The organism is Pseudomonas sp. SH10-3B (assembly GCF_019891415.1).
Classification (GTDB): Bacteria; Pseudomonadota; Gammaproteobacteria; order Pseudomonadales; family Pseudomonadaceae; genus Aquipseudomonas.
On record NZ_JAFLXD010000028.1, the window covers coordinates 1 to 57,671 of the forward strand.

Consider the following 57,671-nt stretch of genomic DNA (forward strand, 5'->3'; position numbering starts at 1 on the left):
ACCTGATCCCATCCCGAACTCAGCAGTGAAACGATGCATCGCCGATGGTAGTGTGGGGTTTCCCCATGTGAGAGTAGGTCATCGTCAAGATCAAATTCCAAAACCCCTGTCTGCTAACGCAGCCAGGGGTTTTGTCGTTTAGAGGGTTTGGAGAACAAGCGCCGAAATTTAACAGCAGATACGCCAACCGAACTCCAAAAATACGGGTCATAGCCCCCGGGCGCGCACAGGCATCAATGAAAAATCATCGCACCGTTTAAAGGAAGAAATGTTTACTCCTAAGGCTTGTACGACAACCTTCGGTCGGGCTTCCTACGTAAAAAGAAGATTCATCCCACAATCCCCTAAGTTTTCCTTCTGCTTAGCCGAAAGCCTTATGAGCCATGCGTGCACCGAAATAGAGCTGCCCATTAGGCTGCCTATACCGTTACATGGAATGTTCCACTCGGCACGCTCATCCCCCTTTGGCAAAAAGAAGTCGATGAAATGAATCTCAAGTTCAGTCATAAAATTCTGTTGGCCGCGTCAGGCGTTGTGGTTCTAGCCTTCGCGTTATTTACTCTTTACAACGATTATCTGCAGCGCAGCACCATCAAACAGAATCTGGAGTCGTCTATCCAACAATCCGGTGAGCTCACCGCCAGCAGTGTGCAGAACTGGCTCAGTGGTCGAATACTGGTGCTCGAAAGTCTGACGCAAAACGTTGCCCACCAGGGTAGTAGCGCTGACCTGCCAGGGTTGGTCGATCAACCGGCGTTCACCTCAAACTTCCAGTTCACCTACGTAGGTCAAACCAACGGTGTGTTCACCCAGCGCCCGGACGCAAAAATGCCTGACGGCTACGATCCTCGCCAGCGTCCCTGGTACAAACAAGCAGTCGCTGCCGATAAACCCATGCTCACGCCGCCCTACATGGCCGCAGTGGGTGGGCAGATCGTAACTATTGCTATGCCGGTGAAAAAGAACGGCGAGCTACTCGGTGTGGTCGGTGGTGATCTGAGCCTGCAAACTCTGGTGAAGATTATCAATTCGGTAGACTTCGGCGGCATCGGCCATGCGTTTCTGGTCAGCGGCGACGGTCAAGTCATCGTCAGCCCTGACGAAGATCAGGTGATGAAAAACCTCAAGGACATCTACCCAGGTACTAACGTCCGCATCGAGAAAGTTAACCAGGAGGTAGTCCTCAAGGGGCAGGATCGTATTCTGTCGTTCACGCCTATCAGCGGCTTGCCCGGGGCAGATTGGTACATTGGCCTGTCGATCGATAAAGACAAAGCTTACGCACCGCTTGGTAAATTCCGTACGTCGGCATTGATTGCCATGTTGATCGCCGTAGTCGCGATTGCCGTGCTCTTGAGCCTGTTGATTCAAGTGTTGCTGCGGCCTTTGACCACCATGGGCATTGCCATGCAGGACATCGCCCAGGGTGAAGGCGACCTGACCCGTCGCTTGACGGTCACCAGTAAAGACGAGTTCGGTGAAGTGGGCAGTGCGTTCAACCGATTTGTGGAGCGTATCCACGCCTCGATTTCCGAAGTGTCTTCTGCAACACGCCAAGTGCATGATTTGTCTCAGCGTGTGATGGCTTCATCCAACGCCTCGATCATTGGCTCTGACGAGCAGAGTGCGCGCACCAACAGCGTGGCCGCCGCTATCAACGAACTGGGGGCTGCTACCCAGGAAATCGCACGTAACGCCGCGGATGCATCACAGCACGCCAGTGGTGCCAGCGAGCAGGCCGATGATGGGCGTAAGGTGGTCGAGCAAACCATCCTGGCCATGTCGGAGCTGTCGCAGAAGATCAGCCTCTCCTGCACCCAGATCGAAACCCTGAACGCCAGCACCGACAATATCGGCCACATCCTCGATGTGATTAAAGGCATCTCTCAGCAAACCAACTTGCTCGCACTCAACGCTGCGATCGAAGCGGCACGTGCCGGGGAAGCAGGACGCGGGTTTGCGGTGGTCGCCGATGAGGTGCGTAACCTGGCTCACCGTACCCAGGAGTCGGCGGAAGAGATTCATAAAATGATCACTTCGCTGCAAGTGGGTTCGCGTGAGGCAGTGACAACCATGAATGCCAGCCAGACCTCCAGCGAAGAAAGCGTCCAGGTGGCTAACCAGGCCGGTGAACGCCTGGTCAGCGTAACGCAGCGAATTGTTGAGATCGACGGCATGAACCAGTCCGTCGCTGCGGCGACCGAGGAACAGACTGCCGTGGTGGAAACCCTCAACGTCGACATCAACCAGATCAACCTGCTGAACCAACAGGGCGTGACTAACCTCAACGAAACCCTGAAAGACTGTGATGCCCTGTCGCAACAGGCCAATCGGTTGAAGCAACTGGTCGATAGCTTCAAGATCTGACCCGCTGAGCGTGTGAGTAGGAGCGAGCCGGTTCGCTCCTACTGCTTACCCAGCAAACGGCGAACATTGTCCAGCGCGTCGTCGGTGAAACCCTGCACAAACTGATCAAATCCTGCCTGTGCCGGGTCTACAGGGTCGGCAATAATGGTCCAGGTTACCTGGGAGCAATGCGCTCCAAGAGCCTCTACTTGGATTGCCGCCCACAATCTGGCCACGCCCAGAGTGTTGTAGATCGTAGTCCAGGTCATGTGCATCGCGTGCTCATCCCGGCTATTGAGCTGTTCCACCACGCGGTTGCCATCGCGGAAAAATTTGGTGCGCAAAGCGCCCACACCGGTGCCGGTCATTTCGATATGCGTCAGGGAAGGGATGAACGCATCGAAGCTTGAAAACTGCCCCACTACGTCCCACAGACGGGTAGCAGGGCAGTCGATCACCACAGAGGACACTATCGGCTGGCCGTTCGGGTTATGAATTAACGTATCGGGTTGCAGCGGTTTCATAACGTTGTCCTGAAGCGGTTCAAAGAAAGCCGATGGCCTTGAGGTAGTTGCAACCTTTACTCAGCAGTGCCGGATCTTTTTCGGGGTACTGCTCCCCCATCAGCTCAACGCCGCGTTGCGCGTTGTCATGGAGGATCGTCGAAGTGTCACCGATGTCCTCATCCAGTCGATCAAGGTAAAACCCGAGTACGCCAAACATCGCATTGTCCTGGCTTACCGTTCGCAGCGCCCGCTGCCAATGCGCAGCACTTACCCGTTCGAACCGGTGGCCTGCCCGATTGAATGCATCCAGGTAGTGCTCCCAGCTCAATGGTTGTGGGTTGTGCAGGTTGAATACGCTTCTATCGGCTTGAAAGCGAGTGCAGTGGAACGCGATGAAGCGAGCCAGAAAGTCCACGGGCATCAGGTCGAAATTCAGATCCAACCGAGGCAGCATGCCCAATTGCAGTGACCCCTTGAGCATCAGCATCAGGCGATTCTTCTGTGGCTGGCAGACCCCGTTACCGCTGTTGAAGCTGATATTTCCAGGGCGATGGATGTTCACCCAGGCACCTTGCTCAACTGCCCGTCCCAGCACCCGCTCGGCTACCCACTTGGACAGGTTGTAGCCATTGCGGATGTACAGCGGCAGAGTCGCCGCAGCCGGGGCTTCGAGCACATGCCCCAACTTGTCGATGCTACTGGAGGCAGACAATGTCGAGACAAAGTTGAAGACCTTCTTGCAGCGGGTTTCGCACAAGCGCAGGCATTCGAAAATGGGGTCGACGTTGTCCCTCGCCAGTGCGGCGTAATCCATGACGTGATTGACCTGCGCTGCGTTGTGCACCAGCACGCCAAAGTCTGCGGCGAGTGCGTCATACACGTCGCCGGCCAAACCTAATCGGGGCAAGCTGATGTCGGCGGCAAATACCCGTACCCGGCTCAAGTCCAAATGTTCCAGATGGTATTCACGCAACGCCTGGGCAAAGCGTGTCATCGCAGGGAGCCCCGGTAACTCACGCACAAGGCACGCCACCTCGATGGCTCCAGCGGCCAGCAACGCTTCGACAACATGCACGCCGACGAAGCTGTTCGCCCCTGTCACGATCACCTTGTGCGGATTGCCAGCGCAGTCTGCTTGCAACGGATTGAGCTCCCACTCCCGTTGAGCGTCCAGAAACGCTTGGGCAGAGGATGCGTCGGGCAGTTCACCATCCTCCATCAGTGTTGCGAGCGTACGAATCGTCGGTACTTCAATGAAATGGCTCAAGGCGAAACTACGGCCGCATTGTTCGCGAACCCGCAGCAACAGCGTCGACAACAAAATCGAATGGCCGCCCAGTGCGAAGAAGCTTTCATCGATGGACAACTGGCTCGCAGGCACACCCAGCAACTCGCCCCACAAGCCGCTCAACTGCGCTTGAAGCGGTGTCTGTGCTGCGCGGGGAGTGGTGTGCAATATGGGCCGCAAGGGCAATGCCAGCAGCGCCTTGCGGTCGACTTTGCCATTGTTGGAGCGCGGCATGCCTGGCAGTTCCACCCAGAAACCGGGTTGCATGTAGTCCGGTAGCCACTGGCGGGCATGTTGCTGAAGGGTCACCAACGTGGCGTTATGTTCAGGTTGGGCGACAAAAGCACAGATCCGGCTCTCACGGTCGATCACCACCGCCAATTCGCGATACAGCCGGCTGTTACGCAGGTACTGCTCAATCTCCTGAGGGTCGACTCGAAAACCGCGGATCTTGACCTGATCGTCGCGACGCCCACCGAGCAAAATTCCCTTGGCCGTCCACTGCGCCAGGTCCCCGCTACGATAGGCCTTCAGCCTCTGGCCGCCCGGCACCAACAGTTCGACGAACGGGCTGTTAGCCTGCTGTGGCGCATTCACATATCCCAGGCTCACGCCGGGCCCGATGATGTACAACTCGCCCATCACCGCTTCATCCACCGGTTGCAGATCGTCATCGAGGATCAGCACCTGGCTGTTGCCGATGGGGTGGCCGACGTTGCGATTGTTGTCATCGAGGGCGAACGTCCGGTGTGTAATCAGGACTGTGGTTTCTGTAGGGCCATAGAGGTTGTGCAACTGACACTGGTCGGCCAGCTGCTCGATTACATGGGGTTCGCAGGCATCGCCGCCGGTGAGCAGATGCGTCACGCCCAGGGGCTGATCCAACGGCAGGATATTAAGCAGCGCGGGCGGCAGGAAGGCATGAGTGACGTGTTGTCGGCGGAGCAACTCCACCAGTTGCCCAGGGTCGCGCCGCTGTTCCTCACTGGGCACGATCAACTCGGCGCCGGCAATCAGGGCGGGAAAGATGTCGATCAATGACGAGTCGAAACCCAAGGGCGAAAACTGCAGCACGCGGCTCTGTTCATCTTGCGCCATGCAGGACCCGAACCAGGCCGTGAAATGCGCCAGGTTACCTTGGCTCAGCAGCACACCCTTGGGCTGACCCGTACTGCCCGATGTATAGAGCACCATGCACGGCATATCCGAGCAGGGGCGATTGTGCATCAACGAGGATGCGGGATTGGCGCTGCACGGCTCGACTGTGCTCACATCCAAAGAAATGAAACGCTCCCTTAATGGATGTTGGCCTGCATCCAGCAATACGCTGGCCCCGGCGTTTTCGAGCATGACCCGATGGCGTTGTGCGGGCTGATCAGATCCCAGTGGCAGGTACACCGCACCACAGCCCATTACGGCAAGAATACTGGCATATAACGCCATGGATTTTTCCAGGCACACGCCGATCACCGCTGGCACCTCAAGCCCCTCCACCAGCGGGCGCAATCGCTGTTGAATCGCCATGGCCTGCAGGTGCAGTTGGTGGTAGGTCGCGCAATCCCCAGCAATGTTCAGCGCTGGCCGTTCGGCGAACAGATGAAGGCTGGCCTGCACCCGTTCGATCACCGGCACCTGGGCTTCGCGGATCAGATCGGGGTCCGTCGTATGGTTGAATCGATGCATGAATGCCAATGGCTCAAGCCCATGCAGGTCGTGCTCGGGCCAGTCAGTGGCAACCGCGCTCGTAAACAGAGACTCGGGGTCACGTGAAAAGCCACTGACGAGGAGCGCGACCCAATCCACCAGCGCCTCGGTTGCCCGTTGACGCAGTCGCTGGCCATTACCACTGGGCTCTGCGGCGATGTCCAGTACCGCAGACAAACGCCGGTCATGATCATAGGCGCGCAATTGCAGCGTGGGTAACCCGCAGTCGGTTAACGGGCCAACCCCCAGGCGCAGGCTTATACAGGTGGTGTCGCCCACGTCATCGGGCAACGGTAGGCTGCCGTCTTCAATCCAAAGGTCGACGGCTTCATCCGCCGACACATGACCGTACTGTTCCAGCATTGGCCTGATTGCGCCAAGAGCCCGGCTTGTGCCGCACCAGCCGATTGTCAGGCACCTCATGGCGACACCGGCAGGTAGTCGTTCAGTGCCTGCGCCACGCTCGGCGTTTGCAGCAAGCCGCTGCGTTGCAGGAAGCCCATGATATTGCCCATCAACGGGTGCTGGCGGGTGATGGGGAACGCCAGTGCCGATACTTCATCGCGCAGCACACCGCGCAGGCGGTCGCTGATGTCGAGGTGTTCGATCAGCCGCAGGTCGAAGTTTTTCTGCAGGTCGTTGGTCAGATAATGCGCCAGGAATGTTGGCAGTACGCGAGCGATGCTGTCACGGTCATCCGGGCTTGCGGCATGCCAATAGAGGCGCACCAGCCGCGTCCAGAACAGCGCGTGACGACCTTCGTCAAACAAGTGGTCGTCCATCAGGCCGCGTATAGAGGCCTTGACACTGCTGTCCCTGGAAAATGCTGCTACATCGTGAGTGACGGTGTTTTCAGCGATGGCCACGCCAATCAGTTCCACCGCATCGCTTAGATGTGCAGGCGCCTGCGCCTGGGCCGCCGGCAGCGCGCGACTCAGTTCGATATGCCCGGGCAGGTCGAGCGGTTGGATGCCTGTCATGGCGACAGTCTGTTGCATGAAATCCAGTGCCACCAAGGCGTGGTAGTCCTCGTCCACCACGACCGTCATCGCATCCACGCGACAGGCGAGGGGGAAGGGCAGCGAGAAGTGATTCTTGGCAATACTGCGCGCAGTCTTGTCGACGATTTCGGTTTCGAAAATAACCACGTCGTTGATGAATTTGTAGAAGCTTTGCACCAGCACGAAGTCGCGCCATTGCGGGCAATGTTCCACGAAGCTCGCGCTGAGTACCAAGGGTTGACGGCACAGTGGATAGATCAGCTTGTCGTCGTTTTCCAACAAGCGGCGAGGCCGGGTCCGGATGGTAGCGCGGCGTTCCCAGTCGTCGGCGATGGGGGTGTAGCCAGCCGTATTCATGGGTGCACCTCTTGCAGCGCGGCACGCACCTCGTCCCACAACGTGATACGGCTTTCTACCGCGGCAAGGGCGGCGTCGTGGGCCTCTTGCGGGTAAGTCGGATCTGCACCCACGAGGCGTTCGAGCAGGTGCTCTGCTGCTGGCCCATGATGCTCAGTGTCCAGTTCGATGTGGCGTTCGAAGTAGCCACACAAGGTGGGGGCCTGGCGATGGATGAGCGTATCCGGTTGCAGGAGGTGTTCGAACATACTCGGGATGACACGCTCGCGACCGTGAAGGAAGGCGGCTGCTACGCAGTGGGTCGGGGCGTTCAGCGCAATCTGCAGTGTGTCGTTCACGAAGCGTGCTGCGCCAGCCGGAACATCGGCCATGCGCAGGGCAGTGCTTGCGTCCATGCCTTGCTGTTGCAGTGCAACGAAACGGTGTATCGCTGAAGTGCTGGCGCCGACTTCGACCATGGCTTCCAGGTACAACTCGAAGTGGCTGCAATGGCCTTGCCTGTTGGGGTGTGAGTCTGATTCTTCACCCAGCACTATCTCATTGATCAGGCGCGCAGCTTGCGGGTCGGCCGGTGGCAGCCAGGGCAGGCGAGTACAGGTCAAGTCCTGTTGCAGGCGTTTGGTGAGCGTCATGAAGTCCCAAACAGCGAACACATGGTTCTCCATAAATAGTTGTAACTTGCCCAGCGAAGTTATTTCCAGAAATAACGGATGGCTGCACAACAGCAGTTTTCTTTGCTCAAGTAAAGGTTGATACATGGTTGATGCCTATAAGTTATTGCGTCTGCCGCTAAAACAGCATTAGGCGTTTGTCAGCGGCAAGGAGATAAAAAGATGTAAACCAGGCTTGGCGCGCACGAGTGCTCATGCAAGTGGGGCTGCACGGTCGAATTAAGTGTCTGGTTTAGTAATGAAAGATAATAGGCGGGTCAAACAAGTTGGCGAGTATATGAATGCATTAGATGTTTTTCTAAATAATATAAGCTGTCGGCAAGTTGCTTTATAAGAGTGGGAAGTTTCTTAGACGCGCGGCGCTACCCGATCAGGTAGGGCCCCCCGCAGAGCTGGAGGGGCAAGACGAGAGACCTGGACTTTGTCAGGGCGCCTTCTTTGCGCGGGCGTCGAGGTCATTTAAATAGGTTGTGATCACTTCCATCCCGCGCATCAAGTGATTGCGCAGTGTCAGGATGCTTTCCTGGACTTTCTTCTGTGCCACCAGGTTCAGCAGTTCGCGGTGGTCTTCCTGGGAGGTCTCGCCCAGCCCCATCGCCTCAAGGTTGAAACGCAGGAAGCGCTCCTCCTCGTTCAACCCGTGCTCCACCAACTTGAGCAGCCGCTGGTTGGGAGCCTTGCTATACAGGGTCATGTGAAACAGGCGATTGAGACGGCCAATCTCTGTGTAGTCTTTTTCCTGCTCCAGAGCACAGATGAAAGTGTTTGCCTCGGCGATATCGGCGTCAGTCAGCAGAGGAATCGACAAGCGCAGGGCTTCAGACTCCAGCAACATTCGCAGCCCATAGGTCTCAGCCGAATTATCATCGATTAACGGTGCAACCACGGCGCCCTTGTGGGTGACCACATGCAGCAGTGACTGGGCCTCCAGCTGGCGCAAGGCTTCACGCACCGGCATGCGGCTGACGCCGAACAGGCTGGCCAGCTCCTGCTGACGCATGGCGGTACCGCAGGGCAATCGGCCATCGAGGATGGCATTACGCAAGGTTTCTTCAATCACGGAGCGAGCAAGATGGGCGGGAATAGGGCCGCTGATCTTGATGCTGTTCAAAGGGTTCGGCTTCTGCGTCACGGTTACGCTATCCTCCTTTTTAGAAGGGTGGTGGCTAATTGGATCCAATGCACACTAGAGGCTGCCCATAAGCTTGTCAAACGAGCAGGGTTTCGGCTTGTAAGCGTTTCAACACTTGATTCCGGCGGCCCACGCTCAGGCTTTGCGAGGTCTGACACGCCAATGCCATGTTGCGACATTCCCGCATATAGATATTCTTTAACGGTATTTAAATTGCAGTTATTATACCTATAAAGTCACTCTCCTGATTGATCGGGAGTGACCTCATGTCCGCCACCTCTACTGTTCCAACAGTGACCCTTGCCGCCCAGGCGTTCGAGATTCGACCACTGCCCGGCAGCGTCGGTGCCGAGATTGTCGGCCTGGACTTGTCCCGGCCAGTCAGCGACCAGGATTTCGCCCGCATTCACCGCGCGCACCTGGACCACCACGTGGTGGTGTTCCGCGACCAGCGCATCACCCCCGAACAACAGATCGCTTTCAGCCGCCGCTTTGGCGTGCTGCAGATCCACGTGCTCAAGCAGTTCCTGCTGGCCAACCACCCGGAAATCCTGATCGTCTCCAACATTATCGAAAACGGCCAATCCATCGGCCTGGGAGATGCAGGAAAATTCTGGCACTCGGACCTGTCCTATAAAGAGCTGCCAAGCCTGGGCTCGATGCTGCATGCCCAGGAGCTGCCGTCCGAAGGCGGCGACACCCTGTTTGCCGACATGCACAAAGCCTGGGACCAACTGCCCGAGCACCTGCGCAAAGCCGTTGAAGGCCGCAGTGCCGCGCACTCTTACACCGCGCGTTATAGCGAAACCAAATTCGAAGGCAACTGGCGTCCGACGTTGACGCCTGAGCAGCTGGCCCAAGTCGCGGAAGTGGTTCATCCCATCGTGCGCACTCACCCGGAAAACGGCCGCAAGGCGCTGTTCGTCAGTGAAGGCTTCACCACCCGCATCGTCGGCCTGCCGGAAGACGAAAGTCGCGACCTGCTGGCCCAGCTCTACGCCCACAGCGTGCTGCCGCACAACATCTACCGCCACCAATGGCAGTCCCACGATCTGGTGTTCTGGGACAACCGCTCGCTGATCCACTTGGCCGCCGGTTGCCCGAGCCATCTGCGCCGCAAGCTGTTTCGCACCACCATCCAGGGCGACGCGCCTTTCTGATTCGGAGCATGACCATGTCCAGGAACATTCCATTTGCACGGCTGGCCGCGACCGTTGGCCTGGGTATCAGCCTGTTGGCCGGCAGCCTGGTCGCTCCGGCGGCCGCGCAGGCCGAAGGCGAGATTCGCATTGCCGAACAGTTCGGCATCGTCTACCTGTTGCTTAACGTGGTGCGCGACCAGAACCTGATCGAAAAATACGGCAAGCAGGAAGGCATCGACATCAAGGTCGACTGGACCCAGCTGTCCGGTGGCGCGGCGGTCAACGACGCACTGCTCTCCGGCTCCATCGATATCGCCGGTGCTGGCGTCGGCCCGCTGCTGACCATCTGGGACCGCACCCACGGCAAGCAGAACGTCAAGGCCGTGGCCTCCCTGGGCAACTTCCCCTACTACCTGGTGAGTAACAATCCCAAGGTCAAGACCATTGCCGACTTCACCGACAAGGACCGTATCGCCGTGCCTGCGGTGGGCGTGTCGGTGCAGTCGCGCTTCCTGCAATACGCCGCCGCCAAGCAATGGGGCGACAAGGAATTCAATCGCCTCGACAAGTACACCGTCGCCGTCCCGCACCCTGATGCCACGGCTGCCCTGATCGCCGGCGGCACCGAACTGACCGGGCACTTTTCCAACCCGCCGTTCCAGGACCAGGCCCTGGCCAACCCTAACGTGCATGTGGTGCTGAACACCTACGACCTGCTGGGGCCGAACTCGCCAACGGTACTGTTCGCCACCGAAAAATTCCGCAACGACAACCCGAAAACCTACAAGGCATTTGTCGAAGCATTGACCGAAGCCGCGCAGTTCGCCCAAAACGATAAAGGCGCTGCGGCCGACACCTACATCCGCGTCACCAAGGCCAAGATCGACCGCGCCGAGTTGCTGAAAATCATCGACAACCCGCAGTTCGAATTCAGCGTCACGCCGAAAAACACCTACCCGCTGGCGGAATTCCTCTACCGCGTCGGCGCCATCAAAAACAAGCCTGAATCGTGGAAGGACTACTTCTTCCAGGACGCCAAGCCCCTGCAAGGAAGTTGAGATGAACGCGCCCTTGCAAGGCCACACGGCCAGCAACCTGCACCCCCCCTTGCCATTGCTGGCAGTGGATAACGTCAGTCTGGAATACCGCACCCCCGAGCGCGTGGTGCGGGCCACTCACCAAGTCAGTTTCGAGATCGACCCGGCGGATCGTTACGTGTTGCTCGGCCCATCGGGTTGTGGCAAATCCACGCTGCTCAAGTCCATTGCCGGGTTTATCAAACCCTGCGAAGGCGAGATCCGCCTGCTGGGGCAAAAGGTCGAACAGCCGGGCCCGGACCGCATCGTGGTGTTCCAGGAATTCGACCAACTGCCGCCATGGAAAACCGTCAAACAGAACGTTATGTTTCCGCTGCTGGCGTCGAAAACTTTGCCGCGTCGCGAAGCCGAAGAGCGGGCGCTGCACTACCTCGACAAAGTCGGCCTCAGCGCCTTTGCCGACGCTTACCCGCACACGCTGTCCGGCGGCATGAAAGCCCGCGTGGCCATCGCCCGCGCCCTGGCCATGCAGCCGAAAATCCTGCTGATGGACGAACCCTTCGCCGCCCTCGACGCGCTGACCCGGCGCAAGATGCAGGAAGAATTGCTGCTGCTCTGGGAAGAAGTGCGCTTCACCCTGCTGTTCGTCACCCACTCCATCGAAGAAGCGCTGGTGGTGGGCAATCGCATCCTATTGCTGTCACCGCATCCGGGGCGCGTGCGTGCGGAAATCCACAGCCATCAATACGACCTGTACAGCCTCGGTGGCGTGGAGTTCCAGGCGTCGGCGCGGCGGATTCATCGCCTGCTGTTCGATGAAGCGCCCGAGGCCGAACGTGAGTTGGGTTTCGCCGATATCCGCATCGCTTACTAAGGGGACAACCCAATGCGCCAGGAATACGAAATCACCCTTGAGCCGCTGCTCAGTGTCCCCGTTGAACGCGAACTGCCCCTGCGCCAACGCCTGTGGCAGCAAGGCTGGCTGCGCAAGGGCCTGATCCTGATCGTGCTCGCGATCCTCTGGGAAGCCGTTGCGCGCTACCAGAACAACGACCTGCTGCTGCCGAGTTTCCTGCAGACCTTTCACGCGCTCTACGACGGCCTGCTCAGTGGCGAACTGCTGAGCAAGGTGAGCATCTCGCTGGTGGTGCTGATCAAGGGCTACCTGATCGGCATCGTGCTGGCGTTTGCCCTGACCACCCTGGCGGTGTCGACGCAACTGGGCCGTGACCTGCTGAGCACCCTGACCTCGATGTTCAACCCGCTGCCGGCCATTGCGTTGTTGCCGTTGGCGCTGCTGTGGTTTGGCCTGGGCCAGAACAGTCTGATCTTCGTGCTGGTGCATTCGGTGTTGTGGGCGCTGGCGCTCAACACGTATTCAGGGTTCCTCGGCGTGTCCGAAACCCTGCGCATGGCGGGGCGCAACTATGGCCTCAAGGGCATGCGCTTTGTGCTGTTCATCCTGATTCCGGCGGCACTGCCGTCGATCCTCGCCGGCCTGAAAATCGGTTGGGCCTTCGCCTGGCGTACCCTGATCGCCGCCGAGCTGGTATTCGGTGCGACCAGCGGCAAAGGGGGCCTGGGCTGGTACATCTTCCAGAACCGCAACGAGCTGTACACCGACAAGGTATTCGCCGGGCTGGCGGTGGTGATCCTGATCGGCCTGCTCGTGGAAAACCTGGTGTTCGACACCTTCGAGCGGCTCACCGTGAAGCGCTGGGGTATGCAGCGCTGATACACCCACCCTGCTACGATTGCGGTCAGCTCACTCCCGACTGATCACGAGTGCTTGGCATGCAACTACCCGACATGAACCTGCTGGTCGCCCTCGACGCCTTGCTCGACGAGGGCAGCGTGGTCGGTGCCGCGCGGCGGATGAACCTCAGCCCGGCGGCCATGAGCCGCACCCTCACGCGCATTCGCGAAGCGGTGGGCGATCCGATCCTGGTACGTGCCGGCCGTGGCCTCGTGCCGACGCCCAAGGCCCTGGAGCTGCAAGGCCAGGTGCGCAACGTGGTGGAGCAGGCCGCGTTGCTGTTTCGCTCGGCGGACCAGGTTGACCTGAGCACCCTGCGCCGTCGCTTCAGCGTGCGCGCCAATGACTTTTTCATCGGCGTATATGGTGGCCGTCTGTTCGACACCATGGAGCGCATGGCGCCACTGTGCGAGCTGTGTTTCGTGCCCGAAGGCGACACCGACGACGAAGCGCTGCGTGAAGGGCGGCTGGATCTGCGCGTGAGCAACACCATGCCGGTCACCCCGGAAGTGAAGGTGCAGAACCTGTTTTCCACCACCTTCGTGGGCCTCGCGCGGGAGGACCATCCGTTGTTTGACGAAGAGATCACCGCCGCGCGCTTCGCCAGCTATTCCCATATCAGCATCTCGCGACGCGGCATCGCCCGTGGGCCGATCGACACCGCACTGAATGCCCAGGGCCTGGAGCGGCGCGTGGCGATGATTGCCCCGGGATTTCACGGCGCAATGTTCATGTTGCCCGACTCCGACCTGATTCTGCCGGTGCCCAAAGAGGCGCTCTACAGCGCCAATCGCCTGAAGCTGCCGCTGCGCGCGTTCCCGCTGCCGATCTCCTTGCCGACCCTGGTCCTGGCCCAATCCTGGCACCCGCGCTTCGACAAAGACCCCGCCCATAAATGGCTGCGCGAGACGATGCGTGAGAGCTGCCACGCCACCTGGCTGGAAGCTCAACCCACCTGATCTACAAGCCATGCACGGTTAAAATGTGGGAGGGGGCTTGCTCCTGATTGCTGTGTGCCAGACCCAGATTTTCTATCTAATCCACCGCAATCGGGAGCAAGCCCCACAAGGGTTCTATAGTGAATTTAGGATTGCGTCTGGCGCAGTTATAAGCTACCGATAAGTAACTTTTTGTCATGCATGTGCCTGATTAAACTGCTCAGGTATTTCTAATCCCGAGTTACCTGTTCATGACTTCCCTCGCTGCCCCCACCCTTGCGGCCGCAGCCAAACCCACCGCCATCACCCCGCCTGTATTTGGCCCGCGCATCATCATCGGCCTGGTTGGCGTGTTGCTGGCGGTGCTGGTGTCCGGTCTCAACGAGATGGTCACCAAGGTGGCCCTCGCGGATATTCGCGGTGCGCTGTACATCGGTTTTGACGAAGGCACCTGGTTGGTCGCTGCGTACACGGCCACCTCCGTGTCGGCCATGGCCTTTGCGCCCTGGTGTTCGGTGACGTTTTCCCTGCGGCGCTTCACCCTGTGCGCCATCGGCCTGTTCACCGTGCTTGGCATCCTTTGCCCGTTTGCGCCGAACTACCAAAGCCTGCTGCTAATCCGCACCGTCCAAGGCCTGGCCGGCGGCGCATTGCCGCCGATGCTGATGACGGTCGCGCTGCGCTTCCTGCCGGCCAACGTCAAGCTGTATGGCCTGGCCGGCTACGCACTTACCGCCACGTTCGGGCCGAGCCTCGGCACGCCGTTGGCGGCGCTGTGGACCGAATACGTCGGCTGGCAGTGGGCGTTCTGGCAGATCGTCGGGCCGTGCCTGCTGGCGATGGCCGCCGTGGCCTACGGCTTGCCGCAAGACCCGCTGCGCCTGGAGCGCTTCAAGCAGTTCAATTGGCGCGGCCTGCTGCTGGGGTTTCCGGCGATCTGCATGCTGGTGATCGGCATTCTGCAGGGCAATCGCCTGGACTGGTTCGAGTCGGGCCTGATCACCTTCCTGCTGTGCGGCGGCAGCGTGCTGCTGGTGCTGTTCATGTTCAATGAATGGTCGCACCCGATGCCGTTTTTCAAGTTGCAGATGCTCGGCCTGCGCAACCTGGCGTTTGCCCTGATCGTGCTGGCAGGCGTGCTGATGGTGCTGACCTCGGTAATCATCATCCCCTCCAGTTTCCTCGCCCAGGTCCAGGGTTATCGCCCCCTGCAAACCGCGCCGGTGATGCTGCTGATGGCGCTGCCGCAATTGATCGCGCTGCCGTTGGTGGCCGCGTTGTGCAACCTGCGCTGGGTCGATTGCCGCTGGGTGCTGGGGATCGGGCTGGGCATGCTGGTGCTGTGTTGCGTGGGCAGCGCGCACCTGACCTCGGCATGGATTCGCGACGATTTCTACGGCCTGTACCTGCTGCAAATCTTCGGGCAGCCCATGGCCGTGTTGCCGCTGTTGATGCTCTCCACCGGCAGCATTCAACCGGCGGATGGGCCGTTCGCCTCGGCCTGGTTCAACACCGTCAAAGGCCTGGCCGCCGTGATTGCCACCGGCGTGCTGGATGCGCTGACCACCCAGCGCCTGCACTTTCACTCGACCATGCTGGTGGACCGCCTGGGCAACTCGCCGCTGGCCGACGGCGATGCGCCGGGCCTGGCCCACCGCCTCCACGAGCAGGCCGTGGTGCTGACTTCTTCGGATCTTTATTACGTCATGGCCGCTGTCGCGGTGGCGTTGATCTTGCTGATTTTCTGGATGCCCACGCGGATTTTTCCGCCTCGCGCACCGACCTAGCCACAAGGACTTCCCATGAAACGCAAAGACAAAATTGCCGTCTCCGTTATCGCCGTATTTGCCGTCGGCGTGCTGGTGTATCTGGTCGCGCCGGGCCTGCTCGGCAGCCAACGGCAGACCACCAACGACGCCTTCGTCGCCGCCGACTTCACCCTGGTGGCGCCGCGTGTGGCGGGCTTTATCAAGGAAGTGCTGGTGGAAGACAACCAGCGCGTCAAGGCCGGGCAACTGCTGGCGCTGATCGACGACCGCGATTTTCGCGCCGCCGCCCAGGCCGCCGACGCCGACACCCTGGTCGCCCAGGCCCAGCTGAAAAACGCCACCGCGACCCTGGAGCGCCAAAGCTCGGTGATCGCCCAGGCCCAGGCCACCGTGGCGGCAGATCGTGCCGAAGTGGCCTTCGCCGAACACGAACTGAACCGCTACAACCACCTTGCCGGCGTGGGTGCGGGCACCGTGCAGAACGCCCAGCAAGCCAAGACCCGCATCGACCAGGCCAACGCGCGCCTGGCCAACGCCACTGCGGTGCTGGCGGCCGAACGTAAGCAGGTGGAGATCCTCACCGCCCAGCGCGATGCGGCCGAAGGTGGACTCAAGCGTGCCCAGGCCGCGTTGGAAATGGCCAGCTATCAGCTGTCCTACACGCGCATCGTCGCGCCGGTGGATGGCATGGTTGGTGAGCGCGCGGTACGGGTCGGCGCTTATGTGACGCCGGGCAGCAAGATCCTCGCGGTGGTGCCGTTGGCCGAGGCCTACGTGGTCGCCAATTTTCAGGAAACCCAGCTTTTCCATATGCACGCCGGCCAGGCCGTACAGGTGCGGGTCGACAGCCTCGACGGGGAGCTGCTCAACGGCCACCTGGAGAGCCTCGCGCCCGCCACGGGCGTGACCTTCGCCTCGGTCAAACCGGATAACGCTACCGGCAACTTCACTAAGGTGGTGCAGCGTATCCCGGTGAAGATTGTCCTCGAACCCAACCAACCGCTGACCGAGCGCCTGCGGGTCGGCATGTCGGTTGAAGCCAGCGTCGACACCCAGCCGGTCGCGCCGCAGCGTGAGGTGGCCCAGCAATGAGACACCTTGCCTGGCTCACCCTGAGCGTTATCAGCCTGAGCGCCTGCAGCGTCGGTCCGGATTTTCAGCGCCCACACACTTCGCAATCCACGCAATGGAGCGAACCTCAGGGCCGACAAGCCGCCAGCCGCGCGGTCAGCGAGCCGCTGCAAGAGCGCTGGTGGGACGTGTTCCATGACGAGCAACTGTCGGCCCTCACGCGCCGCGCGCTCAGCGATAACCTCGACCTGAAACTGGCCAGCAGCCGCCTGCAACAAAGCCGCGCCGTGCGCCAGGTGACCACCGCCGAGCGCTATCCCACTGTCGACGCCACCGGTGCCTACCAGCGCAAACGCAACAGCGGCAAAGGCTTGAACGACCCCTCCGGCGAAAACGGCCGTTCCGCGTTCAACCAGTGGGACGCGGGCTTCTCGGCGTCTTGGGAGCTGGACTTATGGGGCCGGGTCAAACGCGAAACCGAAGCCGCCGACGCCACCCTGCAAGTCGCCGAAAACGATCGCCGCGCCGTGCTGTTATCGGTGCTGGCCGAGACTGCCCAGGACTACATCCAACTGCGCGGCGTGCAAAATACCCGCGCGGTGACCGAGCAAAACCTCGACGTCGCCCGCCACAGCCTCAAGCTCTCGCAGTTGCGCCTGGCCGATGGCGTGGCCACCGACCTGGACGTCGCGGAAGCCGCCGCCCAGGTTGCCGCCATCGAAGCGCGCCTGCCGGATTTACAGCAACGCCAGGACCAGTTGATCAACGCCCTCAGCCTGCTGATGGGCGAGCCACCGCAAGCCCTGCACGCGCAATTGTCCAAGGATGCTGCCGTGCCGCAGACCCAACGCCAAGTCGCCATCGGCCTGCCCTCGGAACTCGCCGAGCGCCGCCCCGACATCCGCCAGGCCGAAGCGCGCCTGCACGCCGCCACCGCCAGCATCGGCGTGGCCAAGGGTGACTTTTACCCGCGTATCACCTTGTCCGGCAACCTCGGCTCCCAGGCCATGCAACTGTCGGATTTCGGCTCCTGGGGCTCCCGCGCGTTTGCCTTCGGCCCGCAATTGAGCCTGCCGCTGTTCAACGGCGGACGCCTGCAAGGCATGGTGAACCTGCGCGAAGCCCAGCAACAGGAAGCGGCCCTGGCCTACCAGCAAACCGTACTGCGCGCCTGGCATGAAATCGACGACCAATTGACCCGCTACAACGCCAGCCAACTGCGCCGCGACAGCCTCGCCGAAGCCGTGCGCCAGAACCAGATCGCCCTGACCACCGCACAGCACCAATACGTCGAAGGCGTGGTGGATTTCGTCAACGTACTCACCGTGCAAAGCGCGCTGCTGGCCACGCAGGAGCAGTGGGTGGAGAGTTCCACCGGGGTGTCGTTGGCGATGGTGGGGTTGTACAAGGCGTTGGGGGGAGGGTGGGAGTCGGTGTATCCGTTGCAAACCGCCGGGCGCTGATTGACAAAGAGTTTTGCCAGCCGTCAAACAAGGTGTAATGATAATTGCTCTCAATAGTGTATCTGAGCTTTTCATGGACACCGCGACTGACGGCCAGCAACAGCTTCACCTCCTGTACCGCGACCATCACGGCTGGCTGCAAGGCTGGTTGCGCAAACGCCTGGGCGACCGTGAGCACGCCGCCGACGTGGCGCAGGACACGTTCCTGCGCCTGCTGGTGTCCGGTCGTTACCCCGGTGACAAGGAAAGCCGCAGCTACCTGGTGCAGATCGCGCGCAACCTGGTGATCGACCAATGGCGACGCCTGCGTATCGAGCGGGCTTACCTGGAAAGCATTGCGCACCTGCCCGAGCCCGAGTCGCCGTCCCTGGAGACCCGCGTGCTGATCCTCGAAACCCTGATGCAGATCGACGCCATGCTCGACCGCATGCCCGACAACGTACGCCGCGCGTTCCTGCTCTCGCAGTTCGAAGGCCTGAGCTACGCGCAGATCGCCGAGCACCTGGGCGTTACCGTCAGTTCGGTGCAGAAGTACATGACCCGCGCCATCGTCGCCTGCTACCAAGTGGCGTACGCAGAATGAGGCCTGACGCCCCCATCGCCCCGGCCATTGTCGAGCAAGCCAGCGAATGGCTGATGCTGCACTGGAGCGGCGAGCTGCAAGGCGAGCAACACCAGGCGTTTGCGCAATGGCAGGCGGCGGATCCGGAACACCGTCGCGCCTGGCAACGTCTGCAGCACCTGCAACAAACCCTTGGCAGCGTGCCCATCGACAGCGCCCGTGCAGTGTTGCGCGACACTCCGGACACCCAGCGCCGCGCCGCGTTGAAACTGCTCGGCCTACTGCTGGTGGCGGGCGGCAGCGGCTACCTGGTGCAGCGCAGCGAACCCTGGCAGGCAGCCTTTGCCGACTACCGCACCACCACGGGTGAGATTCGCCACGTGACCCTCAGCGACGGCACGCGCCTGGACCTCAACAGCGACAGTGCAGTGGACCTGCGTTTCAGCGCCAGCGAGCGGCGCATTCGCCTGATCCGTGGTGAGATCCTGTTGACCAGCGGCCACGACCCGATGCGTCCTTTGATCGTCGAAACGGCGGCCGGTGATGTGCAGGCGCTGGGCACCCGCTTTGCCGTGCGCGAACTGCCCGACGGCAGCCGCGTCGACCTGTATGAAGGCCGCGTGCGGGTCACCCCGGTGCATGGCCCGGCGGTGCAGATGAATGCCGGCGACAGCCTGTGGTTCGACCAGCGCCACAGCTCGGCGCTCCCGGCGACGGACGCCAATGCCAGCAGTTGGACCGAGCATCGCCTGATCGCCGAGCGCCAGCCACTGGGTGAGTTTGTGGCGCGGCTGAGTCGCTACCGCCCGGGGCTGTTGCGCTGTGATCCGGCGGTGGCCGGCCTGCTGCTGACCGGCGTGTTTCCGCTGAACGATACCGACGCAATCCTGGCGGCACTGGAGCGTTCATTGCCGGTGCAGGTGCGGGCAGTGACGCGTTACTGGGTGACGATCAAGGCGCGAGTCTGAAAATATTTTTGCCGAGTCTTGTCGGTTTGCGCGCTCCGTTCGGGATACCTCTTGAAAGCCAATCAAGAAGCGTTCTCACGGGGAGTCCTGCAATGCCGCACCACCCAATCCAACCCTTGGCCCGCGCCTTGCGCCGTGGCCTGTTTGTCAGCCTGCTGGCGACGGTGCCGCTGCTGCCGACCCAGGTGCATGCCGAAGAACGCACCGAAGCACTGCGCGCGTACAACATCCCGGCGGGTAGCCTCGATCAGGCCTTGAACCAGTTCGCGAGTGCGTCGGGCATCTTGTTGTCGGTCGATGCCTCCCTTACCCAAGGCAAGCGCACCCCAGGCCTGCAGGGAAGTTATGGCGTCGGGTCCGGCCTGGAGCGGCTGCTGGCGGGCAGCGGCCTGCTGGCGGTGCAGGCCCAGGGCGGTTGGTCGTTGCAGGCGATGCCATCCGCCGGACCGTTGCAGCTCGGCGCGACGCAGATCAGCGCCCAGCAGGCCGAGGAAAGCGCCTGGGGCCCGGTGGACGGCCTTGTCGCCACGCGCAGTGCGTCCGGCAGCAAGACCGATTCGGCGCTCGTGGAAATCCCCCAGACCATCAACGTGATCACCGCCGCCGAGATCAAGGCGCGTGGCGCCCAAAGTGTCACCCAGGCGTTGCTCTACACCCCAGGCATGACCGCCGGTGGCTTTGCCGACCGGGTCAAGTTGTTCGACGAACCCACCTCGCGCGGCTTCACCCCCACGCCCTTGTACCTTGACGGTTTGCACCTGCCCTACGGCGGCGGCAGCACGGGTGGAGCGCTGCAGATCGAGCCCTACTCCCTGGAGCGCATCGAAGTGCTTAAGGGCCCGGCCTCGGTGCTGTACGGGCAGAACCAGCCGGGCGGTATCGTCAATATGGTCAGCAAGCGCCCCAGCGAAACCCCGGTGCACCAAGTGGTGCTGGAAGCCGGCACCTACGAGCACAAGAGTGCGGCCATCGACCTCAGCGGCCCGCTGGATGAGCAGGGGCAATTCCTCTACCGCCTTACCGGCCTGGCCAACGACGGACAGGACGAGATCAACTACGTCGAGAACAAACGCCAGTTCATCGCCCCCAGCCTCACCTGGCGCCCCAACGACGACACCCGTGTGACGCTGTTCGCCCAATACCAGAAGGACAAGGGCGTGCCCGAGGCCCAAGGGTTGCCGGCGTCCGGCACCTTGTGGGCCAACCCCAACGGCAAGATCAAGCGCGATGTGTTTATCGGCGAGCCCGGCGTCAACCAGTACAACCGCGAGCAGTACGTGCTGGGCTACGAGATTTCCCATCGCCTCAACGACACCTGGACCCTCAAGCAGAACGCGCGCTACGCCGAGGTGGACGACCGCTACACCGCACCGCTGCACGGCTACCGCTTCGTCGCCAACCCGGCCACCGGTGTGCAGGACCAACGCTACCTGCAACGCTTCGGGGTGGACTGGGCGCAGAACAACAAAGTGTTTGGCGTGGACAGCATCGCCCAGGCCGAATTCGACACCGGTGCGTTGTCCCATACGGTGATCGTCGGCCTGGATTACTACCACTCCGGCTCGCTGTTTCATGGCCTGTATGACCGCAACCCGCCGGTAATCGACCTGTTCAAGCCGGTCTACGGCCAGCGCCTGAATTTCGGCCAACCGTACCGCTGGGACCGGACCCTGAGCCAGACCGGCCTGTATGTGCAGGACCAGATCAAACTGGATAAGTGGGCCCTGGTGCTCGGTGGGCGTTATGACTGGGCCAGCGTGGTGAACAAGGAGCCGCTGCAAGGCACCCGCTTTGCCAGCAAGGACGAAGCCTTCACCGGCCGCGCCGGCCTGGTGTACCTGTTCGATAACGGCCTGGCGCCTTTTGTCAGCTATTCCGAATCGTTCCTGCCGCTGACCGGCACCGACGCCCAGCGCAAACCGTTCGACCCTTCCACCGGCAAGCAATATGAAGTGGGTATGAAGTACCAGCCGCCGGGCCAGAAGAGTTTCGTGCAGGTCGCGGTCTACCAGCTCGACCAGGAAAACGTGATCACCACCAACCCCAACGACACCTTCAGCACCCAGAGCGGCGCCATGCGTTCCCGCGGCGTAGAGCTGGAAGCCAAGGCCGCCCTCAGCGACGCCTGGGAGATCATCGCCTCGGCCGCGCGCAACGACATCAAGTACACCAAGGACGAAGAAGGTCGCCAAGGCCGCCACCCCGCTGGCATCTCGCCGCTGACGGCGTCGATGTGGGTCAACTACACCGTACTGGGAGACACTCCGCTCGCCGGCCTCGGTGCCGGCCTGGGCGTGCGCTACGCGCGCCAAAGCCTGGGCGACTATTACGAAGGCGCGTTCAGCGTGCCGTCGTACAGCGTCTACGACGCCAGCCTGAGCTACGACCTGGGCACCTCGCCGCTCAAGCTCAAAGGCGTGAAACTGGCGATGAACGTGCAGAACCTCACCAACAAGACCTATGTCTCGCAGTGCACCAGCGACCTGGATTGCTACTACGGCGAAGGGCGCACGGTGGTGTCCAGCCTGACCTATGACTGGTGACTGTGTTTCTACGTCCGCAATAGCATGAACGTGGCGTCATCCTCCGTTGAGGCTCCATCAAGGGTCTGCTTTGCGATGGCCTTGAGTTGGTTCTGGGTCGAGAGTTCGGCCCAGAACCCATCGGTCGCCAAGATCCATGTTGTACCTTGGGTGATTCGCATGGATTGAATATGAGGCTCATGGGCCCGTCGGTGGCTCATGCAGTTGAGCAGCGTTTTGCGCGCGGGGCTGCTGGCGATGAATGAATGGCTCAGATCACCTTTCCAGTTGGGGCCGCAATGAGGTGGGCTCAGCCAGTTCATGCTTTGGTCTGTCTCCAGGTAACCCAGACAGCAGTCACCGGCGTGAATGGAGAGGGCCGTTTGGCCAACCACCAGCATTACGAGATAGCTGGTGGAGGCAAATGGAAAGTCTGGGCATACATTCGAGTGCACTTCGTCCAGTGAAGTCAGTACCTGTTTCAGGGCTTGATCGGGACAAGACACGACAGAAGGTTGCGCGCCGGAAAAGCACTCAAGCAGATGGTTGCTCAAGGCTCTCGCTAATTGCCCGCTGCCTGGTTTTGAGGTGCCGTCGGCAATCACGTAGAGGTACGCGCCGCAGTTCTGTGTGGAACCGCTGGCATCGCGATTTTCTGTTCTATGAGTTCCTTTGCGACTGAGGCTCGCGTGCAGGATCAAGCGGCCACTCCCAGCTTAATCAATGCCTTCAGGCGTCCGTAAATCAACGCCTCACGATCTTGATTTTGAGCGGTGCTTTGGATCACGTCGTGAAACGCGGATAACGACAATAATGCGGTGAATTGTTCGCTCACGAACTGCCGCAGGTCGATGGGTGCACACTTCACCTCTTCAATGAGTTCTTCCCTGCCGTCCAATAGCGCGATGATGTCTTCTATGTCGTTGGACATCAGCACATCGCCACGACCGCGACCCTGATAAGCCTGAAGTTTTGCTGCGAGGAACCACGGCGCGGCAAACACCTTGATAGAGGTGCCGTTGGGGAGTACGTAATCGACGGCGTTTTCCAGCCCGCCGACAAACCAGGTATTGGAAAAGCCCAATACCTTTTCATCTGTCGGCATGAAATCGACTTTCAAGGCGCCGAGCCGTAAGCGACAGGTGACGGAGTCCTGGCCAGTATTTTTGAAGCCCCTGGGTTTCAGGTTTTCTTCCAACCGATACCAGTCAGGGGTGCCGGTCAGATGAATGACCAAATCAACATCATCCGTGCCGCGAATCGATTCCAGGGTGTATTCATCGGTGATAAGCAGAACGGTGGTGCAACCGCCGACGAAGGCGACTTGCGTGCGCAACTCTTCGCCCAACGCCTCAGCAACCTCTTCAAGCATTTGCAGCATCATTGTTCTGTTGGACGTCACAGGATCCACTCCCGCAGCATGGCATCGGCCACTTTGGCTTCGCGAGGGCCCCCGATGCGGATGGCGTCAACCAGGGCCAGGAAATGATAAAGAAGCTCATCTTTCTTCACGGCGCCAGGAACGGTTTTATACAACGGTGTGATTTCCTGGCCTTTGCTTTTTCCGTATGCGTCCGGCCAGACGGGAATGAGGTCGCCGCCGCTCATCACTTTTCCCGCCAAGACTGGCGCGGCGAAGGCTGTCGGAATACCGCGAACGATAGGGCCTGGTTTAACCGGGAAAATATAGCGGATGCCGTACGTGACCAAATCAAGCAGTGCCTTGCTTCTTACCAGAGGAATTCCGTCGGTGTGGCTCGTATAGATCAAGCCAATTTCCCTGCAACGATTCAGGGATGAGGAAACCTCTGTTTTGCTTAGGCCCAACGTTGAGGACAGCGCTCTCACAGAATAGGTTTGTGAGCTGTGTACTTCAAAGTCTTCGTCTACTCCCTCCCAGCCCCGCCAGTCATCAATTGACGAAAGTTGAACAGTTTCGAAGTTTTGAATGTAATCCGGAAGGTTTTGAAACCCGAGGCTCGCGCTCTCTTTTTCCACAGAAAACACGCGTTTTTTTACGCGCTCCCCTTTGGCCTGTAGTTCCAGGCTGATCAGTTTGAACAGAATGACGATGTCTTGACTTTTCATGGGGCTCCAAAAGCGAGTGTCCTCTGTCCGCGGACAGAGGACACTTTCTGGCACAGGGCTGACACTCATGTCAACGGTTTTGCAAAAACACCACATACCCCCGAAACCACTCACTCCCCTGCAAATACCTCGGCTCCTCCCACTCTCCACCCTGAATCAAACCGATCTTGAACGGCAGCCCCATCCGGTTCATCCGTGGCAAATACGCCGCGTAATCCGGAATGCTCTGGCGCCCTTGATAGGTCTGCACCACCACCTCATCCACCACGCCCTTGAGCTGGGCGATGGCGGTGGGGTCGGCGTTGCTGCTCCAGTCCATCAGGCCGGTGATGCTCAGGCGCAGCTCAAAGGGCAGGCGCTGGCGCAGGTCGCGCAGGAAGTCGGCGTATTCGTGCAGGTATTGGGTGCGGGCGTCGAAGTCGATCTGGATGCCGACCACCGGGTTGCCTGCGTCGCGCCAGCGTTGTACCTGGCCGAGCAGTTGGGTGTAGACCTGTTCGGGCCAGCGCAGGGTGTGGGCGCGGTAGACCACCCAGACGTCGCCTCGGGTGAGGCGCGGCACGCTGATGCCTTGGGCGATCAGTTGCACACCGCGCTGGGGCGCGCGGCGGGTGGAGTTGATCTGGCCCTGGAGGATGTACAGGGTCTTGGCCTGCTTGAGTACCGGCTGCGGAGTGACGCCGCTCCACAGCCAGAAGGCGTCATAGTCGCGGGCATCGACGGCACCGAATGCCGGGCTTGCCAGCAGCAGCAAGCCCAGCCACAGGTGTTTCACCAGTAGTACTGCAGCGATTTGCCCCACTGGGTGTCGGCGAAACCACTTTTCAGTTGGCGGAACCAGGCTTTGCGCACGCCAGGTTCGACGTCCTGGCCGCCGCAGCTGTTGTAGCCGGCCGGCGCGTAGCAGTTGATGGCGCGGAACAGGGCGTAGGCCTTGTCGGTTTTTGGCGCCTTGGCGTTGCCGATCACCTGCCTGTAACCGTCGAGCCGCGAGAAGGTTTCACCCTTGAAGTCCGATGCGGTGCTGCCCAGGCTGCCAGCGGCGCGCGCCTGCTCCAGGGGCATGCCGTCCAGGCCGTTGCGCAGGATGAATTCGCCGAAGCAGTTCAGGGCCTGGGGGTTCTTCGCGTCGGTCTGCAAGGTCGCTGCGGTTTGCGCGATGCTCGGGCAGGCGTAGCCGGATTCGGCCTTGTCGCCGTTCCACTGGAACAGCTTAAGCGTCTGGCTGGCGCTGTAGACATAACCCAGGCTGGTGCCCAGTTTGTCCTCGGGGGCCTGGGGCGGCAGTTGCTTGAGGTCCTCGGCGAAGGTGGCGAACTGGCCGCGCAGCAAGTCTTTGTAGAGCAGCACGAATTGCGCGGTCTGGCGTTCCAGCGGATCGCTGGCCTGGGCGATCTGTTGGCGCAGCAGTTCAGGCCCGGCAACGTTGCGCAGCAGGATGTAGCGCACCTGCTTGGCACTGATCGGCGAATCGGCGGCGAATACCTTGGCCAACTGGCCGCTGCGCTCGTAGTTCATGGCCAGTGCCAACTCCAACTGGTCGCGTTGCAGCGGCAGTTTTGCCAGTGGCAACAGTTGCAGCCACACGGCCTCGGCGCCTTTCCAGTCTTGCTTGGCTTCCAGGGCCAGGGCGCGCAGGGTCTGCTGGCTGAAGGCGAAGTAGTTGAGGTTCGACGGCACGCTCTGCGGCAACTGCTTCAAGGCGGCGTCCGGTTGATGCTCGATGTACAGCGCACACACGGCCAGCAAGTACTCATAGAGCTCTGGCTCGCCGGCGAACACGGCCTTTTGCTTCTCAAGGTCTGCGCGGCTGATGGCGGGCTGGTTGCCGCCGCGCATCACCATCAGGTCGCTGACGAGCTGGATCATCGGGGTCTTGACCGTATCGCTGTTGACCATCAACAGCTTGAGGTCAGCTTCTTCTACCAGCTCATCCTCAGACACGTTGCGCTGCTCGTCGGTGGCCGTCAGTGCCCAGGCGAACGCGTCGGCGAGCTTGGTGTTGTCGTCGGCGAGCCAGTACACCCGGCGCAGCAGGCCGTGGGCCGAGGCCGCGTATTCGCCCTGTGGATAAGTTTTCAGGTAGGCGTTGAAACCCTGCTCGGCCGTGGCCAATGCGGGCTTATCCACACGGTCCAGGTGCGGTACGCCGTCTTCGTCATAGGTGTCGGCCTGGGCCTGGTTGAGCGCTGTGCGGGCGGTCATGTACAGCCCGGTTTCCTTCAGCCACGGCGATGGGGCGCTGCCGATGCCAGCAAAGCCCTGTGCGGCCTCGGCGAAGCGGCCGCTGTAGAAATCGGCGGCGGCTTGCAAGTAGGTGCGAAACAGTTGGCCGTCGGCTGACTGGATCTGCTGCGGCTCGGCGATCACCGGGCCATCCCAGGTGCAGGTGGTGAGCAGTTGCAGCCGCGCCTTCGCCAGCAGCTCGCGCTCGGCCGCCTGCATGTCGGCCTTGACCACTTGGCGGATAAACGCCGTGGCGCTGTCATCGTCGTTGCTGCGGCAGCGGCTGCCTTCGCCATTGAGGAACGCTTCGCCGGCGGTTTTGTACGCCTCGCGCTTGATGCCCAGGGGCGTCAGCAGGGTGTCGAGTTCGGCGGTAGGCGAATCGTCCGAGTCGGGCTCAGTCTCGGCGCTGGAGGCAGCGGCCAGGCGATACACCGGGAACGGCACCGGGCCGAACCCCTGGGCCAGGTCATCTTCGCTCAACGCCTTGGGCGCCAACGGCGCGGCCTTTTTGTCGGCCAGCAACAGGCGCAGGTTGGCCCGGCTGTCATTGCCTGGGCTCAGGAACGGCACGTTGTTGCAAGGGTCCAGGCTGTCACGCGAGACACGCCAATCGGGGTAGCACGAATCGTCGGAACTGGCCTGGGCGTGCTGGGAAATACCGGCCAGCAGGGCCAGTGCCACGGGGGAGAGAAAACCGATGCGCATGACGTGTCCTTGATCCTGGGTCCTTGGAGGGCGCCAATCATAACGTGTTCCTACTCAGGCTTCGGTGAAGCCCTACACAAATTGCTGATTTGTCGGGTGGGAATAGTGGCAATTTAATCGTGCTGCCCTAGACTGCGGTCATCTTCAGGGAGAAGCACACGCATGACGCGTCTACGTAAATGGATCTTAAGTTTTTCCTGTGTGTTGGGTGTGGCAACCATGGCCATGGCCGACGATCCGCTGTTGGATCATCCCTCCACGGCGACCGCCGCCGGCACCGACAGCGAAGCCCGTGGTGTATTACGCGCCCGCGACCAGGCGATGCTGGCCAGCGAATTATCCGGGCGCATCGTCGACTTACCGTTCAGCGAAGGCGAATCCTTCAAGAAGGGTGACACCCTGGCGCGTTTCGATTGTTCGGCCTACCAGGCCCAACTCAATGCGGCTTCAGCGGCCAGCCGCGGTGCCAGTGAAGAGTTGGCCCATAACAAGCAATTGGCCGCGCTGAATTCCGTCGGGCGTTTCGAAGTCGCCCGCGCCGAAGCCAAACTCACCGAAACCCAGGCCCAGTCCCAGGTCTATCAGGTGCAGGTCAAGCGCTGCAGCGTGCTGGCGCCGTATGACGGCCAGGTGGTGCAGCGCAAAGTGCAGCGCTATGAAAGCGTTTCCGCGGGTGCGCCGCTGCTGGAAATCGTCGACAACCGCAGCCTGGAAATCCACCTGCTGGTGCCCTCGCGCTGGATGGGCAAACTCAAGCCCGGCCAGACCTTCAGCTTCATCCCCGACGAAACCGGCCAGGCGTTCATCGCCACGGTCAAACGCCTCGGCGCGCGTATTGATGAAGGCAGCCAGACCCTGCTGCTGGTCGCGAGCCTGCCCAAGGCCGATGGCTTGCTGGCAGGCATGAGCGGCACCGCGCATTTCGAGGCAGCTAAGTGAATGCGCCCATGACGGGTAGCGCCGAGCGTTTCTTTGCCCAGTTCCTTGACCTTGAGCGCCTGGCTCGCGCCGCTCGCACCCTCGATCAATTGGCCTACAGCCTGGTGAACGACGGGCAGGCGCTGTTCGGCTTCCGCCATGCAGCCCTGTTGATCGCCGGCAAAGTGCGTGCGGTGACCGGCGTGAGCATGATCGAGCCGAATGCGCCGTTTGTGGCGTTTGTCGAGCATGCCGTGGCCGAGGTGTTCAAGCAGGGGCGGTCTGCACCTGCGACCGTGTTGCCGATGGAGGCTTTCGGTACCGCAGTGCGTGAGGACTGGCAAAGCCTGTCGGCGCCCCATGTGTTCTGGCTGCCATTGCTCGATCATCACGGCGAGGTGTTCGGCGGCATCTGGCTGGCGCGCGATACGCCCTGGAGCCCACCGGAGCAGGTGTTGCTTGCGCAATTGGGCGATACCTACAGCCACGCCTGGCTGGCCTTGCAGCCACGACGCCCATGGCGCCTGCGGTTTACCCGCAAGCGCCAGGTACTGCTGGCGGCGGCGGTGTTGCTGGGGCTGTTGATTCCGGTGCGTCAGTCGGTGCTGGCACCGGCGCAAGTGGTGCCGCTGGGCGGGCGGGTGGTCGCTGCACCGCTGGATGGGGTGATTGCCGAGTTTCTGGTCAAGCCCAACCAAGCGGTGAAAAGCGGCGATCTGCTGGTGCGCTTTGAAAGCACCACCCTCAAGGCCCAGGCCGATGTGGCCGAGCGGGCGCTGGGGGTGGCAGAAGCCGAATTGAAGGCCAACGCACAACGGGCGTTCGCCGATGCCGAGTCCAATTCGAAAATCGATTTGCTCGCCGCCCGCGTCGAGCAAAAGCGCGCCGAACGCAACTACGCCGAACAGTTGCTCAAGCGCAGCGAAGTGCGCGCCGAGCGCGACGGTATCGCGGTATTCGCCGATGCCGAGCGCTGGACCGGCAAGCCGATCCAGACCGGCGAGCGGCTGATGGATATCGCCGACCCTGGTCAGGCCGAGTTGCGCATCGAGTTGGCCGTGGGTGACGCCATCGCCCTGGCGACGGACGCCGAGGTGGCGCTGTTTCTCGACAGTGACCCGCTGCAACGCTATGCCGCTCGAGTCGAGCGTGTGGCCTATGAAGCGCAGCCGACGCCGTCCGGGCAGTTGGCCTATCGGGTCGACGCGGCCTTTACTGAATCACCGCCCCCACGCATCGGTCTGCGCGGTACCGCCAAGCTGTTTGGCCAGCGCGCGCCGTTGGCCCTGTACCTGCTGCGTCGCCCTCTGGCCGGGCTGCGCCAGAGCGTGGGCCTGTAATGGGGTTGCCCAGCCTGCGCGCCGACCTGCAGCTGACCGTCGCCGCCCCGGCCCTGGACGGCTCGCCACGTTGGACACTGGCCGACCCGCTGCGCGGCCGCTACTTCAAGTTGGGCGCCCAGGCCATGCGCCTGCTGCGTCATTGGACCCTGGGGGATGCGGCCCAAGTGCTGCACGCGGCCAACCGTGAGCCGGGCTTGAAGCTGGGCGAGACGGAGCTCGAAGAGTTGCTGGCGTTCCTGCGCGCGCATGACCTGATCGCCGCGCTGGACCCGCAGCAGCGCGCCAGCTACGTCTTGAAGTCCGCCGCATCACGCCAGAGCCTGTGGCAAAAGGCACTGCACCAATACCTGTTTTTCCGCATTCCATTGTGGCGCCCGGACGCCTTCCTCAATCGTGCCTGGCCGTGGCTGCAGAGGTTTGGCCCGCGCCTGTTGCGCTACGGGTTGCCGGCGACCCTGGGGCTGGGTGTGTTTCTGGTGTCCCGTGACTGGGAGCGGTTCCTGGCGACCTTTCCCCATCTGTTCAGCCTTGGCGGCGCCATCGCGTTTGGCATGGCGTTGTTCTTCGCCAAGCTGTGCCATGAGTTCGGTCATGCCTTCATGGCCAAGCGCGCGGGGTGTCGGGTGCAGAGCATGGGAGTGGCGTTCATGGTGCTGCTGCCGTTGTTCTACACGGATGTGAGTGATGCCTGGCGGGTCAACGACCGCAAGGCACGGCTGCTGATCGGTGCCGGTGGGGTGATGGCCGAATTGCTGCTGGCCTGCATCGCATTGCTGGCGTGGTCGTTGTTGCCGGACGGGCCGGCGCGCACCGCTGCATTCATGCTTGCCAGCGCGACGTGGATCACCACGCTGGTGGTCAATCTCAACCCGTTCATGCGTTTTGATGGTTATTTTCTGATCAGCGATCTGTGGGGGGTCGACAACCTGCAAGGACGCGCCTTCGCCCTGTGTCGCTGGCGCCTGCGCGAGGCCTTGTTCGGCTACGGCGAACCGGCTCCGGAGGCGTGGTCGCCCGCCATGCGTCAGCGCCTGTTGTGGTGGGGCTATTTGTCATGGCTGTGGCGTGCCGCATTGTTCTTCGGGATCGCGCTGGCGGTGTACCACTTGTTCTTCAAGCTACTGGGGATCTTCCTGATGTTGGTGGAGTTGGGTTGGTTTATCGTCCTGCCGATTCTCAAGGAAGGTCGTGAGTGGTGGACCCGACGTGAGCAGGCGCATACCCCGCGTGTGCTGATGACGGGCCTGGGGCTGCTGGCGCTGTTGCTGCTGGTGGCGGTGCCGTGGCGCAGCAGCGTTGAGGTGCCGGCGATGCTTGAGGCGGCGCGGGTCACGGCGTTGCATGCGCCGGTGGCGGCGCGGGTCAAGCAGGTGAATGTGGTCGATGGCCAAACCGTGGAGCGGGGCGCGGTGCTGGTGGAGCTGGAGTCGCCGGACATTGATTCGCGGCTGCTGATCGTGCGCCGCGAAATCGACATCCTGCAATTGCAGATGCGTCGCCAGGCCGGGCGCAGCGAAACGGCGGCAGATGTCGGCATTCTGGAGCAACGTCTGGCCGAAGCCGTGGCCGAATACCGTGGCTTGCAGGCCCGGCGTGAGCGACTGCTGCTGCGCGCGCCCGAGGCTGGCCAGGTGCGTGACCTGATGCCGCAACTGGTGGCCGGCCGCTGGGTGTCGACCCGCGACCCACTGGCGCGCATCGTCGAAGGCGGCACACGCCTGCGCGGTTACCTGGCCGAGGCGGATTTGTGGCGTGTGGCGCCGGGTGCCAGCGGGCGGTTTATCGCCGACGACCCGATGCGCCCGGCGTGGCCGGTGGAACTGCTGGACGTGGATGCCAACGGCGTTGCCGTCCTCGACCAGGAAGCCCTGACCTCGGACCAGCACGGGCCGATTGCCGTACGCCGTGACGAGAGCCGTCGACCGGAGCCGGTGCAGGCGCAGTATGGCGCGCGCCTGAAACTGCTCGAAGACGCGCCGGCGCCCCCCCATCCACTGCGCGGTGTGGTGGTTTTGCAGGGACGCAGTGAATCATTGCTGGGGGCAGCCTGGCGGCGCATGGCGGCGTTGGGTGTACGCGAAAGTGGTTTTTGATCCAAGGAGATGATCAATGCTGGACAGTTCGTCGTGCGCGGGTTTATCCATGCGCCCTTCACGGCCCACCGATGCGCCGTTTTTGCACAACCTGTACCGCTGCGCGCGGCCGGAACTGCAGTGGGTCGATGCCGATCCCGAGGTGATCGAGCAGATCGTCGCCCAGCAGTATCAGGTTCAGGAGCAGGGGATCGCCGAGCATTTTCCGGGAGCGATGCACTACGTGGTGGAGAAACTCGACACCCCGATCGGCGTGTTGACGGCGGACTTCGGCGCGAATGAAGTGCGCGTGCTCTATCTGGCATTTGTCCCGGCTGCGCGTGGCCAGGGTTTTGGCCGCGCAGTGCTGCAAGGCGTGCAAAAAGCCGCCGCCCAAGTGCGCTGTCCGGTGGCGACGGTGGTGTGGGCCAGCAACCCCGGTGCGCGCCAGCATTACCTGGCGCTGGGGTTTCGCGTCGAGGAAACCGTGCCGGGGGCCGAGCGGCTGGTGTGGTACCCGGGGCTCAGTTGAACACAATGTTGAAATAGCCAAGGTTCGGGTCGCGGCCCAGGGCCGGTTCCCTGGACACGAAAATCCCGTCGACGCTGCCAAGCTCTGGCAGGGCCAGGGCACACAGGCCATCGACGAAGTCCGTGGGCGCCAGGCTGCGCAGCGTGACGTTGAAGGGTGTGCGGGAGTTGTCCGGCAGGCGCGATTGTGGGCGCAGATCGACGGCCTCGATGTGCACGTGCAGCACTCGGCCATCGGGCAGTTGCAGCGGGCAGGACTGATTGATCAGGGGCTGGAAATGTTCGTTGCATACCTGTTGCAGCATGGCGCGTCTCCGGTCGTTGCGGCAGGCACCGGGGCGATTGCCCCGGTGTTGGAGCGGTTTACGGGCGGGGCGGGAAAAGCCCTGTCAGGGCGATGCTGAAATTCAGCGCGAGGTACGGTGCCATTGTTGGCAACGGCTGGTTGCCGCCTGGAACCGTCAAGTTGCCGCCCAGGGTGCTGCTGGCGCCTTTGAGGGCGACGGGTGCGCTGCCGGGATTGTCGGAGTAGATCGCCGCCGAGCCGGGGCCACCCGTGCTGGAGGCGCCGATGTAGGCATTGGTGCTGGTGGGTGTGGTGGCGGCGGCACTGGGCTCGTTGGCCAGGTTGATGGTGGTGGTGACCGTCAGGCCGGTGGTGGGGATCAGTTGGGTCGGAAGGTTGCCGCTCAGGATGTTCGATTTTTCGGTGCCGCCGACTTCACCGATGACCCGTGGCGTCAGGCCGGCACCATTGCCCATATGGATCGGTGCACGGCCTTGCAGGTTGGGTAGGGCAAAAGTGTTCTGGCCGTCACCGCCATAGACCGTGCCCAACAAGGCAAACAGTGCGTTGTTTTGCGCGATCGATACCAATTGGCCGTTGCAATAGGCCCATCCCTGGGGTGCGTAGTTGAACGCGAACATCTGAACCGTACCGAGAAAAACTTCCATGAAAACCTCTCCTGCTAAGTGTCGGATGAGATGCGCCTCGCGATGCAAACCTGGCGCACCGCCCCACAGCCTAGACGCGGGTCTGCACTTCGTCCGCTTTTTGGTCGGCTTTGGGGTAGAGGGAGGATTACACCGGCCGCCGGGGATGCTTCTGGCCTACAATCAGCGCGTTCGAGCACCCGGCCGGGTGCGGGTGTCGATTTCAGAGGGTGGTAATGGGCGTTCCGAGTCGTGATGAAACAACAAGCACCTGTCAGCCTGTCACACCTGCGCACTCTCTTTTTCAATTGCTTCGCGAACCCTGGTTACTGCCGCTCCTGGCGCTGGCCCTGGGGTTGCGCTGCTATGAGTTGACGGCAGCGGCGATCTGGGGCGATGAAGGCTCCAGCCTGCTGCTGGCCCATTACGCGCTGCCTGGCATCTGGTTCCATGCGGCCCACGATGTGCACCCACCCCTGTATTTCATGCTGCTGCACGGCTGGATCGCGGTGTTTGGCGACTCCATCCTGTCGATCCGCCTGCTCAGCGCACTGCCGGGGGTGGCCGCGGTCTTTCTGGGTACCTGGCTGGTGCACCTGATCGCCACGCGCCGGGCCACGTTGCTGGCCTGCCTGCTGCTGGCCTTGCTGCCCACGGCGGTGCGCTACAGCCAGGAAATCCGCATGTATTCACTGCTGGGTGTCTGGCTGTTGGGGGCGACCCTCGCGCTGGTGTATTGGGTGAAGGCGCCGCAGCGTTCGCGTTACCTGGTGGTCTACGCGTTGCTGATGACGGCGGCGTTCTACACCCATTATTTCGCCGCCTTGTGTGTGCTTTCCCACTGGCTGTATGTGGCGCTGCTGGGGCCCGTGCCCGGTGCACGCCAGCGTTTTATCGGCCGTCACGATTGGTGGTTGGCCAACGTCGCGATTGTGCTGCTGTTTGCGCCCTGGCTGCCGGGGCTGATTGACCTGGTACTGCATATGGAGGAGCTGAAGGCCGGCAACGATGTGGGTTGGGAGTTGCCGGTCACCTGGCGTTCACTGCCGTCGATGGTCTGGCAGCTGTTGGCGCTGGATGATGGAGAAACCATGTCGCCGTGGCTGTTGCTCACGTTGCCGACTGTGGTCACGGCGGTACTCGGTTATGTGCTGTGGAACGACCGCAGTCGCTACCGCTTCGCCACGCTGGTGGTGATCTATTGCACCTTGCCGGTGCTGCTGGTGTTTGCGATATCTTTTATTTCGCCGGTATTTATCGACCGCTATTTGACCGCACCCGCCCTGGGCTTGCCGATTGTCCTGGCGTTGGCCATCGACCGCCTGGCCCTGCGCCACAGAGCCTTGGCGGCGGTGCTGCTGGCCGTGGTACTGGGCGCTTCGGCCGTGGGGCTGAAGAATAACTACACGGTCGACCCCGATGATCAATTCAGCAACATGGTCGACTACATGAACCAGCACACCGTGGCCGGTGACCAGATAGTCCTGGGGGATATGTTCTGGTACCTCACTTGGGGTTATTACGATAAAAGCGCAACCGCGCCCCGTCTCTACACTCCACCGACGGCCAAGGGTGTATCGACCCGCCCCAATGCCTACGGCTTCGGTACCTTGATCGAGCCCGATGCCGGGGTTTATCTGGACGATTTGAACGATCTGCCCATTGGCAACGGCCGGGTATGGCTGGTGATGAGCCGGGTGGCCCCTGACGAATTCCCCTCGATTCCGAAGAACTGGCGAGCCATTGACCAGCATGCAGGCGGTGATACCCAGGCAGTTTTATATGAGGTTTGTCATCTCACCTGCACCCGGCCCTGAGGGGCGGTAGCTGTCTTTCGTCGGATATATCGCAAAGCCCCGAAAATAAAGGGCATTTATGCCGAATTAAACCAATTGATGGCAAAGTAATATTGGTTGGAAATGATTCCTTACGCTACGCTTTGTCCTACAAAGGACTGCTAGTAAGGGTGAAAGGATTGAGCCGTTTTCACTTCATTTCCGGGTTGCCGCGTTCCGGTTCGACCCTGTTGTCCGCCATTCTTTTACAGAATCCGCGTTTTCATGCGGGCATGACCAGCCCGGTCGGTGCGCTGTTTGCCGGTGTACTCGGCCAGTGCAGCGCCGGCAGTGAGTTTGGCGCGGTCATCAACACGGATGTACGACGCCGCCTGCTGGGCGGCTTGTTCGACTCCTATTACGCCGATCAGGCTGACAAGTCCGTGGTGTTCGACACCAATCGGCAGTGGTCCGCCCGTCTCCCGGCTATTCGCGATTTGTTTCCCCAGGCCAAGGTCATCGCGTGTGTGCGCAACGTTGCCTGGGTCATGGACAGCATCGAGCGGCTGTACCGCGCCAATCCCTTCGAGAATACCAAGCTGTTCAATGATGACGGTGAGCGCAACACCGTTTACAGCCGGGTCGAAACCTTGGCTCAGCGTAATCGCCTGGTGGGGTTTGCCTGGGCGGCACTCAAGGAAGCCTATTACGGCGAGCAGGCCGATTCTTTGCTGATCATCGACTACGACCTGCTGAGCCAGGCGCCTGAGCGTGTGCTGCGCCTGGTCTACGAGTTCATCGGCGAGCCCTGGTTCGAGCACGACTTCGACAACCTGGCCTATGACGCACCGGAATTCGATGACGCGCTGGGCCTGGCGGGTCTGCATAAGGTCAAGCGCAAGGTGGCCTTCGAGACCCGGCGCACGATCCTGCCGCCAGATTTGTTCGAACAGTATTCCAAGCTGTCGTTCTGGCTGGATGGCGCCTCCAGCGCCGCCAATGTGATTCGTATCAAAAACAACCTCGCGAGTCACTGATCGCGATTTTTCCTGAGTTTCAGACGTTCGATCCCGGGTGAGTCTCATGTGGTGGAATAAACAGAAGTCGCGTGGGGCATCGCAGGCAACCGCCGCAGCCCGGTCCCTGGGTTCGCCCATGATCATGTCCCTGGAACCGCGCATGTTGTTCGACGGCGCCGTGGCGGCGACGGTGGCGACGGCGGCTGATAACCACTCGACCGTGGACGCGGCCAAGCCGCCCACCGCAGACCAGCCCACTGCCGCCAAGGACACTCATGGCCAGGCGGATGCCGCCCCGGCGACTGCACCTGTTGCTGTGCCCGGCCAGGGTGTGGTGTTTGTCGACTCGCGGGTCAAGGACTTCGACAGCCTGCTCAAGGGCGTCGCTCCCGGCACTCAGGTTGTGGTGCTGGACGGCAGCAAGGACGGACTGCAACAGATCGCCGAATACCTGGGCAGCCACCAGGGCGTGAGTACCGTCGAGATCATTGCCCACGGCAATACCGGTGACTTGTGGCTGGGCAGTACCTACCTGTCGGCGGACAACGTGGCGGCGCGCGCCGATGTGCTGGGCCAGATCGGCAAAGACATGAACGTGGGCGGCGATATCCTGATCTACGCCTGCAACACTGCCGAAGGCGAGCGCGGCGTGAGCTTCGTCGATTCCCTGGCGCAGTACACCGGGCGTGACATTGCGGCCTCCACCAACCGCACCGGGCTGGGCGGCGACTGGACGTTGGAAATCGCAACCGGCGCCATCGAAAGCACGCCCCTGCTGTCGCAACAGGTGATGAACGATTACCAGTGGGGCCTGGCGACCTGGACCGCGACCAACGGCAATGATTCGGGGGTCGGCTCCCTGCGCGCGGCGCTGGCGTCCTCGCAGAACGGCGACATCGTGACCTTCAACAACGGCATGACCGTACTGTTGAACAGCCAGTTGTTGGTCACCAAGAACATCACCCTCGACGGCGACCTGAACAATGACGGCGTCGCTGAGGTAACCCTGGACGGGCAGTACAAGACCAGCGTGATCCAGGTCAACAGCGGTACCACCGTGACCTTCGACGGCCTGGTGATTACCCGTGGCCTGATTGCCGGTAACGGTGGCAATGGCGGCAGCGGTACCAGCGCGGGCAACTCGCTGGGCGCGGGGCTCAGCAACTTCGGCGACCTGACGCTGAGAAACGTCAGCGTCACGGCAAACGCGGCTTCCGGTGGCGGTGGCGGTGGCGGTGTCACCGGTGGCGCGGTCGGCGGCGCCGGGGGTGGCGGCGGTGCACTGGGCAACGGCATCGGCGGGCATGGCGGCAGCACCGGCAGTGGTACTGGCAACTACGCCGGCACCGCTGGCTCGGCCAATCAGGGCGGTACGGGAGGTGGCTATACCCTGCAGACGATGGGCGGCAAGGGCGGCTCGGGCAGCGCCGGCGCGGGCTCGACCAACCCCTACGGCTACTCCAACGGCAGCGCCGGCGGTGCAGCGGCCGTCGGTGGAATATCGATCGGCGGCGGTGGCGGCGGGGCCGGCTGGAACGCCCTTGGCGGCAAGGGCGGTGGTGCGGCGGGCGGTATCTACAATGCCGCTGGCGCCAAATTGACCATCATCGGCAACTCGGCGATTACCGGTAACATCGGTGCCGGCGGCGGTGGTGGCGGTGGTGGCTCCATCAGCAGCGGCAGCAACGCCAGTGGCGGCGACGGTGGCCTGGGCGTTGGCGCAATCTGGAACAAGGGTTCGGTACTGATCACGGCGGCCAACTTCGCCAGCCTGGGCGGTAGCGCCAACGCGGGCGCCAGCGGCAATGGCGGCCTGGCCAGCGCGGGTACAGCCGGCAACAAACCGACGGCGGCCAATGGCCTGTTCAACGATATCGGCGGTACGTCGGACAATGCCTATGTGCCGAACCCGACCGCGACCCTCGTGGTTGCAACCCCAGCCCAGCACATCGGCAGCACGTCGCAGGTGACCATTACCTTCAGCGAAGCCGTCAACGGTTTCACCCTGGCTGACCTGACCGCTGCCAACGGCGTTCTCACTAACCTGACCACCAGCGATAACAAGACCTGGACCGCGACCTTCACCCCAAACGCGAACGTCGCCAGCAGTGCCGGCCAGATCACCTTGGACAACACCGGTGTCACCAGTCAGTCGCTGGGTTTGGCAGGCATCGGCACTACCGCGTCCAACAGCTACACCGTCGACACCGAACGCCCGAGCGCGACCATCGTGGTCGACAGTCCGGCGTTGAAAGTCGGTGGTTCGTCCCAGGTGCACATCACGTTCAACGAGGCAGTGAGTGGTTTCAGTCTGTCGGACATGACGGCAACCAACGGCACCCTGAGCAACCTGACCACCAGCGACAACATCCACTGGACCGCCACCCTGACCCCGGCTGCCGGCAACAACAGCAGCGGCAACAGCATCTCCCTGGACAACACGCTCTACACCGATACTGCGAGCAACGCGGGCACTGGCACCAGCACGTCCAACGCCTACGTGATCGATACCGTGCGGCCGACCGCGGGCATTGTGGTGTCCAACACCGCGCTCAACATTGGCGGTTCGTCCCAGGTGACCATCACCTTCAGCGAAACGGTCAACGATCTGGACCTGAGCGACCTGAGCGCATCCAATGGCGTCCTGAGCAACCTGGTCCAGGTCGATGGCACCCACTGGACGGCCGTCCTCACCCCCAACAGTGGGGTTACCCACAGCGGTGACCTGGTCACCCTGAACAACACGTTGATTACCGACGGTGCGGGCAACGCCGGCAGCGGCAGCACCAACTCCAACACCTATGTCGTCGATACCCAGCGCCCGACCGCGACCATCGTGTTCGGCAGCGCCAATCTTGGGATCGGCCAGACCTCCCCGGTCACCATCACCTTCAGCGAAGCCGTGACCGGTTTTACCCTGGCCGACCTGACGGCGAGCAACGGCGTCCTGAGCAACCTGAGTACCAGCGACAGCATTACCTGGACCGCGACCTTCACCCCGACTGCGGCTGTCGTCAGCGCGAGCAACCACATCACCCTGGACAATACCGGGGTCCAGGATGGGGCGGGCAACGCTGGCAGCGGCACCACCACCTCCAACAACATCGCCATCGATGGCGTGCGCCCGACCGCCACCGTGGTGGTCGCCAACGACTCGCTGAACATCGGCGACACCTCGCTGGTAACCATTACCTTCTCGGAAGCCGTGGTCGGATTCAGCAATGCCGACCTGACCATTACCAACGGCACGCTGACGGCAGTGGGCAGCAGCGATGGCGGCATCACCTGGACCGCAACCTTCACGCCGAGCGCGAGCATCACCGACACCAGCAACCTGATCACCCTCGACAACACCGGCTACAGCGACACCGTCGGCAATACCGGCACCGGCTCCACCGACTCCAACAACTACAGCATCGACACCCAGCGGCCGACCGCGACCATCGTCGTCGCCGATCCGACACTGACGGCCGGGGAAACCTCGCTGGTGACCATCACGTTCAGCGAAGCGGTAACCGGCTTCAGCCTGAGCGACCTGAGTACCAGCCACGGTAGCCTGAGCGGCTTGAGCAGCGCTGACGGCATCACCTGGACCGCGACCTTCACGCCAGGTACGAACACCAACAGCGCAACCAATGCCATCACCCTGGCCAATACCGGTATCGCTGACCTTGCCGGCAACGCGGGGGCGGGCAACACCAACTCTGCCAACTTCACCATCGACACCGTGCTGCCCACGGCGAGCATCGTAGTCGCGAGCCCAGCGTTGAATATCGGTGGCACGTCGTTGGTGACCATCACGTTCAGCCAGGCGGTCACCGGTTTCAGCAATGCCGACCTGACCATTACCAACGGCACCCTGAGCGCGGTGGCCAGCAGCGATGGCGGCATCACCTGGACCGCCACCTTCACCCCGAGCACCAATCTTACCGACGCCACCAACCTGATCACCCTGGACAACAGCGGGGTGCAGGCGATGGCGTCGGGCAATGCGGGCAGCGGCACCACCGACTCCAACAACTACGTTATCGACACCCAGCGTCCGACCGCCACTGTGGTGGTGGACAACGAAAACCTGGGCGTCGGTGGCACGTCAACGGTGACCATTACCTTCAACGAAGCGGTGACCGGCTTCGACCTGTCCGACCTGACCGTCGGCAACGGTACCCTCAGCAACCTGAGCACCAGCGACAACATCACCTACACCGCAACCCTGACGGCGCTGGCAGGCATCAACCAGGCCAGCAACCAGATCACCCTGAATAACACCGGCGTGCTCGACACGGCTGGCAACAGCGGCTCCGGTACCACCGACTCCAACAACTATGCGATCGACAGCCAGAGGCCGACCGCGACCATCGTGATAGCCGATCCGGTGCTCGCAGCGGGTGAAACCTCCCTGGTGACCATCACCTTCAGCGAGGCGGTGAGCGGTTTCGACAACAGCGACCTGACCGTGCCCAATGGCACGTTGAGCGCGGTGAGCAGCAGCGATGGAGGCATCACTTGGACCGCGACGTTCACGCCGACCAGCAACATCAAGGACACCACCAATATCGTCAGCCTGAACAACGCAGGCTATACGGACCTGGCGGGCAACGCTGGCACCGGCTCCACCCTCTCGGGGAATTTCACCATCGACACGGTACGGCCGACCGCGACGATCGTGGTGGCGGACAACGCCCTGGCGCTGGGTGAAACCTCGACGGTGACCATCACCTTCAGCGAAGCGGTGAGCGGCTTCAGCACCGCCGACCTGACGATCAGCAACGGTACGTTGACGAACCTTGCCAGCGGCGACGGCGGCATCACCTGGACGGCGACCTTTACGCCGACCAGCAACATCACCGACAGCAGCAACCTGATCGTGCTGGACAACACCGGCGTGGCGAATGCCTCGGGCAATGCCGGCATCGGTACTACCGATTCCAACAACTTCAGCATCGACACCCAGCGGCCGACGGCGACCATCGTGGTCAGTAACGACGCCCTGAATGCAGCGGGTTCATCGGTGGTGACCATCACCTTCAGTGAAGCCGTGACCGGCTTCACCCTGGGCGACCTGACAGCCCCCAACGGCACCCTGAGCAACCTGAGCACCCTGGACAACATCACCTGGACCGCAACCCTGACGCCGAACGCCGCGACCACCCATGCCGGCGACGTCATCAGCCTGGACAACAGCCTGATCAGCGACAGTGCCGGTAATGCCGGTGCGGGGAACACCGTCTCCAATGCGTACAGCGTCGATACCGTGGCGCCGACGGCCAGCATTGTGCTTGGCAGTGCGAGCCTGCTCGTCGGGCAAACCACGACGGTGACCATCACCTTCAGCGAAGCGGTGGCCGGCCTCGACAGCAGCGACCTGAGCGTGCCCAACGGCAGCTTGAGCGGCCTGCTCAGCAGCGACGGCGGCATCACCTGGACCGGGACCTTTACCCCGGACAGCAATGTTCACGACACCACCAACCTGATCAGCCTGAACAACACCGGCTACACCGACCTGGCCGGCAACACCGGCACCGGTACCACCGACTCGGCCAACTTCAGCATCGATACGGTACGTCCGACGGCGACGATCGTGGTGGCGGACACTGCCCTCAAGGCCGGCGAAACCTCGACGGTGACCATCACCTTCAGCGAAGCCGTGAGCGGTTTCAGCAATGCCGACCTGACCCTCAGCAACGGCACACTGACGAACGTCACCTCCAGCGACGGCGGCATCACCTGGACCGCGACACTTACGCCGACCAGCAATATCACCGACACCACTAACGTCATCACCCTGGACAACAGCGGTGTCGTCAACGCCTCCGGCAACGCTGGCAGCGGCACCACAGACTCCAGTAACTACAGCATCGACACCCAGCGCCCAGGCGCGACTATTACGGTGGCCAACGGCCTGTTGGGGATCGGCCAGACCACCACCGTGAGCATCACCTTCACCGAGGCGGTCAGCGGCTTTGACCTGTCGGACCTGAGCGTGGCCAACGGTGTGCTGTCCAACCTGACCACCAGTGACAATATCCACTGGACCGCGACCCTTACCCCCACTGCGGGCATCACCGACGCCACCAACCTGGTGGTACTCGACAACAGCCTGGTCAGCGATGGCGCAGGCAACACCGGGTCGGGCGTGGCCATCTCCAATAACTACGCACTCGACGGCGACCTGCCCACGGCGACTATCTCGGTCGCCAACCCCAACCTGGTTGTCGGCCAGACCACCACCGTGACCTTCACCTTCAGCGAAAAAGTCACGGGCTTCGACCTGAATGACCTCAGCGTCGCCAACGGCACCTTGTCCGACCTGGCCACCAGCGATGGCGGCAAAACCTGGACCGCCACCCTGACACCGACGGCGAATATCACCGACCCGAGCAACTTCATCACCCTCGACACCAGCCTGGTGACTGACCTGGCAGGCAACGCCGGCAGCGGCTATGCCAACTCCAATAACTACGGGGTGAACACCACCGCCCTCACCGGCGACCCGCTGTTTCGCGTCACGGTCCCTACAGTGCCTGTGGATGCGCCGAACGTGCCCTTGCAGCCGATCATTTTTGGCCGGCCGGGTGGCGACCTGGGCTCACCGATTGGTTTCCCGCCGCTGTTTGAACAGCGTGAAATGGGCGCGGGCCTGCCGCCGATCGGCAGTATCTTCATCAACAACGGCGCGTCGTCGCCCAGCTTTATTGCCCAGGTATTCAGCACCGATGGCAGTGGTGACGGCAGTGGCAATGGCTTCCTCGGCTTCGGCGGTGGCGACGGCGGGGTGTTTGGCTCAAGCACGTTGTCGGGCCTGTTCAACCGCGATGACAGTGGCAGCGACTCAGGCTTTAAAGCGTTCGACAGCAAGTCGATCAAGGGCGGCGGTGATCCGGCCCAAGGCCTGCGCGGCGTCTTTGGCGCACCGACCCTAGGCCAGCAATTGCAACAGATCAACGACAGGGAGCATCGCCAGGTGATCGACCTGGCACAGGCACTGCAACAAGTCGGCATCAGCGAAATGCAGGCTTGAACACCACTAATTTCGACGCAGGAACAGGGGCAGTACAAGGATGAATACACGTCATAAGGTGTTCGGCGCCAGCTTGCTGGTGCTGGCGATCAGCGGTTGCGCGGTCACCAGTGAGCCGATTGAGCGCAGTGTCAGTGAGCAACGCGCCCGCAATGATCTGCAAGGCATGTACAAGGATCAGGAACCCCTCAGTGGTCCGCTTACCCTGCACCAGGCCATGGCCCGCGCAGTGAAATACAACCTCGAAGGCCGCCTGAAGGTGATGGAAGAAGCCTTGGCCAAGCGCCAGTCGGACCTGTCCAGCTTTGACATGCTGCCGCGCATGGCGCTGTCCGCCGGTTACGCCGGGCGCAACAACACCAACGCCTCCAGCAGCCAGAGCGTGCGCACTGGCACCCAGTCCCTGGAACCGTCGACCTCCCAGGACCGCGACCGCCGTGTGGCCGACTTGACCATGGTGTGGAACGTCCTCGACTTCGGCGTCAGCTACATCAGTGCCAAACAGCAAGGCGACCAGCGCCTGATCATCCAGGAGCGTCGGCGCAAGGTCATCAACACCATCGTCCAGGACGTGCGCTCGGCCTATTGGCGAGCGGTGGCAGCCGAGCGTCTGCTGACTCAGATCGACAGCCTGATGGTACGGGTCGACCAAGCCCAGACCGACAGCCAGAACATGAGCGAACAGCGTATCGGCGACCCGGTCCAGGCCCTTGGGTACCAGCGCTCGCTGATCGAAGCCACGCGCCAGTTGCAGGAACAGCGCCGCGCCTTGTCCCTGGCCAAGACTGAACTGGCGACCTTGATCAACCTGCCCATGGGCACTGACCTGAAACTCGCCACGCCGGACGATTACGTGGTGCCCCAGCTCAAGGTCAACCTGGCCAGCCTGGAACAGGAAGCCTTGGCCAATCGTCCCGAACTGCGCGAGCAGGACTACCAGACCCGTATCAGCGCCGCCGAAACCCGCAAAGCCATGCTGCGCCTGCTGCCTGGCCTGGAGTTCTCGGCCGGTGGCCACTACGACAGCAACTCGTTCCTGGTGGACAATCGCTGGGCCGACTACGGCGCCAAGATCACCTGGAACCTGTTCAACGTGATCTCCGCCCCGGCCGCCATCGACGTCGCCAAAGCCGGTGAAGAAGTCGCCACCGCTCGGCGCCAGGCCATGTCCATCGCGGTACTGGCGCAGGTCTATGTGGCCAACGCGAACTTCCAGGATGCCGTACGCCAGTTCAAGACCAACGAACAACTGGCCAATATCGACGGGCAAATCCTCACTCAACTGCGCAACCGCCACCAGGCGGCGGGCCTGGGCGAACTCGACCTGATCCAGGGCGAGCTCAACACCCTGCAAGCCGACCTGCGCCGCGACCTGGCCTACGCCGACCTGCGCAACGCCTACGGCCAGATCTTCGCCAGCGCCGGGCTCGACCCGCTGCCGGAACAACTGGACTCCGACCGCGTACAGACCATCGCCACAGCGCTGGCCAGCCGTGAGTCAGCCTGGGCCGCCGGCAACATTGTTACCGCACCGGTGCCGCGTGCCGTCGCCCAATAACCAGGTGGCGGCGCTGCGGGTGGACAACGGGCAGGTCGTGATCATTGGTTCGCCCTACGAGCCACCCCCTCCCGCTGCGCTGGTACTGGACACCGGCGCGCTGTCGGCACCGCAGAGTGTCGAGCGATTGTTGGCCTGGCTGGCGCCTGAACTAGACTCTGGGAAATCCTCTTCTTAGGAGCCCGCCATGCAATCGCCCGTGCACAGCTTGCCGTCACTGTTCAAACAGCTTGGACTGCCGGATGACCCGATCAGTATTGATCAGTTTGTGACCACCCACTCGCCACTCAAGCCGGATCTTAAATTGGCAGATGCGTTTTTCTGGACAGACAGCCAGAAAGCGTTTTTGCGCGAGGAAATTTTGGACGATGCCGATTGGGCGGAAGTGGTGGATGAGTTGAATCTGATGTTGCGGGGTGGGCGAGGGGTGTAAAAAAATCTTTTGGAAATTGTGTTTTTGTAAAAAAAAAGGTGAGGAGTAAAAAAAATCTGGGTTTTGATCGCCTGAGTAATTTTTTCTGAGGTCGCGCGATGGCCTGGACATTTTGGACCAAAACCAGCGCCGCCTGGATGGCCAGGCCGCACAGCAATCCTGAAGCCGACACCGATCCGATTGTGGGAGGGGGCTTGTCCTAATGCCAGTCAATGAAGGCTTTTTGTAGGAGCGAGCTTGCTCGCGAAAAACTCATAGGCGCCGCGTTCATTCAGGAAGCCCGCGTTATCGTTGGCGTTTTTCGCGAGCAAGCTCGCTCCTACAGGAGGCGATGTACGCTTAACTGACTGTCCTTAGGGCAAGCCCCTCCCACATTCTTCCTGTGGTGTTGTCACTGAATCGCTCCATCCATCGCTAAATTGTTTCAAAACTTGACGCAATTCGATCCCTCGGCCATATTGATAGTTAGCAAACTAACTGTATGCGAACTATCCAGTGCCTCAATCCCTCGAACAACTCCAGATGAACCTCAGCAGCAGCATGGTGGTGGGCGCCCGTAACTGGCGCAAAATCTGCCAGACCACGCTGGTCAGCTATGGCATCTCCGAAGCCTGCGCCGTGCCGCTGTTGATGATCGGTCGCTTGGGCGACGGGGTGCATCAGGTCAAAGTGGCCCAGGCGTCGGGGATGGAAAGCCCGTCGCTGGTGCGCCTGCTCGACCGGCTGTGCCATGACGGCTATGTGTGCCGTACCGAAGACATCCACGACCGCCGCGCCAAGGCCCTGAGCCTGACCGAGCGCGGTCGCGAGTTGGTGCAGGCGGTGGAGGTGCAGTTGGTGCGTCTGCGCCGCGAAGTGCTGGCGGACATTCCGACCGCCGACATGGAAGCGGCACTGCGCGTACTGCGGGCCTTTGAGGCGGCGACGCTTTGAACGGATTTTTCAGCGGCTTTCCGCCCGCCCGTGACTGGTTCTATGGGGTTCGTACCTTCGCCGCGTCGATGATCGCGCTGTACATCGCCATGCTCATGCAAATGCCGCGTCCCTACTGGGCGATGGCCACGGTGTATATCGTCTCCAGCCCGTTTGTCGGCCCTACCAGTTCCAAGGCCTTATACCGCGCCATCGGCACCTTGATGGGGGCGGCGGCGGCAGTGTTTTTTGTGCCGATGTTCGTGCAATCGCCGTACATCCTGGTGGTGGTCATCGCATTGTGGACGGGCACCTTGCTGTTCCTCTCCATGCACCTGCGCACCGCCAACAACTATGCCTTGATGCTCGCCGGCTACACCTTGCCGCTGATCGCCCTGCCGGTGGTGGATAACCCGCTGGCGGTATGGGACGTGGCCGAGGCGCGTACCGAAGAAATTTTCCTCGGTATCGCGGTCGCGGCGGTGGTGGGCGCGATGTTCTGGCCACGGCGCCTGATGCCGGTGTTCGATGGCTCGGTGGCCAAGTGGTTCAGCGACGCCCAGGTCTATAGCCAGCGCTTTCTTTCGCGCAATGTGCAGCCGGAAGAAGTCAGCACCCTGCGCGGCGGCATGGTTGCCACCTTCAACACCCTTGAACTGATGATCGGCCAGTTGCCCCACGAAGGCGCGCGGCCGCAGACGGTGCGCAACACCAAGGAACTGCGCGGACGCATGATCCATCTGTTGCCGGTGATCGATGCGCTCGACGATGCGCTGTACGCCATCGAACACCGCGCGCCGCAGTTTCTCGACCGGCTCACGCCGTTGCTGGAAGCCAGCCAGCAGTGGCTGGAGAACACTACCGAAAGCGCACCGCTGGAACGCTGGCGCGCCCTGCGTGACCAGGTCGACGCCCTGCAACCCCACGGCGAAGCCCTGGATGACCGCCACACGCTGCTGTTTTCCAACGCCCTCTACCGCCTCGGTGAGTGGATCGACCTGTGGCAAGACTGTCGCAGCCTGCAAGCCGCCATCCAGTGCGAAAGCCAGGACACCTGGCGCGCCGTGTACCGCCACTGGCGCCTGGGCCGGCTCACGCCGTTCCTCGACCGTGGCCTGATGTTCTACTCGGCGTTTTCCACCGTCACCGCGATCATCGTCGCTTCGGTGCTGTGGATTCTGCTGGGCTGGACCGACGGCGGCAGCGCGGTGATCCTGGCAGCGGTGGCCTGCAGCTTTTTCGCCTCGATGGACGACCCGGCACCGCAGATCTACCGGTTCTTTTTCTGGACCGCCATGTCGGTGCTGTTCGCCAGCCTCTATCTGTTCCTGGTACTGCCCAACCTGCATGATTTCCCGATGCTGGTACTGGCGTTCGCCGTGCCGTTCATCTGCATCGGCACGCTGACCGTGCAGCCGCGTTTTTACCTGGGCATGCTGCTGACGCTGGTGAACACCTCGTCGTTCATCAGCATCCAGGGCGCCTACGACGCGGACTTCCTCAACTTCGCCAACGTCAACCTGGCCGGGCCCGTGGGCCTGCTGTTCGCCTTCGTGTGGACGTTGATCGCACGGCCCTTCGGCGCCGAACTGGCGGCCAAGCGTCTGACCCGGTTCAGCTGGCGCGACATCGTCGGCCTGACCGAGCCCGCCACCCTGAACGAACACCGCTACCTGGCGGTGCAAATGCTCGACCGCCTGATGCAGCACCTGCCGCGCCTGGCGTTGATCAATCAGGACACCGGCAGCGCCCTGCGCGACTTGCGCGTGGCGCTGAACCTGCTCGACCTGCTGGCCTACTCGCCGCGCATCCTCGGTGTCCCGCGGGTACTGCTCAACCAAGTGGTGGAAGGTGTGGGCGGTTACTTCAAGGCCTGCCTCAAGGCGGGTGAACGCTTGCCCGCGCCCAGCGGTCTGCTGATGACCCTCGACCGCACGCGCCGCGCCCTCAACGGCCAGGGCCTGCAAGACGAAGACGATACCCGCCTGCACCTGCTGCACGCGCTGGCCGGCCTGCGCCTGGCGTTGTTGCCGGGTGTGGAATTCATTGGCGGCACGGAGATGGAAGCGCCGCTACCCGATGGAGCGCCTTTATGATCGGTGATCTGGATATCAGCGGGGTGTTCCTGCCCACGCTGCTGGTGCTGATGGGCATTACGTACGTGTTGTTTCTGGTGGTGCACGGGCTGTTGACCCGCCTCCACTTCTATCGCCTGGTCTGGCACCGGGCATTGTTCAATGTGGGGCTCTACGCGCTGTTGCTGGGCGCAGTGGACTCACTCAGTCGATACCTGATGACATGAAAAAACCTTTTTTGACCATCGGCCGTGTAGTCCTGACGTTATTGATCGTGAGCTTCGCGGTCGTCGTTGTGTGGCGCATGGTCATGTACTACATGTTTGCCCCCTGGACCCGTGACGGCCACATCCGTGCCGACATCGTGCAGATCGCGCCGGACGTGTCCGGGCTGATCCAGCGCGTCGATGTGCGCGATAACCAGTTGGTGACCAAGGGCCAGGTACTGTTTGCCGTGGACCAGGACCGCTTCAAGCTGGCCCTGCGCCAAGCCCAGGCCGCCGTGGCCGACCGCCAGGAAACCCTGGCCCAGGCCCAGCGCGAGTACAAGCGAAACCGTGGCCTCGGCAACCTGGTGCCCAGCGAGCAACTGGAAGAAAGCCAGTCCCGCGTTACCCGCGCCCAGTCGGCCCTGGCCGAAGCGCAAGTGACGGTGGATTCGGCCCAACTCAACCTCGACCGTTCGGTGATCCGCAGTCCGGTGGATGGCTACGTCAACGACCGCGCGCCGCGTACCCAGGAGTTCGTCACCGCCGGGCGGCCGGTGCTGTCGGTGGTGGATAGCAACTCGTTCCACATCGACGGCTACTTCGAAGAGACCAAGCTCGACGGCATCCACGTCGGCATGGGCGTCGATATCCGTGTGATCGGCGACAACGCCCGCCTGCACGGCCATGTGCAGAGCATCGTCGCCGGTATCGAAGACCGTGACCGCAGCAGCGGCTCGAACCTGCTGCCCAACGTCAACCCGGCGTTCAGCTGGGTGCGCCTGGCCCAGCGGATTCCGGTACGCATCGCCTTTGACGATGTACCGGCGGACTTCCGCATGATCGCCGGGCGTACGGCCACCGTATCGATCATTGGCGACAAACCCAATGAGGGAGCCCAGCCATGAAGCAGCTCTGGGCAACCGCTGCGCTGGGGTTGTTGCTGTCGGCCTGCCAAGTGGTGGGGCCGGATTACAAGCTGCCGCAAACGTCCGCCGTCAACCGCAGCGACCTGCAAGGGCAACTGGCGGCTGAGGGCAACAACGTGGTGTCGGCGCCGGTGCCGGCCGACTGGTGGAAGCTCTACAAAGACCCGCGCCTGGATGAACTGGTGCACCAGGCCATGGCCTCCAACACCGACTTGCGTGTGGCCGCTGCCAACCTGCAGCGCTCGCGTTACCAGGTGCAGCAAGCCGAGTCCGCTGGCGGCTGGAGTGCCGGCGCCAAGGCCGAGGCCCAGCGCCTGCAGGAATCCGGTGAAGCATTCTTGCTGACGGAAAAAGTCCCGGTATCGAACATCGGCAGTGTCGGTATCAGCACCTCTTACCAGTTCGACCTGTTCGGCACGTTGCAGCGCGGCATCGAAAGTGCCCAGGCCAGTGCCGACGCGGCTCAGGCTGCCGCCGATATTGCCCGCATCACGTTGGTGGCGGATGTGGTGCGCTCCTACACCCAGGTCTGCGCCGCCAACGAAGAACTGGCGATTGCCAACGAGTCCCTGGACCTGCAAGCCCAGAGCACCAAGCTGACCCAACGCCTGCGTGATGCGGGCCGTGGCGATGAAACCCAGGTCACCCGCTCGCAAACCCAGTACAAATCCTTGCGCGCCGACATGCCGCGCTACGAAGCGGCGCGCCAGGCCGGGCTGTTCCGCCTGTCGATGCTGCTGGCCAAGCCGGTGGACCAACTGCCGGCGGGCACCGGCACCTGCGCCGAGCTGCCGCACATCGCCCAACTGTTGCCGGTGGGCGACGGTGCGGCACTGCTCAAGCGTCGCCCCGACGTGCGCCAGGCCGAGCGCCAACTGGCCGCCGCCACTGCGCGTATCGGCGTGGCCACCGGCGCGTTGTACCCGGACATCGCCATCGGCGCCACGGTGGGCACCGTGGGCCTGCTCGACAACCTCGGCCAGCCCGCGACCAACCGTTGGGGCTTCGGCCCGATGATCAGTTGGACGCTGCCGACCAACGGCGCCCGTGCGCGCATCCACGAGGCCGAAGCCGCGACCCAGGGCGCCCTGGCGCATTTCGACGGGGTGGTACTCAACGCCATCCGCGAAACCCAGACCGGCCTGGCGCAATACACCGCTGTGTTGCAACGGCGCGAGGCGCTGGCTGACGCCGAGCAATCGGCCCAACAAGCGGCAGACCAGACCCACCGGTTCTTCCAGGCCGGCCGCGAATCGTTTCTCGCCGACCTGCAAGCCACCCGCACCTACACCACGATGCGCGCGCAACTGGCGGCGGCGAACACTGAGGTTGCCATGAGCCAGATCGATCTGTTCCTGGCCCTGGGCGGCGGCTGGGAAAGCGGACGAACGCAAGCGTCACAGCCCGGCAAACCCTGAGCGAATGACTATGCTTTGTCAGGTGGAGCGCACTGCGGTTTGACGGGCAGGTGCTCCCCTGACACTGCTCGCGTTTGCTCATGGGGATTCCAATAATGAAAAACCCTTATGCTCCCGCTTTCTGGTGCGTGCTCTTCGCACTGGTGTTGTTATCGGCCGCGTATTTTTACGGCGTCATGCTCTCCCATCAACTCGACAAGGCCATGGTGTTTCTCGACAGCGCCTGCCTGGTGATCGGTTCCTTGTCCATCGGCGTGGTGGCCTGGGCGTCCTACCAGAACCAACGGGTGAAGAAAAAACTCCTCGAACAAGGCAAGACCCGCGTGGCGATCTGGGACACCAAGGTCGCGCTGCGTCGGGTCGAAACCGTGTTCGACCGCTATTTCTGGGGCAGCTACTGGCAGCCGGGGCGTACCTTCCAGGAAGTCATGGGCGACCTCACCGGCACGCCCTTGGAAAAAAGCCTCGAAATCCTGAAAAAACAGTGTGTGTTGCTTGATCGGCAGGTCGCCGATGGCAGGCATTGGCTCAATAATGCGCGGGAATTGTCTGACGTTGCCACGCAGATGGCCCGTGAACGCTACCAACTGGACTTCTGCGACCCCAAGTCCGACACCCCCGGCAATGCGGTGATACACCGCGAGTTTGAGGTGCTGGTATACACCTGGACCGCACGCCTGAAGACCTTCGACCACCAGCTCGACGAGATCGAATTGGAGTATTCGTGAACCAACGGCGCGCCTGACCCCTCTGAGAAAGCTGGGCCGTTCGCGGCAGCCAGTGCTAATCTTCCCCCGTTTTCGGCGGGCTTGAGCCAACCCCAACAGGGTTCAAGGAAGACAGCCCACTTCTCACAGGATTTGATCAGGTCACTTCATGAATAAGCCAGCAGTCGTTCTTTTGGGTTTTGTTGTCGCCGTAGGCGTCGTCAGTGCAGGCGGCGCCTGGTACACCGGTAAACAACTGGAGCCGGTGCTGCAAACCGCGATCCAGAACGCCAACAAGGAACTGCAGACGTCCATGGCCGGCGTCGACGGCACCGTGGCCCTGGAGCTGGTGTCCCTGGACCGTGGCGTGTTCAGCAGCACCGCCCATTACCGCTTGAAAGGCCAGGGTTCGGTCTTCGGCGAAGAAAACCCTAATCCGGAATTGCTCTTCGTCGACCATATCGAACACGGCCCGCTGCCGTTCTCGCGCCTGGTGACACTCAAATGGCTGCCGGTCATGGCCACCAGTCACTACGAACTGGAAAAGAACGCCACCACCGAGAAGTGGTTCGCCGCCGCCAAAGACGTGTCGCCGCTCAAAGGCGTGGCCAATATCGGCTATAGCCGCTCGGTCAACGGCAACATCGAGTTGCTGCCCCTGGAGTTCAAGGACGCCGCAGCGTCGGCGAGCTTCTCCGGCGCCAACCTGAACTTCGACAGCACCGCCGAAGGCCAGAAGGTCAAGGCTGACGGCTTCATGAACAGCTTCAAGATCGCCGGGCAGGATGGCAAGGGCGAACACTTCGAAGCTGAATTGTCTGGCCTGACCATCGCCAGCAATCTGGAAAAATCCACCTTTGGCTTCTACACCGGGCAAAACACCGTTGAGCTGACCGACAGTAAGTTCACCTTCGGCCCGCAGAAAGCCGTATTGACCGTCAAAGGCTTCGAGCAGAAAGACTCCAGCGAAACCAAGGACAACAACCTGGCCGGCCGCGTCGACTACAAGATCGACGAGATCGGTTACCAGGGCAAACCCGTGGGTTCGGCGGCCATGGCCCTGAGCATGAAGAATGTCGACATCCCGGCCATGCTGGTGCTGACCAAGCTTTACCAGGACAAGATGCAGCCGGTGCAAGCCGCTGCCGCAGCCGGCGAGCCCGCACCTGAGTTGCAACTGACCGAAGCCGAGCAGGCCCTGGCCGAAGCGAACGTCAACCAGGTACTGGCCGCCAAGCCGCAAGTGGCGGTGGAAAACCTGTCCCTGAAAACCTCCCATGGCGAAAGCAAGTTCAACCTGCTGGTGGACCTGGCCAAGCCGGCGTCCATGGAGCTGCCGCCGGTTGAACTGGGCAAGCAGATGATTGCCCTGCTGGATGCCAACCTGACCCTGTCCAAGCCGATGATAGGTGACGTTGCCGCCCTGCAAGCGCAACTCGGTGGCGTCACCGACCCGAAAGCCATCGAGCAGCAGTCGCAGATGGCCGCTGAGATGGTCAGTGGCATGGCGGTTGGCACCCAGTTGGCAACCCTGGTCGGTAGCGACGTGGTGTCCAAGTTGCACTACGCCAACAATGAAGTGACGTTCAACGGCCAGAAGATGACCGTCGAGCAGTTCATTGGTTTTGTGATGGCCAAGGTCGGCGCGGTCAGCGGCGCGCAGTAAAGATTTTGCCATCGCCCGGAAATAAATAATGGGGGAGCGGGAGTGCCCGCGATAGGGGTCAAACAGTCGGCGCCCGTGCCGGCCGCCAGCCGTTGTCGCAGGCAAGTCCGCTCTCTCGTTCACATTTCAGGCGGCTGGCCAATTCTGAACAATTGTTCTGAATTGGTCTTTTTCCTACGTTCCTAAGAGATAGTTCGCATAGGAAAGCTAGGCCGGGTCATTAGACGCCGGCACCCTGCAGCAATTCGCTCAGGACCACCTATCGTTACAGCTTTCCTTGTGTAAGGAAGCTCACGATATGTTGCGAAACCTACCACTCAGTGCATCAGGCCGGTTGCGACTGCTCATCGGTGCAGCCTTATGCAGCCAATTGCTGATGCCCGCCTTCGCCATGGCCGATCCGGCCTACGACGCCCTGATCATCCAGGCGCGCAACGGCAACTTCACCCCCGCCCTGACCCAATTGCGCCAGTTGTCTGCCGAACGCCAGACGCCAGGCCAGGTCAGCGATCATCTGGTGATCGCCGGTTGGGCCGGCCAGGACGCCGAAGTGTTGAAGGTGTACGAGGCTCAGGGCAAACATATCAACCTCAGCACCCAGGCGCTCGCCACCGTCGCGCGTACCTACCGTAACCAGAAGCAATGGGCCCAGGCCGAGGCGGTCTATCGCCAGGCGCTGCTGCGCGAACCGAATAACGTCGACCTGCAACTGGGCCTGGCGCTGACCCAGGCCGATGGCGGCAAGGCTGACGAGGCGGTGCAACGCACCCGAGCATTGGTCGCCGCCAAGCCCGATGACCCCAACCGCCGCATGGCCCTGGGTTATGCGCTGACCCGTGCCGGCTTGAACTACGACGCGCTGTTTGAGTTCGACCAGGCGTTTATCCGCGCCGGCGACAAGCCTGAAGTGGCCCGCGAATACATCGTCGCCCTGCAAAAGGCCCGCCTGCCGGAAGCCGCATTGCGCCTGTCGGCCCAGCGTCCTGGCCTGCTGGACCCGGTGACCCAGCGCCGCCTGGAAGGCGACCTCGCTGCCGAGCGTGTGCGCATGGCCGAGTTCGCCACCCGCAGCGAAAAAGAACGCTACGTGATTGCCGACCGAGCCCTGGCCGATTACGACAAACTGCTCGCCCGCTGGACCCCGGACGCCACCGCCCATGACGATGTGGTGCGCTGGCGTATCGACCGCCTGGGCGCACTCAAGGCCCGTGCGCGTACCGCTGAAGTGATCCGCGAGTACGAAGTGCTTAAGGCCGAAGGTGTGCAACTGCCGACCTACGCCGTGCGCTGGGTGGCCGCGTCCTACCTCGACCAGCGTCAGCCGGAAAAAGCCGAGCCGCTGTATCGCCAGGCCCTGAGCGCCACCGACGCCGAGCCCGATGATCGGGTCGAAGACACCACCGCGCTGTTCTACGCCTTGCAGGAAAGCGATAAAGCCGAGGACGCCAACGAGGTCGCCAAGGGGCTCGCCAACAGCCAGAACCCGCGGGTCGAACTCAAGGGCTTGCCCATCGGCAACCCTAACGACGCGTGGATGGACGCTCAGCAGCTGTCGGCCCAGGCCGGCGTCTACGGCGGCGACCTGCCGGGCAGCGAAGCCGGCCTGGAAGCGCTGGTGGCAAAAGCCCCCGGCAACGTCGGCCTGCGCCTGGCCCAGGCTGACATGTACCGCGCCCGTGATCTGCCTCGGCGCGCCGAAGGTATTCTCAAGGAAACCGAAGCCCAGGCCCCGCGCGACACAAACCTGGAAGTGAGCCAGGCCTACACCGCCATGGACCTGCAGGAGTGGCGCCAGCTCGACGTGCTCACCGATGACGTGGTCGCCCGCAACGGCGATAACCGCCAAGTCCAGCGCCTCAGCCGCCTGCGCGATGTGCATGACATGGCCGAACTGCGCGTGGAGGCGTACACCGGCAAAAGCTTTGGTGGCGGCAATGACAGCGAAGCGGGCGCCGTCGCGGGTAGCCGCGATTGGGGCATCGAGAGTCGCCTCTACACCCCGCCCATCGACGAAGACTGGCGTGTGTTCGCCGGCGCCGGCTACGCCAAGGCCGATTTCAGCGAAGGCACGGGCCAGCATCGCTGGCAGGTCGTGGGTGTGGAGCGGCGTACCCGCGACATGACCATTGAAGCCGAGGTGTCCAACCACTCCTACGGCGATGGCTCCAAACAAGGCGCCGCCGTGTCGATTGCCCGCGACATCAACGACAACTGGCAATACGGCGGCAGCCTGGGCTACCTCCTGAGCACCACGCCGCTGCGGGCATTGAATGACGGTGTCACGGCCAACGGCGGCAGCGGCTTTATCCGCTGGCGCGCCAACGAAAGCCGCGAATGGAAACTGACCCTCAGCCCCTCCCATTTCAGCGATGGCAACGACCGCTTCGAAGCCTTGCTCAGCGGTCGCGAAGGTCTCTACAGCTCGCCGAAAGTGCAAGTGGACCTGGGCCTGGAAGTCGGCGCCAGCCGCAACAGCAAGGAAGACACGGTGTACTTCAACCCGAAGTCGGATTTCACCGTGTTGCCCGTCCTCAACATCAACCATGTGCTCTATCACCGCTACGAGACCCAGTGGAGTCAGCAGTTCCAAATCGGTGCGGGTACGTATAGCCAGCGGGATTATTCCACCGGTGGCATCGGTCTGGTGGGCTACGGCCAACGCTTTCGCTGGAACGACGTTCTGGACGCCGGCGCCAACCTGAGCCTGATCAGCCGACCTTACGACGGTGATCGCGAACGCGATCTGCGCCTGCTCGTCGACCTCACTTACCGTTTCTAAAAGAGCCTGACCATGACCTTCCTCAGCCGTTGCTTGTTGGTTCTGGGCGTATTGCTGGCCAGTGCCTGCGCCCAACAACCCGCACCTTTCACTCCACCCGCCGAGCGGCCGACACCGGCCAACGAAGTGGCGTGGCCGAAAAACCACTTCCTGGGCATTGCCTACCATGACGTGTCGGACCGCGATCCTGACCAGGCCGTGGTGGCGGTGCGCACCGAGCGTTTGATCGAACAACTGGCCTGGCTGCGGGAGAACGGTTACCAGGCGGTCAGCGTTGACCAGATCCTGGCCGCCCGGCGTGGCGGCCCCGCGTTGCCGCCCAAAGCCATCATGCTCAGCTTCGACGATGGCTACTCCAGCTTCTACACCCGCGTGATGCCGATCCTGCGCGCCTATCACTGGCCGGCTGTGCTGGCGCCAGTGGGCTACTGGATCGACACGCCGATGAACAAACCGGTGGACTTCGCTGGCTCGCCACGACCACGCGGGGAGTTCCTCACCTGGCAGCAGATCCGCGAAGTGTCCCAGTCCGGCCTGGTGGAAATCGCTGCGCACACCGATGCCAGTCACACCGGGATCCTGGCCAACCCCCAGGGCAACCTCGAGCCGGCGGCGACCTCGCTGCGCTATGACCCGGCCACGGGCCGCTATGAAACCCAAGCGCAGTTCCAGGCGCGGATCCGGGCGGACGTCGCGGCGATCACCCACAAGATCCAGACCGTGACCGGCAAGAAGCCTCGGGTATGGGTATGGCCGTACGGCGCCGCCAAGGGCACTTCCCTGGCGATCGTCGGCGAGCAGGGCTACCAGATGGCCCTGACCCTGGAAGACGGTCTCGACAGCTCCGATGACTTGATGAACAGCCCACGCTTCCTGGTGGCCTCCGACCCGGACGGCGAACATTTCGCCAACAGCATCGTCGCCGTGCAAACCCCGGCACCGCTGCGGGTGCTGCATGTGGACCTGGACAACGTCTACGACCCGGACCCGGCCCAGCAAGCGCGCAACCTCGACCAATTGGTGCAGCGCGTAGTGGACATGGGCGCCGGTACGGTGTTCCTGCAAGCCTTCGCCGACCCCAAGGGTGATGGCCTGGTGCACGAACTGTACTTCCCCAACCGACACTTGCCGGTGCGCGCCGACCTGTTCAACCGCGTCTCCTGGCAGTTGCACACCCGTGCCCATGCCGCCGTGTATGCGTGGATGCCGGTGTTGAGTTTTGCCCTTGACCCCAAGCTGCCCCGCGTAACGCGCTGGGACCCGGAAACCGGCAAGGTCGCCACCGACCCCGACCAATACAAACGCCTGTCGCCGTTCGACCCGCAGGTGCGCAAGATCATTGGCGAGATCTATGAAGACCTGGCGCGCAACAATGCCATCGACGGCGTGCTGTACCACGACGACGCGGTGCTCTCGGACTTCGAAGACGCCAGCCCCGCCGCGCTCAAGGCCTATGCCGCCAACGGCCTGCCGGGCAGCATCGAGGCCCTGCGCGCCGACCCTGCGGTGATGCAGCGCTGGACGCGCTTCAAGAGCCGCTACCTGATCGACTTCACCAAAGAGCTGACCGCCAAGGTCCACGCCATCGGTGGGCCGCAGGTGCTGACCGCGCGCAATATCTTCGCCGAGCCGATGCTCAACCCGGCGAGCGAGGCCTGGTTCGCCCAGAACCTCGATGATTTCCTCCAGACCTATGACTGGACCGCGCCGATGGCCATGCCGCTGATGGAAGGCCAGGAGTACAAGACCTCCAACGCCTGGCTGGAGAAGCTGGTGGCGACGGTCAAGGCGCGTCCGGGTGCGTTGCAACGCACTGTATTTGAACTGCAGGCCAAAGATTGGCGCACCAAGGCCGCACCCGATATCGGCGGTGCGCAGATGGCTGAATGGATGGGTGTGCTCAAGCGCCAGGGGGTCACGAGTTTTGGTTACTACCCGGACAACTTCCTGGAAAACTCCCCGGACCTGAAGACTGTGCGTCCGGCCCTTTCCAACCAATGGAACCCTTGACCATGTTCGACAGAATCCTGGCTTTATTCGTGCTGGCACTGGTATTAGGCGTGCCCCTGGGCCTGATCTTCCTGGTCACCGGGCAGTTCCTGATGGACTTCGTGTTTTTCT

Annotated in this window: 43 protein-coding genes, 1 rRNA gene and 1 pseudogene (1 of these 45 running past the window's edge); 33 read left to right on the plus strand and 12 right to left on the minus strand. The window is 62.1% G+C overall.

From position 1 onward, the window contains the following. A 5S ribosomal RNA gene (gene rrf, locus J1G35_RS19840) occupies positions 1–90 on the plus strand; the annotation flags it as partial. Between the two features lie 396 nt (positions 91–486). After that, the gene (locus tag J1G35_RS19845; protein WP_053137495.1) at positions 487–2,367 is read left to right on the plus strand and encodes a methyl-accepting chemotaxis protein; all 1,881 of its coding nucleotides are present in this window, start codon (positions 487–489) and stop codon (positions 2,365–2,367) included. A gap of 38 nt (positions 2,368–2,405) precedes the next feature. On the opposite strand, the gene J1G35_RS19850 is transcribed toward J1G35_RS19845, so the two are convergent. The 5 genes from J1G35_RS19850 to J1G35_RS19870 form a co-directional block, all read right to left on the minus strand. Further along, positions 2,406–2,870, minus strand: coding sequence for an SRPBCC family protein (locus J1G35_RS19850; protein ID WP_223015800.1), 465 nt, complete (start codon positions 2,868–2,870; stop codon positions 2,406–2,408). A gap of 19 nt (positions 2,871–2,889) precedes the next feature. Then, positions 2,890–6,267 carry an amino acid adenylation domain-containing protein gene (locus J1G35_RS19855; protein ID WP_223015801.1) on the minus strand — a complete coding sequence of 1,126 codons (3,378 nt, stop codon included), beginning with the start codon at positions 6,265–6,267 and terminating at the stop codon, positions 2,890–2,892. Further along, complete coding sequence (locus tag J1G35_RS19860; RefSeq protein WP_223015802.1) at positions 6,264–7,202, minus strand: diiron oxygenase; 939 nt, start codon at positions 7,200–7,202, stop codon at positions 6,264–6,266. The genes J1G35_RS19855 and J1G35_RS19860 overlap by 4 nt, the downstream gene beginning before the upstream one ends. After that, complete coding sequence (locus J1G35_RS19865) at positions 7,199–7,960, minus strand: DUF3050 domain-containing protein (RefSeq protein ID WP_053137508.1); 762 nt, start codon at positions 7,958–7,960, stop codon at positions 7,199–7,201. The genes J1G35_RS19860 and J1G35_RS19865 overlap by 4 nt, the downstream gene beginning before the upstream one ends. A gap of 337 nt (positions 7,961–8,297) precedes the next feature. Then, positions 8,298–9,005, minus strand: a complete 708-nt coding sequence (locus J1G35_RS19870; RefSeq protein ID WP_053137511.1) for a GntR family transcriptional regulator — start codon at positions 9,003–9,005, stop codon at positions 8,298–8,300. 266 nt (positions 9,006–9,271) lie between these two features. On the opposite strand from J1G35_RS19870, the gene J1G35_RS19875 reads away from it, so the two are divergent. The 11 genes from J1G35_RS19875 (at position 9,272) to J1G35_RS19925 (ending at position 22,254) form a co-directional block, all read left to right on the plus strand. After that, entirely contained in the window at positions 9,272–10,165 is an 894-nt protein-coding gene (locus J1G35_RS19875; RefSeq protein WP_223015803.1) for a TauD/TfdA family dioxygenase, read from the plus strand. A gap of 14 nt (positions 10,166–10,179) precedes the next feature. Beyond that, positions 10,180–11,205: an ABC transporter substrate-binding protein gene (locus J1G35_RS19880; RefSeq protein WP_223015804.1), complete on the plus strand. Its 1,026-nt coding sequence runs from the start codon at positions 10,180–10,182 to the stop codon at positions 11,203–11,205. Position 11,206: 1 nt separating this feature from the next. Further along, the gene (locus J1G35_RS19885; RefSeq protein WP_223015805.1) at positions 11,207–12,058 is read left to right on the plus strand and encodes an ABC transporter ATP-binding protein; all 852 of its coding nucleotides are present in this window, start codon (positions 11,207–11,209) and stop codon (positions 12,056–12,058) included. A 12-nt stretch (positions 12,059–12,070) separates the two neighbouring features. Then, positions 12,071–12,919 carry an ABC transporter permease gene (locus J1G35_RS19890; protein WP_012721565.1) on the plus strand — a complete coding sequence of 283 codons (849 nt, stop codon included), beginning with the start codon at positions 12,071–12,073 and terminating at the stop codon, positions 12,917–12,919. Between the two features lie 59 nt (positions 12,920–12,978). After that, positions 12,979–13,899 carry a LysR family transcriptional regulator gene (locus tag J1G35_RS19895; protein WP_053137521.1) on the plus strand — a complete coding sequence of 307 codons (921 nt, stop codon included), beginning with the start codon at positions 12,979–12,981 and terminating at the stop codon, positions 13,897–13,899. A gap of 230 nt (positions 13,900–14,129) precedes the next feature. After that, entirely contained in the window at positions 14,130–15,665 is a 1,536-nt protein-coding gene (locus J1G35_RS19900) for an MFS transporter (protein WP_223015806.1), read from the plus strand. Positions 15,666–15,680: 15 nt separating this feature from the next. After that, positions 15,681–16,739, plus strand: coding sequence for an HlyD family secretion protein (locus tag J1G35_RS19905; protein ID WP_053137527.1), 1,059 nt, complete (start codon positions 15,681–15,683; stop codon positions 16,737–16,739). Then, on the plus strand, positions 16,736–18,181 hold the full coding sequence (locus J1G35_RS19910; protein ID WP_223015807.1) for an efflux transporter outer membrane subunit: 1,446 nt from the start codon (positions 16,736–16,738) through the stop codon (positions 18,179–18,181). The genes J1G35_RS19905 and J1G35_RS19910 overlap by 4 nt, the downstream gene beginning before the upstream one ends. A gap of 73 nt (positions 18,182–18,254) precedes the next feature. Then, positions 18,255–18,764: a sigma-70 family RNA polymerase sigma factor gene (locus J1G35_RS19915; RefSeq protein ID WP_053137533.1), complete on the plus strand. Its 510-nt coding sequence runs from the start codon at positions 18,255–18,257 to the stop codon at positions 18,762–18,764. Then, positions 18,761–19,711 carry a FecR domain-containing protein gene (locus J1G35_RS19920; protein ID WP_223015808.1) on the plus strand — a complete coding sequence of 317 codons (951 nt, stop codon included), beginning with the start codon at positions 18,761–18,763 and terminating at the stop codon, positions 19,709–19,711. The genes J1G35_RS19915 and J1G35_RS19920 overlap by 4 nt, the downstream gene beginning before the upstream one ends. A gap of 92 nt (positions 19,712–19,803) precedes the next feature. Beyond that, complete coding sequence (locus J1G35_RS19925; protein WP_223015809.1) at positions 19,804–22,254, plus strand: TonB-dependent siderophore receptor; 2,451 nt, start codon at positions 19,804–19,806, stop codon at positions 22,252–22,254. Positions 22,255–22,262: 8 nt separating this feature from the next. Here J1G35_RS19925 and J1G35_RS19930 read toward each other — a convergent pair whose 3' ends face one another. The 5 genes from J1G35_RS19930 to J1G35_RS19950 form a co-directional block, all read right to left on the minus strand. Beyond that, positions 22,263–22,934, minus strand: coding sequence for a protein phosphatase 2C domain-containing protein (locus J1G35_RS19930; protein ID WP_223015810.1), 672 nt, complete (start codon positions 22,932–22,934; stop codon positions 22,263–22,265). Further along, on the minus strand, positions 22,931–23,614 hold the full coding sequence (locus J1G35_RS19935; protein ID WP_262417348.1) for a hypothetical protein: 684 nt from the start codon (positions 23,612–23,614) through the stop codon (positions 22,931–22,933). Before J1G35_RS19935 ends, J1G35_RS19930 begins: the two co-directional genes overlap by 4 nt. 17 nt (positions 23,615–23,631) lie before the next feature. Continuing rightward, a complete protein-coding gene (locus J1G35_RS19940) occupies positions 23,632–24,321 on the minus strand; it encodes a hypothetical protein (protein ID WP_223015811.1) in 690 nt (229 codons plus the stop codon). Positions 24,322–24,391: 70 nt separating this feature from the next. Beyond that, the gene (locus J1G35_RS19945; protein WP_053137551.1) at positions 24,392–25,096 is read right to left on the minus strand and encodes a DUF3142 domain-containing protein; all 705 of its coding nucleotides are present in this window, start codon (positions 25,094–25,096) and stop codon (positions 24,392–24,394) included. Then, positions 25,093–27,255, minus strand: a complete 2,163-nt coding sequence (locus tag J1G35_RS19950; protein WP_223015812.1) for an outer membrane assembly lipoprotein YfiO — start codon at positions 27,253–27,255, stop codon at positions 25,093–25,095. Before J1G35_RS19950 ends, J1G35_RS19945 begins: the two co-directional genes overlap by 4 nt. Before the next feature lie 162 nt (positions 27,256–27,417). On the opposite strand from J1G35_RS19950, the gene J1G35_RS19955 reads away from it, so the two are divergent. From J1G35_RS19955 to J1G35_RS19970, 4 genes are read left to right on the plus strand one after another with little or no spacing between them, the layout of a single operon-like run. Further along, positions 27,418–28,194, plus strand: coding sequence for an efflux RND transporter periplasmic adaptor subunit (locus J1G35_RS19955; protein ID WP_053137556.1), 777 nt, complete (start codon positions 27,418–27,420; stop codon positions 28,192–28,194). Continuing rightward, positions 28,191–29,513, plus strand: coding sequence for an HlyD family efflux transporter periplasmic adaptor subunit (locus J1G35_RS19960; protein ID WP_223015813.1), 1,323 nt, complete (start codon positions 28,191–28,193; stop codon positions 29,511–29,513). Before J1G35_RS19955 ends, J1G35_RS19960 begins: the two co-directional genes overlap by 4 nt. Continuing rightward, positions 29,513–31,609, plus strand: a complete 2,097-nt coding sequence (locus J1G35_RS19965) for an efflux RND transporter periplasmic adaptor subunit (RefSeq protein WP_053137561.1) — start codon at positions 29,513–29,515, stop codon at positions 31,607–31,609. The genes J1G35_RS19960 and J1G35_RS19965 overlap by 1 nt, the downstream gene beginning before the upstream one ends. 16 nt (positions 31,610–31,625) lie before the next feature. Continuing rightward, positions 31,626–32,120, plus strand: coding sequence for a GNAT family N-acetyltransferase (locus J1G35_RS19970; protein ID WP_223015814.1), 495 nt, complete (start codon positions 31,626–31,628; stop codon positions 32,118–32,120). Here J1G35_RS19970 and J1G35_RS19975 read toward each other — a convergent pair. Then, positions 32,113–32,424 (minus strand): hypothetical protein, encoded by a 312-nt coding sequence (locus tag J1G35_RS19975; RefSeq protein ID WP_053137566.1) that lies wholly within the window; start codon positions 32,422–32,424, stop codon positions 32,113–32,115. The two genes, J1G35_RS19970 and J1G35_RS19975, sit on opposite strands and share 8 nt — an antisense overlap. Before the next feature lie 58 nt (positions 32,425–32,482). After that, positions 32,483–33,073, minus strand: a complete 591-nt coding sequence (locus J1G35_RS19980; protein ID WP_223015815.1) for a tail fiber protein — start codon at positions 33,071–33,073, stop codon at positions 32,483–32,485. 215 nt (positions 33,074–33,288) lie between these two features. Between J1G35_RS19980 and J1G35_RS19985 the strand changes: the two genes are divergently transcribed. The 16 genes and pseudogenes from J1G35_RS19985 to pgaC all read left to right on the plus strand — a co-directional run. After that, positions 33,289–34,869: a glycosyltransferase family 39 protein gene (locus tag J1G35_RS19985; protein WP_223015816.1), complete on the plus strand. Its 1,581-nt coding sequence runs from the start codon at positions 33,289–33,291 to the stop codon at positions 34,867–34,869. A 149-nt stretch (positions 34,870–35,018) separates the two neighbouring features. Then, positions 35,019–35,864: a sulfotransferase gene (locus tag J1G35_RS19990; protein WP_082341029.1), complete on the plus strand. Its 846-nt coding sequence runs from the start codon at positions 35,019–35,021 to the stop codon at positions 35,862–35,864. Between the two features lie 46 nt (positions 35,865–35,910). Further along, on the plus strand, positions 35,911–42,867 hold the full coding sequence (locus tag J1G35_RS19995) for an Ig-like domain-containing protein (RefSeq protein WP_223015817.1): 6,957 nt from the start codon (positions 35,911–35,913) through the stop codon (positions 42,865–42,867). Positions 42,868–42,907: 40 nt separating this feature from the next. Next, the gene (locus J1G35_RS20000) at positions 42,908–44,425 is read left to right on the plus strand and encodes a TolC family protein (RefSeq protein ID WP_223015818.1); all 1,518 of its coding nucleotides are present in this window, start codon (positions 42,908–42,910) and stop codon (positions 44,423–44,425) included. A 43-nt stretch (positions 44,426–44,468) separates the two neighbouring features. Continuing rightward, positions 44,469–44,603 (plus strand): annotated as a pseudogene (locus J1G35_RS20005) (adenylyl-sulfate kinase); the annotation flags it as partial. Positions 44,604–44,612: 9 nt separating this feature from the next. Beyond that, entirely contained in the window at positions 44,613–44,858 is a 246-nt protein-coding gene (locus tag J1G35_RS20010; protein WP_053137584.1) for a DUF2789 domain-containing protein, read from the plus strand. A gap of 522 nt (positions 44,859–45,380) precedes the next feature. Further along, on the plus strand, positions 45,381–45,791 hold the full coding sequence (locus J1G35_RS20015; protein WP_053137587.1) for a MarR family transcriptional regulator: 411 nt from the start codon (positions 45,381–45,383) through the stop codon (positions 45,789–45,791). Further along, a complete protein-coding gene (locus J1G35_RS20020; protein WP_223015819.1) occupies positions 45,788–47,866 on the plus strand; it encodes an FUSC family protein in 2,079 nt (692 codons plus the stop codon). Before J1G35_RS20015 ends, J1G35_RS20020 begins: the two co-directional genes overlap by 4 nt. Further along, on the plus strand, positions 47,863–48,072 hold the full coding sequence (locus J1G35_RS20025; RefSeq protein WP_010214247.1) for a DUF1656 domain-containing protein: 210 nt from the start codon (positions 47,863–47,865) through the stop codon (positions 48,070–48,072). Before J1G35_RS20020 ends, J1G35_RS20025 begins: the two co-directional genes overlap by 4 nt. Then, complete coding sequence (locus J1G35_RS20030) at positions 48,069–48,959, plus strand: efflux RND transporter periplasmic adaptor subunit (protein WP_223015820.1); 891 nt, start codon at positions 48,069–48,071, stop codon at positions 48,957–48,959. The genes J1G35_RS20025 and J1G35_RS20030 overlap by 4 nt, the downstream gene beginning before the upstream one ends. Further along, positions 48,956–50,398, plus strand: coding sequence for an efflux transporter outer membrane subunit (locus J1G35_RS20035; RefSeq protein ID WP_223015821.1), 1,443 nt, complete (start codon positions 48,956–48,958; stop codon positions 50,396–50,398). The genes J1G35_RS20030 and J1G35_RS20035 overlap by 4 nt, the downstream gene beginning before the upstream one ends. A 95-nt stretch (positions 50,399–50,493) precedes the next feature. Continuing rightward, complete coding sequence (locus J1G35_RS20040; protein ID WP_053137597.1) at positions 50,494–51,126, plus strand: hypothetical protein; 633 nt, start codon at positions 50,494–50,496, stop codon at positions 51,124–51,126. A 148-nt stretch (positions 51,127–51,274) separates the two neighbouring features. Continuing rightward, entirely contained in the window at positions 51,275–52,771 is a 1,497-nt protein-coding gene (locus J1G35_RS20045; protein ID WP_223015822.1) for a YdgA family protein, read from the plus strand. Positions 52,772–53,069: 298 nt separating this feature from the next. Then, a complete protein-coding gene (gene pgaA / locus J1G35_RS20050) occupies positions 53,070–55,550 on the plus strand; it encodes a poly-beta-1,6 N-acetyl-D-glucosamine export porin PgaA (RefSeq protein ID WP_223015823.1) in 2,481 nt (826 codons plus the stop codon). A 12-nt stretch (positions 55,551–55,562) separates the two neighbouring features. After that, the gene (gene pgaB / locus J1G35_RS20055; RefSeq protein WP_223015824.1) at positions 55,563–57,560 is read left to right on the plus strand and encodes a poly-beta-1,6-N-acetyl-D-glucosamine N-deacetylase PgaB; all 1,998 of its coding nucleotides are present in this window, start codon (positions 55,563–55,565) and stop codon (positions 57,558–57,560) included. A 2-nt stretch (positions 57,561–57,562) separates the two neighbouring features. Then, positions 57,563–57,671: the 5' end (the start) of a poly-beta-1,6-N-acetyl-D-glucosamine synthase gene (pgaC, locus tag J1G35_RS20060; RefSeq protein WP_053137608.1), read on the plus strand. The gene runs 1,232 nt beyond the window's last position; only the first 109 of its 1,341 coding nucleotides appear in the window; it begins with the start codon at positions 57,563–57,565; the stop codon falls past the right edge of the window.

Bases quoted from the DNA above. Each gene is read 5' to 3' on its own strand.
- J1G35_RS19845 (WP_053137495.1), top strand. From the start codon at position 487: ATGAATCTCAAGTTCAGTCATAAAATTCTGTTGGCCGCGTCAGGCGTT.
- J1G35_RS19850 (WP_223015800.1), bottom strand. From the start codon at position 2,870: ATGAAACCGCTGCAACCCGATACGTTAATTCATAACCCGAACGGCCAG.
- J1G35_RS19855 (WP_223015801.1), bottom strand. From the start codon at position 6,267: ATGAGGTGCCTGACAATCGGCTGGTGCGGCACAAGCCGGGCTCTTGGC.
- J1G35_RS19860 (WP_223015802.1), bottom strand. From the start codon at position 7,202: ATGAATACGGCTGGCTACACCCCCATCGCCGACGACTGGGAACGCCGC.
- J1G35_RS19865 (WP_053137508.1), bottom strand. From the start codon at position 7,960: ATGTATCAACCTTTACTTGAGCAAAGAAAACTGCTGTTGTGCAGCCAT.
- J1G35_RS19875 (WP_223015803.1), top strand. From the start codon at position 9,272: ATGTCCGCCACCTCTACTGTTCCAACAGTGACCCTTGCCGCCCAGGCG.
- J1G35_RS19880 (WP_223015804.1), top strand. From the start codon at position 10,180: ATGTCCAGGAACATTCCATTTGCACGGCTGGCCGCGACCGTTGGCCTG.
- J1G35_RS19885 (WP_223015805.1), top strand. From the start codon at position 11,207: ATGAACGCGCCCTTGCAAGGCCACACGGCCAGCAACCTGCACCCCCCC.
- J1G35_RS19890 (WP_012721565.1), top strand. From the start codon at position 12,071: ATGCGCCAGGAATACGAAATCACCCTTGAGCCGCTGCTCAGTGTCCCC.
- J1G35_RS19895 (WP_053137521.1), top strand. From the start codon at position 12,979: ATGCAACTACCCGACATGAACCTGCTGGTCGCCCTCGACGCCTTGCTC.
- J1G35_RS19900 (WP_223015806.1), top strand. From the start codon at position 14,130: ATGACTTCCCTCGCTGCCCCCACCCTTGCGGCCGCAGCCAAACCCACC.
- J1G35_RS19905 (WP_053137527.1), top strand. From the start codon at position 15,681: ATGAAACGCAAAGACAAAATTGCCGTCTCCGTTATCGCCGTATTTGCC.
- J1G35_RS19910 (WP_223015807.1), top strand. From the start codon at position 16,736: ATGAGACACCTTGCCTGGCTCACCCTGAGCGTTATCAGCCTGAGCGCC.
- J1G35_RS19915 (WP_053137533.1), top strand. From the start codon at position 18,255: ATGGACACCGCGACTGACGGCCAGCAACAGCTTCACCTCCTGTACCGC.
- J1G35_RS19920 (WP_223015808.1), top strand. From the start codon at position 18,761: ATGAGGCCTGACGCCCCCATCGCCCCGGCCATTGTCGAGCAAGCCAGC.
- J1G35_RS19925 (WP_223015809.1), top strand. From the start codon at position 19,804: ATGCCGCACCACCCAATCCAACCCTTGGCCCGCGCCTTGCGCCGTGGC.
- J1G35_RS19935 (WP_262417348.1), bottom strand. From the start codon at position 23,614: ATGCTGCAAATGCTTGAAGAGGTTGCTGAGGCGTTGGGCGAAGAGTTG.
- J1G35_RS19940 (WP_223015811.1), bottom strand. From the start codon at position 24,321: ATGAAAAGTCAAGACATCGTCATTCTGTTCAAACTGATCAGCCTGGAA.
- J1G35_RS19950 (WP_223015812.1), bottom strand. From the start codon at position 27,255: ATGCGCATCGGTTTTCTCTCCCCCGTGGCACTGGCCCTGCTGGCCGGT.
- J1G35_RS19955 (WP_053137556.1), top strand. From the start codon at position 27,418: ATGACGCGTCTACGTAAATGGATCTTAAGTTTTTCCTGTGTGTTGGGT.
- J1G35_RS19965 (WP_053137561.1), top strand. From the start codon at position 29,513: ATGGGGTTGCCCAGCCTGCGCGCCGACCTGCAGCTGACCGTCGCCGCC.
- J1G35_RS19970 (WP_223015814.1), top strand. From the start codon at position 31,626: ATGCTGGACAGTTCGTCGTGCGCGGGTTTATCCATGCGCCCTTCACGG.
- J1G35_RS19975 (WP_053137566.1), bottom strand. From the start codon at position 32,424: ATGCTGCAACAGGTATGCAACGAACATTTCCAGCCCCTGATCAATCAG.
- J1G35_RS19980 (WP_223015815.1), bottom strand. From the start codon at position 33,073: ATGGAAGTTTTTCTCGGTACGGTTCAGATGTTCGCGTTCAACTACGCA.
- J1G35_RS19985 (WP_223015816.1), top strand. From the start codon at position 33,289: ATGGGCGTTCCGAGTCGTGATGAAACAACAAGCACCTGTCAGCCTGTC.
- J1G35_RS19995 (WP_223015817.1), top strand. From the start codon at position 35,911: ATGTGGTGGAATAAACAGAAGTCGCGTGGGGCATCGCAGGCAACCGCC.
- J1G35_RS20000 (WP_223015818.1), top strand. From the start codon at position 42,908: ATGAATACACGTCATAAGGTGTTCGGCGCCAGCTTGCTGGTGCTGGCG.
- J1G35_RS20010 (WP_053137584.1), top strand. From the start codon at position 44,613: ATGCAATCGCCCGTGCACAGCTTGCCGTCACTGTTCAAACAGCTTGGA.
- J1G35_RS20015 (WP_053137587.1), top strand. From the start codon at position 45,381: ATGAACCTCAGCAGCAGCATGGTGGTGGGCGCCCGTAACTGGCGCAAA.
- J1G35_RS20025 (WP_010214247.1), top strand. From the start codon at position 47,863: ATGATCGGTGATCTGGATATCAGCGGGGTGTTCCTGCCCACGCTGCTG.
- J1G35_RS20030 (WP_223015820.1), top strand. From the start codon at position 48,069: ATGAAAAAACCTTTTTTGACCATCGGCCGTGTAGTCCTGACGTTATTG.
- J1G35_RS20035 (WP_223015821.1), top strand. From the start codon at position 48,956: ATGAAGCAGCTCTGGGCAACCGCTGCGCTGGGGTTGTTGCTGTCGGCC.
- J1G35_RS20040 (WP_053137597.1), top strand. From the start codon at position 50,494: ATGAAAAACCCTTATGCTCCCGCTTTCTGGTGCGTGCTCTTCGCACTG.
- J1G35_RS20045 (WP_223015822.1), top strand. From the start codon at position 51,275: ATGAATAAGCCAGCAGTCGTTCTTTTGGGTTTTGTTGTCGCCGTAGGC.
- pgaA (WP_223015823.1), top strand. From the start codon at position 53,070: ATGTTGCGAAACCTACCACTCAGTGCATCAGGCCGGTTGCGACTGCTC.
- pgaB (WP_223015824.1), top strand. From the start codon at position 55,563: ATGACCTTCCTCAGCCGTTGCTTGTTGGTTCTGGGCGTATTGCTGGCC.